This window comes from Leisingera sp. SA32, from assembly GCF_056033425.1.
On the sequence record NZ_JBVYHB010000009.1, the window covers coordinates 53998 to 110109 of the forward strand.

The 56112-nt window shown below is 65.6% G+C and carries 52 protein-coding genes (2 of these 52 cut by a window edge); 22 read left to right on the forward strand and 30 right to left on the reverse strand.

Features of this window, described 5'->3' with window-relative positions; translation table 11 throughout:
- From AC0IPL_RS13855 to AC0IPL_RS13880, 6 genes are all read left to right on the forward strand, one after another.
- Positions 1-319 carry the 3' portion of a CaiB/BaiF CoA transferase family protein gene (locus AC0IPL_RS13855; protein WP_474275117.1) on the forward strand. It extends 785 nt beyond the left edge of the window, so only the last 319 of its 1104 coding nucleotides appear in the window; its start codon lies beyond the left edge, outside the window; the stop codon is at positions 317-319.
- 57 nt (positions 320-376) lie between these two features.
- Positions 377-2365 carry a CocE/NonD family hydrolase gene (locus tag AC0IPL_RS13860; protein ID WP_474275118.1) on the forward strand — a complete coding sequence of 663 codons (1989 nt, stop codon included), beginning with the start codon at positions 377-379 and terminating at the stop codon, positions 2363-2365.
- A gap of 230 nt (positions 2366-2595) precedes the next feature.
- Positions 2596-3573: a glycosyltransferase family 2 protein gene (locus AC0IPL_RS13865; RefSeq protein WP_474275119.1), complete on the forward strand. Its 978-nt coding sequence runs from the start codon at positions 2596-2598 to the stop codon at positions 3571-3573.
- Positions 3574-3575: 2 nt separating this feature from the next.
- Positions 3576-3956 (forward strand): GtrA family protein, encoded by a 381-nt coding sequence (locus tag AC0IPL_RS13870; protein ID WP_474275295.1) that lies wholly within the window; start codon positions 3576-3578, stop codon positions 3954-3956.
- Positions 3957-3973: 17 nt separating this feature from the next.
- The gene (locus AC0IPL_RS13875; RefSeq protein ID WP_474275120.1) at positions 3974-4738 is read left to right on the forward strand and encodes a methyltransferase domain-containing protein; all 765 of its coding nucleotides are present in this window, start codon (positions 3974-3976) and stop codon (positions 4736-4738) included.
- Complete coding sequence (locus AC0IPL_RS13880; protein WP_474275121.1) at positions 4735-6201, forward strand: hypothetical protein; 1467 nt, start codon at positions 4735-4737, stop codon at positions 6199-6201. The genes AC0IPL_RS13875 and AC0IPL_RS13880 overlap by 4 nt, the downstream gene beginning before the upstream one ends.
- Before the next feature lie 37 nt (positions 6202-6238).
- On the opposite strand, the gene nadC is transcribed toward AC0IPL_RS13880, so the two are convergent.
- Genes nadC through nadA form a run of 3 tightly spaced genes read right to left on the reverse strand, consistent with a single transcriptional unit; the run spans position 6239 to position 9717 of the window.
- Positions 6239-7093: a carboxylating nicotinate-nucleotide diphosphorylase gene (gene nadC, locus AC0IPL_RS13885; protein WP_474275123.1), complete on the reverse strand. Its 855-nt coding sequence runs from the start codon at positions 7091-7093 to the stop codon at positions 6239-6241.
- A complete protein-coding gene (locus AC0IPL_RS13890) occupies positions 7090-8661 on the reverse strand; it encodes an L-aspartate oxidase (RefSeq protein WP_474275125.1) in 1572 nt (523 codons plus the stop codon). Before AC0IPL_RS13890 ends, nadC begins: the two co-directional genes overlap by 4 nt.
- A 3-nt stretch (positions 8662-8664) precedes the next feature.
- Positions 8665-9717, reverse strand: a complete 1053-nt coding sequence (gene nadA, locus AC0IPL_RS13895) for a quinolinate synthase NadA (protein WP_474275126.1) — start codon at positions 9715-9717, stop codon at positions 8665-8667.
- 286 nt (positions 9718-10003) lie between these two features.
- On the opposite strand from nadA, the gene AC0IPL_RS13900 reads away from it, so the two are divergent.
- From AC0IPL_RS13900 to AC0IPL_RS13910, 3 genes are read left to right on the forward strand one after another with little or no spacing between them, the layout of a single operon-like run.
- Positions 10004-10708 (forward strand): ABC transporter permease, encoded by a 705-nt coding sequence (locus tag AC0IPL_RS13900; protein ID WP_474275127.1) that lies wholly within the window; start codon positions 10004-10006, stop codon positions 10706-10708.
- Entirely contained in the window at positions 10708-11418 is a 711-nt protein-coding gene (locus AC0IPL_RS13905; RefSeq protein ID WP_474275128.1) for an ATP-binding cassette domain-containing protein, read from the forward strand. The genes AC0IPL_RS13900 and AC0IPL_RS13905 overlap by 1 nt, the downstream gene beginning before the upstream one ends.
- On the forward strand, positions 11415-12218 hold the full coding sequence (locus AC0IPL_RS13910; protein WP_474275130.1) for an ABC transporter substrate-binding protein: 804 nt from the start codon (positions 11415-11417) through the stop codon (positions 12216-12218). Before AC0IPL_RS13905 ends, AC0IPL_RS13910 begins: the two co-directional genes overlap by 4 nt.
- An 88-nt stretch (positions 12219-12306) precedes the next feature.
- On the opposite strand, the gene phnF is transcribed toward AC0IPL_RS13910, so the two are convergent.
- A complete protein-coding gene (gene phnF, locus AC0IPL_RS13915; RefSeq protein ID WP_474275132.1) occupies positions 12307-13020 on the reverse strand; it encodes a phosphonate metabolism transcriptional regulator PhnF in 714 nt (237 codons plus the stop codon).
- Between the two features lie 107 nt (positions 13021-13127).
- Between phnF and phnG the strand changes: the two genes are divergently transcribed.
- Genes phnG through phnN form a run of 7 tightly spaced genes read left to right on the forward strand, consistent with a single transcriptional unit; the run spans position 13128 to position 18143 of the window.
- Positions 13128-13580 (forward strand): phosphonate C-P lyase system protein PhnG, encoded by a 453-nt coding sequence (phnG, locus tag AC0IPL_RS13920; RefSeq protein WP_474275134.1) that lies wholly within the window; start codon positions 13128-13130, stop codon positions 13578-13580.
- Positions 13580-14164 carry a phosphonate C-P lyase system protein PhnH gene (gene phnH, locus AC0IPL_RS13925; protein WP_474275135.1) on the forward strand — a complete coding sequence of 195 codons (585 nt, stop codon included), beginning with the start codon at positions 13580-13582 and terminating at the stop codon, positions 14162-14164. Before phnG ends, phnH begins: the two co-directional genes overlap by 1 nt.
- A 3-nt stretch (positions 14165-14167) precedes the next feature.
- On the forward strand, positions 14168-15268 hold the full coding sequence (locus AC0IPL_RS13930; protein WP_474275137.1) for a carbon-phosphorus lyase complex subunit: 1101 nt from the start codon (positions 14168-14170) through the stop codon (positions 15266-15268).
- Positions 15265-16122, forward strand: a complete 858-nt coding sequence (locus tag AC0IPL_RS13935; protein ID WP_474275139.1) for an alpha-D-ribose 1-methylphosphonate 5-phosphate C-P-lyase PhnJ — start codon at positions 15265-15267, stop codon at positions 16120-16122. The genes AC0IPL_RS13930 and AC0IPL_RS13935 overlap by 4 nt, the downstream gene beginning before the upstream one ends.
- The gene (gene phnK / locus AC0IPL_RS13940) at positions 16122-16892 is read left to right on the forward strand and encodes a phosphonate C-P lyase system protein PhnK (protein WP_474275140.1); all 771 of its coding nucleotides are present in this window, start codon (positions 16122-16124) and stop codon (positions 16890-16892) included. Before AC0IPL_RS13935 ends, phnK begins: the two co-directional genes overlap by 1 nt.
- Positions 16893-16902: 10 nt before the next feature.
- A complete protein-coding gene (phnL, locus tag AC0IPL_RS13945) occupies positions 16903-17586 on the forward strand; it encodes a phosphonate C-P lyase system protein PhnL (protein ID WP_474275142.1) in 684 nt (227 codons plus the stop codon).
- Positions 17583-18143 carry a phosphonate metabolism protein/1,5-bisphosphokinase (PRPP-forming) PhnN gene (gene phnN / locus AC0IPL_RS13950; protein ID WP_474275143.1) on the forward strand — a complete coding sequence of 187 codons (561 nt, stop codon included), beginning with the start codon at positions 17583-17585 and terminating at the stop codon, positions 18141-18143. The genes phnL and phnN overlap by 4 nt, the downstream gene beginning before the upstream one ends.
- On the opposite strand, the gene AC0IPL_RS13955 is transcribed toward phnN, so the two are convergent.
- Positions 18125-18808, reverse strand: a complete 684-nt coding sequence (locus tag AC0IPL_RS13955) for a DUF1045 domain-containing protein (RefSeq protein WP_474275144.1) — start codon at positions 18806-18808, stop codon at positions 18125-18127. The two genes, phnN and AC0IPL_RS13955, sit on opposite strands and share 19 nt — an antisense overlap.
- Positions 18809-18858: 50 nt before the next feature.
- On the opposite strand from AC0IPL_RS13955, the gene AC0IPL_RS13960 reads away from it, so the two are divergent.
- Entirely contained in the window at positions 18859-20001 is a 1143-nt protein-coding gene (locus AC0IPL_RS13960) for an alpha-D-ribose 1-methylphosphonate 5-triphosphate diphosphatase (protein WP_474275145.1), read from the forward strand.
- 28 nt (positions 20002-20029) lie between these two features.
- Here AC0IPL_RS13960 and AC0IPL_RS13965 read toward each other — a convergent pair whose 3' ends face one another.
- The 7 genes from AC0IPL_RS13965 to AC0IPL_RS13995 are packed head-to-tail and all read right to left on the reverse strand — an operon-like array spanning position 20030 to position 26485.
- Entirely contained in the window at positions 20030-20509 is a 480-nt protein-coding gene (locus tag AC0IPL_RS13965; RefSeq protein ID WP_474275146.1) for a class I SAM-dependent methyltransferase, read from the reverse strand.
- 1 nt (position 20510) lies between these two features.
- On the reverse strand, positions 20511-21269 hold the full coding sequence (locus AC0IPL_RS13970; protein ID WP_474275148.1) for a polysaccharide deacetylase family protein: 759 nt from the start codon (positions 21267-21269) through the stop codon (positions 20511-20513).
- Positions 21266-22402 carry a glycosyltransferase family protein gene (locus AC0IPL_RS13975; protein ID WP_474275149.1) on the reverse strand — a complete coding sequence of 379 codons (1137 nt, stop codon included), beginning with the start codon at positions 22400-22402 and terminating at the stop codon, positions 21266-21268. The genes AC0IPL_RS13970 and AC0IPL_RS13975 overlap by 4 nt, the downstream gene beginning before the upstream one ends.
- A complete protein-coding gene (locus AC0IPL_RS13980; RefSeq protein ID WP_474275150.1) occupies positions 22399-22986 on the reverse strand; it encodes a histidine phosphatase family protein in 588 nt (195 codons plus the stop codon). The genes AC0IPL_RS13975 and AC0IPL_RS13980 overlap by 4 nt, the downstream gene beginning before the upstream one ends.
- The gene (locus AC0IPL_RS13985) at positions 22983-24071 is read right to left on the reverse strand and encodes a glycosyltransferase (protein WP_474275151.1); all 1089 of its coding nucleotides are present in this window, start codon (positions 24069-24071) and stop codon (positions 22983-22985) included. The genes AC0IPL_RS13980 and AC0IPL_RS13985 overlap by 4 nt, the downstream gene beginning before the upstream one ends.
- A gap of 6 nt (positions 24072-24077) precedes the next feature.
- A complete protein-coding gene (locus tag AC0IPL_RS13990) occupies positions 24078-25322 on the reverse strand; it encodes a glycosyltransferase (RefSeq protein ID WP_474275153.1) in 1245 nt (414 codons plus the stop codon).
- On the reverse strand, positions 25319-26485 hold the full coding sequence (locus tag AC0IPL_RS13995; RefSeq protein ID WP_474275155.1) for a glycosyltransferase family protein: 1167 nt from the start codon (positions 26483-26485) through the stop codon (positions 25319-25321). Before AC0IPL_RS13995 ends, AC0IPL_RS13990 begins: the two co-directional genes overlap by 4 nt.
- 453 nt (positions 26486-26938) lie before the next feature.
- Between AC0IPL_RS13995 and AC0IPL_RS14000 the strand changes: the two genes are divergently transcribed.
- Positions 26939-29257 (forward strand): mechanosensitive ion channel domain-containing protein, encoded by a 2319-nt coding sequence (locus tag AC0IPL_RS14000; protein ID WP_474275156.1) that lies wholly within the window; start codon positions 26939-26941, stop codon positions 29255-29257.
- 81 nt (positions 29258-29338) lie between these two features.
- Here the strand turns inward: AC0IPL_RS14000 and AC0IPL_RS14005 are convergent, their stop codons facing one another.
- The 5 genes from AC0IPL_RS14005 to AC0IPL_RS14025 are packed head-to-tail and all read right to left on the reverse strand — an operon-like array spanning position 29339 to position 36575.
- Complete coding sequence (locus AC0IPL_RS14005) at positions 29339-30712, reverse strand: CoA transferase (RefSeq protein ID WP_474275157.1); 1374 nt, start codon at positions 30710-30712, stop codon at positions 29339-29341.
- On the reverse strand, positions 30709-31866 hold the full coding sequence (locus tag AC0IPL_RS14010; protein WP_474275159.1) for an ABC transporter permease: 1158 nt from the start codon (positions 31864-31866) through the stop codon (positions 30709-30711). Before AC0IPL_RS14010 ends, AC0IPL_RS14005 begins: the two co-directional genes overlap by 4 nt.
- Entirely contained in the window at positions 31863-32891 is a 1029-nt protein-coding gene (locus AC0IPL_RS14015; RefSeq protein WP_474275160.1) for an ABC transporter permease, read from the reverse strand. Before AC0IPL_RS14015 ends, AC0IPL_RS14010 begins: the two co-directional genes overlap by 4 nt.
- A complete protein-coding gene (locus tag AC0IPL_RS14020; protein ID WP_474275162.1) occupies positions 32891-34801 on the reverse strand; it encodes an ABC transporter substrate-binding protein in 1911 nt (636 codons plus the stop codon). The genes AC0IPL_RS14015 and AC0IPL_RS14020 overlap by 1 nt, the downstream gene beginning before the upstream one ends.
- The gene (locus AC0IPL_RS14025) at positions 34794-36575 is read right to left on the reverse strand and encodes an ABC transporter ATP-binding protein (protein WP_474275164.1); all 1782 of its coding nucleotides are present in this window, start codon (positions 36573-36575) and stop codon (positions 34794-34796) included. The genes AC0IPL_RS14020 and AC0IPL_RS14025 overlap by 8 nt, the downstream gene beginning before the upstream one ends.
- Before the next feature lie 353 nt (positions 36576-36928).
- Between AC0IPL_RS14025 and AC0IPL_RS14030 the strand changes: the two genes are divergently transcribed.
- Positions 36929-37594 (forward strand): TetR/AcrR family transcriptional regulator, encoded by a 666-nt coding sequence (locus AC0IPL_RS14030; RefSeq protein ID WP_474275166.1) that lies wholly within the window; start codon positions 36929-36931, stop codon positions 37592-37594.
- Positions 37595-37672: 78 nt separating this feature from the next.
- Here the strand turns inward: AC0IPL_RS14030 and AC0IPL_RS14035 are convergent, their stop codons facing one another.
- Positions 37673-41095: an indolepyruvate ferredoxin oxidoreductase family protein gene (locus tag AC0IPL_RS14035; RefSeq protein ID WP_474275168.1), complete on the reverse strand. Its 3423-nt coding sequence runs from the start codon at positions 41093-41095 to the stop codon at positions 37673-37675.
- Positions 41096-41241: 146 nt separating this feature from the next.
- Between AC0IPL_RS14035 and AC0IPL_RS14040 the strand changes: the two genes are divergently transcribed.
- Complete coding sequence (locus AC0IPL_RS14040; RefSeq protein WP_474275169.1) at positions 41242-41700, forward strand: Lrp/AsnC family transcriptional regulator; 459 nt, start codon at positions 41242-41244, stop codon at positions 41698-41700.
- Positions 41701-41734: 34 nt separating this feature from the next.
- Here AC0IPL_RS14040 and AC0IPL_RS14045 read toward each other — a convergent pair whose 3' ends face one another.
- Positions 41735-42127, reverse strand: coding sequence for a DUF3307 domain-containing protein (locus AC0IPL_RS14045; protein WP_474275170.1), 393 nt, complete (start codon positions 42125-42127; stop codon positions 41735-41737).
- Positions 42128-42323: 196 nt separating this feature from the next.
- Between AC0IPL_RS14045 and AC0IPL_RS14050 the strand changes: the two genes are divergently transcribed.
- On the forward strand, positions 42324-45320 hold the full coding sequence (locus AC0IPL_RS14050) for a cyclic nucleotide-binding domain-containing protein (protein WP_474275172.1): 2997 nt from the start codon (positions 42324-42326) through the stop codon (positions 45318-45320).
- A gap of 133 nt (positions 45321-45453) precedes the next feature.
- Here AC0IPL_RS14050 and AC0IPL_RS14055 read toward each other — a convergent pair whose 3' ends face one another.
- The 10 genes from AC0IPL_RS14055 to AC0IPL_RS14100 form a co-directional block, all read right to left on the reverse strand.
- Positions 45454-46686, reverse strand: coding sequence for a mandelate racemase/muconate lactonizing enzyme family protein (locus tag AC0IPL_RS14055; protein WP_474275173.1), 1233 nt, complete (start codon positions 46684-46686; stop codon positions 45454-45456).
- Between the two features lie 2 nt (positions 46687-46688).
- On the reverse strand, positions 46689-47057 hold the full coding sequence (locus AC0IPL_RS14060; RefSeq protein ID WP_474275174.1) for a hypothetical protein: 369 nt from the start codon (positions 47055-47057) through the stop codon (positions 46689-46691).
- 39 nt (positions 47058-47096) lie between these two features.
- The gene (locus tag AC0IPL_RS14065) at positions 47097-48185 is read right to left on the reverse strand and encodes a Zn-dependent alcohol dehydrogenase (RefSeq protein WP_474275176.1); all 1089 of its coding nucleotides are present in this window, start codon (positions 48183-48185) and stop codon (positions 47097-47099) included.
- A gap of 104 nt (positions 48186-48289) precedes the next feature.
- Entirely contained in the window at positions 48290-49636 is a 1347-nt protein-coding gene (locus AC0IPL_RS14070; RefSeq protein ID WP_474275178.1) for a class-II fumarase/aspartase family protein, read from the reverse strand.
- Positions 49636-50346, reverse strand: a complete 711-nt coding sequence (locus AC0IPL_RS14075) for an alpha/beta fold hydrolase (protein WP_474275179.1) — start codon at positions 50344-50346, stop codon at positions 49636-49638. Before AC0IPL_RS14075 ends, AC0IPL_RS14070 begins: the two co-directional genes overlap by 1 nt.
- Complete coding sequence (pcaD, locus tag AC0IPL_RS14080; RefSeq protein ID WP_474275180.1) at positions 50339-51130, reverse strand: 3-oxoadipate enol-lactonase; 792 nt, start codon at positions 51128-51130, stop codon at positions 50339-50341. Before pcaD ends, AC0IPL_RS14075 begins: the two co-directional genes overlap by 8 nt.
- An 80-nt stretch (positions 51131-51210) precedes the next feature.
- The gene (locus AC0IPL_RS14085; RefSeq protein ID WP_474275181.1) at positions 51211-52410 is read right to left on the reverse strand and encodes an endonuclease/exonuclease/phosphatase family protein; all 1200 of its coding nucleotides are present in this window, start codon (positions 52408-52410) and stop codon (positions 51211-51213) included.
- Positions 52411-52452: 42 nt separating this feature from the next.
- A complete protein-coding gene (locus tag AC0IPL_RS14090) occupies positions 52453-53430 on the reverse strand; it encodes a threonine ammonia-lyase (protein ID WP_474275182.1) in 978 nt (325 codons plus the stop codon).
- Positions 53427-54260 (reverse strand): alpha/beta fold hydrolase, encoded by an 834-nt coding sequence (locus tag AC0IPL_RS14095; RefSeq protein WP_474275184.1) that lies wholly within the window; start codon positions 54258-54260, stop codon positions 53427-53429. Before AC0IPL_RS14095 ends, AC0IPL_RS14090 begins: the two co-directional genes overlap by 4 nt.
- Positions 54260-54952 carry a haloacid dehalogenase type II gene (locus tag AC0IPL_RS14100; RefSeq protein ID WP_474275186.1) on the reverse strand — a complete coding sequence of 231 codons (693 nt, stop codon included), beginning with the start codon at positions 54950-54952 and terminating at the stop codon, positions 54260-54262. Before AC0IPL_RS14100 ends, AC0IPL_RS14095 begins: the two co-directional genes overlap by 1 nt.
- A gap of 160 nt (positions 54953-55112) precedes the next feature.
- Between AC0IPL_RS14100 and AC0IPL_RS14105 the strand changes: the two genes are divergently transcribed.
- Positions 55113-55541 (forward strand): FKBP-type peptidyl-prolyl cis-trans isomerase, encoded by a 429-nt coding sequence (locus AC0IPL_RS14105; RefSeq protein ID WP_474275187.1) that lies wholly within the window; start codon positions 55113-55115, stop codon positions 55539-55541.
- Between the two features lie 138 nt (positions 55542-55679).
- Here the strand turns inward: AC0IPL_RS14105 and AC0IPL_RS14110 are convergent, their stop codons facing one another.
- Positions 55680-56112: the 3' portion of a TetR/AcrR family transcriptional regulator gene (locus AC0IPL_RS14110; protein WP_474275188.1), read on the reverse strand. Its footprint extends 185 nt past the window's final position; the window shows 433 of its 618 coding nt (coding positions 186-618); its start codon lies beyond the right edge, outside the window; it ends in the stop codon at positions 55680-55682.

Consider the following 56112-nt stretch of genomic DNA (forward strand, 5'->3'; position numbering starts at 1 on the left):
GGTACTGGAGCTGGCGCACGTGGCCGCCGATCCCCGTTTCCAGACCAACCAGCTGCGGGTCAGCAACCGCGAGGCGCTGACCGCTTTGCTGGCGCAGGCGCTGGCGGGGTGGACACAGGCCGGGCTGCTGGCAGCGCTGGAGGCGGCCACCGTGCCTGCCGGGCCGATCAACACCATCGGTCAGGCCTTCGACGATCCGCAGGTCCGCCACCGCGAGATGCAGATCGCGCCGGAGGGGGTGCCGGGGGTGCGCGGGCCGTGGAAATTCTCCGATGCAGAGCTGGCGCTGGACAAGACGGCGCCGAAACTACCAGACTGATCCGGATCCGCCGTGCCCAACGCCCGGCTGCGGCGCAACGCAACACAGGAGGCGGGCATGGCAGGTGCCTTTGACGTGATCGACACACACTGGATCCCGCTGCCGGACGGGCGGCGGTTGGCGGCGCGAACCTGGATGCCCGCGGGCGCCGGGCCGCATCCGGCGATCCTGGAATACCTGCCCTACCGCAAGGGGGATGGCACCGCGCCGCGCGATGCCACGACCCATCCGGTTTTCGCCGCTGAAGGCTATGTCTGCATCCGGGTGGACATCGCGGGCACCGGCGACAGCGAGGGGGTGTTCGACGATGAATATTCCGAGCAGGAGCTGTCCGACGGCGAGGCGGTGCTGACCTGGATCGCGGCGCAGGATTGGTGCGACGGCAATATCGGCATGATCGGCATCAGCTGGGGCGGCTTCAACGGGTTGCAACTGGCCTTTCGCCGCCCGGAGGCGCTGAAGGCGGTGGTCTCCGTCGCCTCCACCGTGGACCGCTATGCCGATGACATCCATTACATGGGCGGCTGTTTGCTGAGCGACAACGCCAATTGGGGCAGTCAGATGTTCGCCTATCAGTCGCGGCCCGCGGACCCGGCGCAGCGGTCGGATTGGCGGGCGGACTGGATCCGGCGGATCGAAGACATGCCCTTCATGGCGGCCGATTGGCTGCGGCAGCAGACACGGGGCGATTTCTGGAAACACGGATCGATCTGCGAGGACTGGTCGGCGATCGAGGCACCAGTTCTGGCGATCACCGGCTGGGCGGATGCCTATGTGAACGCGCCGCCTGCGATTGCCGCCAACCTGCGCGTTCCGGCCAAGGCGCTGATCGGCCCTTGGGAGCACCGCTATGCCCATATCGCCAAGCTGGATCCGGCAGATTTCCACGGCGAGGTGCTGCGTTGGTTCGATAAATGGCTGAAAGGCCGGGACAACGGCGCCGAGGCGTTGCCGGACTACCGCACCTTCATGCAGGAGCATTTCAACCCCTCAATGCAGAACAAACCGCGCCGTGGACGCTGGGTGGCGGAGGCGGCCTGGCCCTCCCCGAACGTGCAGGAACGTCGTTTGTATCTCAGCCAGGGCGGTCTGTCGGATCAGCCCGCCAGCGGCAGCGTCACGGTGCAGAACCCGGCGACCCTGGGGCAGGCCGCGGGCTATTTCTGTCCGGGCATGCGGTTTGACAACGAATTGGCTGGGGATCAGGCGGGCGACGACGCGCTGTCGGCCTGTTTCGACAGCGCACCGCTGACAGAGCCGATGCAGCTGCTGGGGCGACCGCGGCTGAAGGTGTCCTTCACCGTGGACCGGGCCGTGGCGCAACTTGTGGCGCGGCTTTGCGATGTCTCACCCGACGGGGTGTCGCAGCGGATCAGTTACAGGCCGCTGAACCTGTGCTGCCGCACCGGGTTTGAGACGCCCGCGCCGCTGGTGCCGGGCGAGGTCTATGAGGCTGAGATCGAACTGAACGAATGCGCCCATCATCTGCGTGCAGGTCATGTGCTGCGGCTGGCCCTGTCGACCTCCTATTGGCCGGTGGTCTGGCCCGCGCCGCAGGCGGCAGAGGTCACACTTCGTCTGAAAGACTGCGCCCTGCTGCTGCCAGAGCGGAAGGTGACCGAGGAAATCTCCCCACAAAACACCGGCGCGCCGCGGGATTATCCGACCTATGATGCCAGGCAGTTGCGGGCGCCGGGCGGCACGTCTGACACCACGACCGGCGTGGATGGCACGCTGATGCTCGACACGTTCGACGATTACGGCCTGGCAGAAGATCCGGCCAGCGGGCTCCGCGTCGGCAGCCATGTGACGATGCACTATGAAATTCACCCGGATGATCCGGCCTCGGCTGTCTTTGCCAGCAGCTGGAATTTCGCGTTTTCGCGCGCAGACGGCTGGCAGGTCTCGATCGATACGGAAAACCGAATGCACTGCGACCAGGAGAATTTCTACCTGTGGCGACGGGTGCGCGCCTATGAAGGCCCGGAGCAGCATGAGGTGGCGGTGCGCACGTGGCAGGAGGTGATTCCCCGCGGTTTGCTGTAGCCGTGGCGCGGGCGGGACATCGTGGCGGATGACGGTGAAATCCCGGCAGCTTTTCGGCAAGTTTTCAGCATTTGTCACGGTTCTGACATAGTGCGTTACTCAAAGCACACAGGCCCTTAACCATTTGGCTGCAAGGTGAAGCCTTGGTGAACTGCCGTTGCCCTTGCTGCGCCGGATCGGTCAGTAGTGTGGTTAATGAACGGTTAACAGTCAGAATTGAGGGCGACACAGTGCAGCTATCGGTTGTTGTGCCCTGCTACAACGAAGAAGAGTCGGTGCCGATGCTGGTCGACCGGCTTGTGCAGGCGATTGAACCATGGGCCGACGGGGCCGAGATCATCCTGGCGGATGACGGCTCCAGTGACGGAACCTGGGCCGCGATCGAGGCGGCGCATCGGCGCTATCCGGTGGTGCGTGGCATCCGGCTGTCGGCAAATCGCGGCCATCAGGTTGCCCTGACGGCGGGGCTGGAAGCCGCACGCGGCGCGCGGATCTTCATGCTGGATGCGGATCTTCAGGATCCGCCGGAAATCCTGCCCGACATGATGATGATGATGGATCGCGGGTATGACGTGGTCTATGGCCGCCGCGCCGAACGCCAGGGGGAGACCCTGTTCAAAAAGGCGAGTGCCTATCTGTTCTATCGCTTTCTCAACACTCTGTCGGATGTAGACATTCCCAAGGACACCGGCGATTTCCGGCTGGTCAGCCGCCGCGCGCTGGATGCGGTGCTGGCGATGCCGGAACGGGCGCGGTTCATCCGCGGCATGTTCGCCTGGGCGGGCTATAGGCAGATCGGCCTGGAGTATGTGCGCGATGCACGGGTGGCCGGGGTCACCAAATACCCGTTCCGGGCGATGCTGCGATTTGCCACCGACGCGCTGACCGGGTTTTCCACCAAACCGCTGAAAATGGCGACCCGGCTCGCCTTCCTGAGCCTGTATGTGACCTTCCTGATGGCGGTCTATGTCTTCCTGTCGCTGGTGCTCTACAATACGGCGCCGGGCTGGGCGTCGATGCTGCTGGCAATTTCGTTCTTCTCCGGCATCCAGCTGCTGACGCTGGGCATCATGGGGGAATACATCGGCCGCCTCTATATGGAGAGCAAGCAAAGGCCGATGTATTTTCTGGCTGAGGAAACCGGAACAGAAGGTCGGTGCGCTGCGGTGCAGGACACGCCTGCAACGCTGCACAAGGAAGCCTCGTGACCATGTCGGACCTTGGCCAGATGATGCGGTTTGCCACTGTGGGGGGAAGCGTCGCGGCGCTGTATGTGCTGGGATATACGGTGCTGCTTGCATCCGGGATGGCCCCGCTGCTCGCCAATGTCCTCGCCTTTCTGGCGGCGGTGATCGTGCAATATGTGCTGCAAACCAGCTGGACCTTCCGCCGCCCGCTGGGGCTGCCCGATCAGATGCGGCGGTTCGCCTGCACGATTGCGGCGGGCCTTCTGGTGTCGGCCCTGGTGACCGGCGTGCTTGGCCCTGCGTTGGGCTGGGCTGGCTGGCTCTCGGCTGCGGTGGTCGCGGTCCTGCTGCCCGTACAGAATTATGTCATCTTTCGCCTCTGGGTCTATTCCGTGGCCGGTTGAAACAGAACGGAGACACCATGTCCCACATCTATTCCAATGCCTTCTACGACTATATCGACCGCGGCGCGCGCAGTTCGGCGCAGGCGATGATCTCGGTTGTGCAGCCCCGCCTGCGGGCGCAAAGCGTGCTTGATCTCGGCAGCGGCCGCGGTGTCTGGCTGGGGGAATGGCTAAAGGCGGGGGTGACCGACGTCGCAGGGGTTGACGGCGATTATGTCGACCGCACAAGGCTGTCGATCCCGCGTGACAGTTTTCATGCGGCCGATCTGACCAAACCCTTTGACCTGGGGCGCAAATTCGATCTGGCCCAAAGCCTGGAAGTGGGGGAGCACCTGCCCGAGGTCGCTTCGGCCACGCTGGTGGAGAGCCTGACGCGCCATGCAGACCGGGTGCTGTTCTCAGCCGCGGTGCCGGGGCAGGGGGGCGAATGTCACATCAATGAAAAACCTCTGTCCTTCTGGCAACAGCTGTTCGCCGAGCGCGGCTACAGCGCCTATGATTTTGCCCGCCCGCATCTAAAGCACATGGAGGGGCTGGAGCCCTGGTATTGCTACAACACGGTGCTCTACGTCAACGCTGCGGGCCGCGCGGGCCTGCCGCAGGAGGTTCTGGCAACGGAAGTTCCTGCCGGGCAGCCGGTGCCGCTGGCGGGCAGCCTGGGCTGGCGGATGCGACGCGGCGTCGTGTCGCTGATGCCGCGCGGCATGGTCACGCGGATCGCCCAGATGCGCGCGACGGTGCTGGCGCGCCAGGCGCAGCGCCAGCAAGAGGCGGGCCTGTGAGCCTGACCGCTGCGGAAACGGTTGCTGTGGCCCGGTCACAAGGCACCTCGCGGTTGCTGGTCACGGTGGCGGCGATCTTTGTGGTGCTCCTGCTGACGGCGGCGTTCCAGCTGCCGGATCCGATGCTGCGACATGACGATTACCCGGCCCTGCTGGCGGATCCCTCGCTGTTCTACACCAAGACGCTGACCGAAGGGCGCTGGGTCAACTACCTGTGGCACCTTCGCGGCGTGGTGACACCGGCCTGGCTGAATTATCTGGCCTACCAGCTGTTGTGGGCTGTCTATCTGGGGTGCCTGGTCCACATGGCCCTGGGGCGCGACGCGGCGATCTGGCAGCGGGTGATGGTGGCACTGATTGCCGGGCTTGCCCTGCCTTGGGTGCTGATCTCGCTGTGGTTCAACACGTTGCTGCTCGGCTTGGCGATCGTTGCCCTTTATGCTTGGCTTACCACCCGGCTGAGCGCGCAGCGCTGCCGCTGGCTGATGCTGCTGTTCGTGCCGGTGTCGCTGATGGCCTATACCACCTATCCGTTCCTGATCCTGGCGCTGCACCTGACGCGGGCGGATACCGCCAGATCGCTCCGCGACCTGGCCGGGCTGCTGGGGCTGTTTGTCGCCAGTTTCGCGCTGGGTATGCTGGCGATCTATGCGCTGAACTATGCTGCCCACGGGGTGTTCGGCGTCCCGATGGCAGACTGGCGCAATCCCAGGCCGGTCACCGATCTCGCCTCGGCGCTGGCGAATGGCAAGCTGGCGCTGGGGTATCCGGCCGCGTTGGTTTTGAAAGGGGCCTACAACAACGCGGCGCTGGCGCTGTTCCAGTTCGGGTTGCTTGTGGTTGCCGTCTGGACGGTGCTGCGCCGGGACATGTGGCGCGGGCTGTACATGCTCAGCGGTGCGGCGCTGGGGCTGGGGCTGATCTGCTTGCAGGTGATCCGCAGCGGCATTGATATGCCGGTGCGCTCGGGCGGGTTTCTGTGGTTGTACGGGGCCGTGTTCCTGGGCCTGTTTGCGCTCTCGCTACAGGGCGCGGGGCGCGCGCGGCTCAGCCGGAACCTGTTGTTCACGGTGACGGCGCTGTCGGTGGTCTTTGCCGGGATGACGCAGTATTTCGTCTCCGACTGGCATCGTGTCAGCCGCGTGATGGCGGCTGCACTGGGCGCAGGGCCGGGACCGGTCTATGTAACCGGCACCTATCTGTCGCTGGAGGCGGCGCGCAAGTCGGACCTGCAAAAGGACCAGTCGGTGATCTTCCGGCTGCACCACCTGACCGGCCGCCCCATCGTGATGTGCGAAAGCCAGCCGCAGGACTGCGCGCACCTTCCGAATGCACTGCGCGCCGGGTTGCAGGATGGCAGCAGCGCCTTTGCGGTGCGCCAGATCGACGGCGGAACGGTGCTGATGCTGTCGCCGGTTGCCCTGCGCGATGCCAAACTGCCCGCCGCTGAGCCATCGCAATAGGCCATTCGGCCCGCGGCGTGTTCCGGCGGGCCTGCTGTCAGAAATCAAGGCCGAGGTCGAGGGTGCGCGCGGAATGGGTCAGCGCACCGGAGGAAATGTAGTCCACCCCGGTGGCCGCGACTTCGGCGATTCTCTCCAGCGTCATGTTGCCAGAGGCCTCGGTCACCAGATGGCCACGGGCCATGTCTACTGCCTGTGCCAATGTCGCCGTGTCCATATTGTCCAGCAGCACCACATCGGCGCCACCAGTGGCGATCACCTGTTCCAGCTGGTCCAGGGTGTCGACCTCGATTTCCACTCTCATCATGTGGCTGGCGCTGGCCTTGGCGGCGGTCAACACAGCCTCGACACCGCCTGCGGCGGCTATGTGGTTGTCCTTGATCAGGATCGCATCCGACAAGCCAAAGCGGTGGTTGAAGCCACCGCCGTGCAGCACAGCCTGCTTTTCCGCAATGCGCAGCCCCGGTGTGGTTTTCCGAGTGCAGGTGATGCGGGTGGCGGTCCCCGCGGTCTGGGCCACGAAACCGGCGGTCAGGGTGGCGATGCCGGTCAGCCGACCTGCGAAGTTCAGCGCCACCCGCTCCGCGGACAGGATCGCGGCGGCGGAGCCTTCGATGGTCATCAGCGTATCGCCTTGGGCGCAGGGGCTGCCGTCGTTCAGAAAGGTCTCCACCTTCAGCCCGGCATCAATCAGGTGAAAGGCGATGCGGGCGATCTGCATGCCGGAGACCACACCCGCATCGCGCGCGTTCAGCCGCGCCTGGTAGGTGGCGCTGGCGGGGATCACGGCGCGGGTGGTCACATCGCCGTTCTGGCCAAGGTCTTCCATCAGCGCGGCGCGCACCATGGGTTCCAGGATCAGGTCAGGCAGGCTGGCAAACGGGTGGGTCATTGTTGGTCCTCTTGCGCCCGAGCGCGGATTGCCAGGGCTTCGGTCAGTGTAATGCGGGTGCGCTGGGCCTGGGCCGGATCGGCGTCGGGGAAGTCGTCGCGAAAGTGGCCGCCGCGGCTTTCCTCGCGGGCCAGCGCAGCGGCGGCAATCAGGGTTGCGGTGCCGCACATGTTAACGAAGTTTTCGTCGCCGGCCTGTTCGGCCTCCAGCCGCGCGAGGGTGGCCAGCGCCCGGCGCAATCCGGTGCCGTGGCGGCGGACACCAACCAGATCGGTCATTGTCGTGCGCAGGTCTGCCACGGCCGCGGCGTCCATCGGCTGGCCACCATCGGGAAATTGCGGTGTCACCTCGGGCAGGGGGCGGTCTGCGGTTGCAATCCCGCCCAGTTGGTCTGCGATGTCCTGCGCGGCGGTGCGGGCATAGACCAGCGCCTCCAGCAGCCCGTTGGAGGCCAGACGGTTGGCCCCGTGCAGCCCGGTTGAGGAGGCCTCGCCACATACCCAGAGGTTGGCGAGCGTGGTGCGCCCCTGCATGTCGGCCTCAACGCCGCCCATGTGGTAATGGGCGGCAACAGCTACCGGGATAGGCTCGGCCACCGGGTCAATGCCCGCGCGGGCGCAAGTCTGTGCCACGGTGGGAAATCGGTTCAGGACGTCTGCACCCAGTGTCGCACGGGTGTCGAGCATGGGGCGGCGACCGGCCTGCGTTTCGGCAAAGATGGCGCGGGCGACGATGTCGCGCGGGGCCAGCTCGGCGTCCGGGTGAACTTGCAGCATGAATCGCGTGCCATCGGCGTTTATCAACACGGCCCCTTCGCCGCGCAGCGCCTCGGTTGCCAGGGGTGCTGGATCCTCGCCGATGTCAAAGGCGGTGGGGTGGAACTGCACGAATTCGGGGTCCGCCAACCGCGCCCCGGCACGGGCGGCAAGCCCGATCACCTGGCCGCGAATGCGGGGCGGGTTGGTGGTGTGGGCATAAAGCCCGCCGGAGCCGCCCCCGGCCAGCAGCACTGCTGGTGTGCGGATCAGCACCGGAGCAGAGGGGGCATCTGCACGGCTGATCCAGACACCGCTGACGCCGCGCGCGTCGGTCTCCAGCCGGACGGCCTGGGTGTTTTCCAGCACCTGCACCGTATCGGCGGCCCGCACCGCAGCAATCAGCGCCTCCATGATCCGGTGACCGGCCTGGTCGCCCTTGACCCGCACCACGCGGGCGGCGGAATGGGCAGCCTCGTGGTTCATCACGTAGTTGCCCGCCGCGTCGCGATCGAACGGTGTGCCCAGCTCCGTCAGGTCCAGTATATGATCGCGGGCCAGGCGGGTCACCATCGCCGCGACCCTCGCATCGACCGTCCCGGCGCCTGCCTTTTGGGTGTCGGCGGCATGGGCCTCGGGGCTGTCCGGCTGCGCCATCGCGGCGGCGACGCCGCCTTGCGCCCAGGCGGAGCTGGCGCCCTGGCCCAGCGGTTCGGGCGAGATAACCAGCACCGGCCGCGGCGCCAGTTCAAGGGCGGCATAAAGTGCGCCCAGCCCGGCGCCCACAATGACGATGCGGCCGGTGTCCAGCACCCGTCAGATGCCCAGTTTGCGGCTGAGGTCGATCATTCGCTGCACCGCGATGCGGGCTTTCTCGGCCACCGCCGGGTCCACCTCGACCGGCTCTGTCATTGTGTGCAGCGACCACAGGATCTTTTCCAGCGTGATCTTTTTCATGTAGGGGCACATGTTGCAGGGGCCGACGAATTCGACCTCGGGCAGCTGGTCCGCGATGTTGGACGCCATCGAACACTCGGTGATCAGTAGCGCTTTCTCCGGCTTTTCATCGGTCACGTATTTCACGATGCCGCTGGTCGAGCCGGAGAAGTCGGCCTCGGCCACCACGTCGGGCGGGCATTCGGGATGCGCGATCAGACGGGTGCCGGGATTCCACTCGCGGAAATCACGCAGGTCGCTGGCGGTGTATTGCTCATGCACGATGCAGGAGCCTTCCCACCAGACGATGGTCTTTTCCGGCACCAGCTTGGCGATGTTCTGCGCCAGATACTGGTCCGGGGTCATGATGATGGTGTCTTCTTCCATCGCGGCCACGATCTGCGCCGCGTTCGACGACGTGCAGCAGATGTCCGACGCCGCCTTCACCTCGGCGGTGGTGTTCACATAAGTCACCACCGGCGCGCCGGGATAGCGGCGGCGCATCTCTTCCACACCTTCGGCAGTAATGCTTTCAGCCAGCGAGCAGCCGGCCTCCATATCGGGGATCAGCACGGTCTTTTCCGGGCTCAGGATCTTGGAGGTCTCGGCCATGAAATGCACGCCGCATTGCACGATCACGTCAGCCTCGACCTGGGTCGCCTCGATCGCCAGTTGCAGGCTGTCACCCACCACGTCGGAAATTCCGTGGTAGATCTCTGGCGTCATGTAATTGTGCGCCAGAACCACTGCGTTGCGCTGTTTCTTCAGCTCCAGGATCGCGGCGACATAGGGCGCATGGGTGGCCCATTCGATCGGGTTCACCACCCGGTCCATCCGCGCATAGACATCGGCCATCTTCTCGGCCAGCGCCGGATTGGGGGCCAGATCGTAGTGGGTGGCGAGCTGATCCCGCATGGATTGCAGGTCGAACATGGCGTATCCTCAAGATTGCGTCCGGGGGGGCACTTTGGCCGCGGTTTGTTTCATGTTCGCATGCCGCACGCAAGCGCAGTGGCCAGAATTAGGCACCAAATGCGGTGATTTGGCACGTTGGGAGCCGATAGGAGGCCGCGCCCGCCCGCCGGGGTCCGGGAAAGTGACGCAGGGACAGCCGGAGTGCCGTTTTTTGCTACCCGAATGTCCCGTCCTGTGGTTGGAACAGGCTCAGGCCGTGATAGATGCGGCAGAAATTGGGACCGCAGGGGCAAGACCGGGCGCGATGGGTGATTTGTGGGCAGGACTGGGCCAGGCTTTCTGGCTGCTGGTGACGCTGGATGCGGATCTGGTGGAGATCACCCTGCGGTCGCTGCGGGTGACGTTGACGGCCCTGGTCATCGCCTGTGCCATCGCGCTGCCGCTGGCGGCCTTTCTGGCGGTGCGCCGGTTCCGGCTGCGCCGCGCCACGATTGCGGTGCTGAACGCGTTGATGGGGCTGCCGCCGGTGGTGGTGGGGCTGGTGGTCTATGTTTTCCTGTCACGGGCCGGACCGTTTGGCGTCTTTGGCCTGCTGTTCACCCCGACGGCGATGATTGTTGCGCAGGTTATCATCGTGGTCCCCTTGGTGGCCTCTGTCGCGCATCAGTCCCTGCGTGAGCTGTGGAGCGATTACCACGATTTGCTCATTTCGATGAACGCCACCCAGTTCCAACGCATCAAGGCGCTGCTGTGGGATGGGCGGCGGGCGCTGCTGACGGCGGCGCTGGCGGGCTTTGGCCGCGCCATCGGCGAAGTCGGCGCAATCATGGTGGTGGGCGGCAACATCGACCATGCGACGCGGGTGCTGACCACGGCGATCGCGTTGGAGACGGGCAAGGGCGAATTTGCGATGGCGCTGGGGCTGGGCTTTGTGTTGATCGCGCTGGCGGTGGCGGTGAACCTTGCAATCCACTGGCTGGGCCGGACTGAGAGCGAGGGTCGCTGGTGATGCAGATGTTCCCTCTTGTGGTCCAGGGCGCCTGCGTGCGCCGCCGGGGCAAGCTGCTGGTCGGGCCGGTGGATCTGACGCTGGGCGGCCAAGGCAGCGCCATCGTGATCGGCCCCAACGGTGCGGGCAAGACCACGCTGCTGAAGATGTTGCACGGCATCGTGCGGATGCGGGACGGCAGCCTCGACTGGGCCTGCCCGCTGGCGGAGGCGCAGAAGCATCAGGCCTTCGTGTTCCAGACCCCGGTGATGATGCGCCGCACGGTGATCGAGAACATTGCCTATCCGCTGCGCTTGACGGGCATGGCCCGCCGCGACGCCCGCGCCCGCGCCGCCGATTGGGCCGCGCGGGTGGGGTTGGGCGACATTCCGGAGCGGCAGGCTACCAATCTGTCGGGCGGAGAGCGGCAGAAACTGGCGCTGGCCCGCGCCTTGGTGCGCGAACCGCAGGTGCTGTTCCTGGATGAACCCTGTGCCGCGCTGGACGGCCGCGCCACCCGCGAGATCGAGGAGATCCTGACCCGCGCCGCCGCCTCCGGCACCCGGCTAATCATGTCGACCCACAACATGGGGCAGGCACGGCGGCTGGCGGATGAGGTGATCTTTGTCCTTGGCGGGCGCATTCACGAATTCGGCCCGGCAGGTGATTTTTTTGCCGGGCCGCAAACCGCGCAAGCGCGCGCATTTCTGAACGGAGATATTGTAGAATGAAACAGCTGATTATGAGTGCGGTTGTCTCGCTGGCAATGGCCTCGGCCGCGCTGGCTGAAGAGATGAAGATGGCGGTCACCACCTCCTTCCACAACTCGGGCCTGGCTGAGATCCTGCTGCCGGAAATCAAGGCGGACCTCGGTCTGGACGTACAGCTGCTGGTGGTGGGCACCGGACAGGCGATCCGGCTGGGCGAAGCGGGTGATGTGGATGCGATTCTGGTGCATTCCAAAGCCGCCGAGGAAAAGTTTCTGGCGGGCGGAAACGGCACCCACCGGCGCGAGATCATGTATAATGATTTTGTCTTTATTGGCCCCAAGGCAGATCCTGCGGGCGCCGCGGATGCCGCCAATGCCGCCGCCGCCCTGCAAAACATTGCGGACGCCAAGGCTGCCTTTGTCAGCCGCGGCGACGACAGCGGCACCCACAAAAAAGAGCTGAGCCTGTGGTCCGCAGCCGGGCAGACGCCTGATGGTTTCGGCGACTGGTATCGCGCCGTCGGGGCCGGGATGGGTGCAGCACTGAACACCGCCGCTGGCATGGATGCCTATATCATGTCGGACCGTGCGAGCTGGCTGAACTTTGGCAACAAGGGGAATTTGGCGCTGCTGTTTGCAGGCGATCCGGTGCTGTTCAATCAGTATGCCTACCTGCCGGTGAACCCGGAAAAACACCCCCATGTGAAGCACGATCTTGCGATGCAACTGGAGATCTGGCTGGTCTCCGACAAGGCAAAGACGCTCATCGACGGCTACCAGATCAACGGTGAAACCCTGTTTGTTTTCAACGCCGAGCAGTAAGCTCTGCCCTGGCAGAACGCAGCCCCCGCCATTCGGCGGGGGCTTTTTGGCGCCGGTGTCCATCCGCGCCGCCTCAATCCGCGCCGCTTCAATCCTCGCCGCCGACGGTCAGGGTGACCCGGTCGCCGGCAAACCAGGTCCGCCCGAACTCCACCGGTGTGCCCGCACTGTCGACGCTGATTGAGGTGGTGCGCAGGATCGGCGCGCCCTCGCTGATGCGCAGATGCAGCGCTTGGGTGGCGGTGGCCAGCTTAGCGGTGATGCGGGTTTCCAGTCGGGTGTAATCCGCCACACCGCAGCGTTTCAACGCCGCGGTGATAGAGGTCTCCTCGCGCAGCGCCGCGCAGAGGTCGGGCAGGTGTTCCGCCGGAAACACCGCCTGGGCCAGCGCCACTGGCTGGCCATCGGCCAGTGACAGCCCGTCATAGACATGCACCGGATCGCCGGGTGCCAGCCCCAGCGCCTCGGCCTCGCGCACACCTGCGGCGCGGGTTTCCAGCATCAGCACCTCCTTGGCCGGGGTGCGTCCCTCCCGCGCCAGGTTCTGGTGAAAGCGCACCCGTTTGCCAATCGGGTAATCGGTGGGCCGCGCGGCCACGAACACCCCGGCCCCACGGCGCGCATGCACCAGGCCCTGCGCGGCCATCTCAGCCAGCGCCCGGCGCACCGTGTGGCGGTTGACCCCAAAGCGCGCCGACAGTTGCGCCTCGGCAGGCAACTTGGCGCCGGTGTCATAGCGCCCCTGCGCAATGTCGTCTGTCAGGGCGATGGCAATGGATTTCCAAACCGGGGTGCGGGCCATGTCACGGAACTTTCACAAGACTCAGATTGCGCCGCTGCGGGAGGCTCGGCTAGTATTTGTCTAGTTGTATAGTTGAAGTAGACAACCCGGCCAAGAGGCTTAGACAGATGAACACGAAAATTTCCGCACAGGACCGCAAAGGCTGGATGAGCCTTCTGGCCAGTGCAGACGAGGCCCGGCTCGCTGAGCTGTGGCAGGGCTACGGCGCCGATCCGGCCTGCGAGTGGCTGCGCCCCCCGGAGGCGGGTGGCGTGATGGTGCGCGGCCGGATGGGCGGCAGCGGCGCGCCGTTCAACCTCGGCGAGATGACGGTCACCCGCTGCGCGCTGGTGCTGGCGGATGGCACTGCGGGCCATGGCTATGTGCAGGGGCGCAGCAAGGCCAAGGCCGAAATCGTCGCCAAGATCGACGCGCTGATGCAGACCGGTGCGGCGGACGACCTGCGCGCCGCTGTTCTGACACCGCTGGCCGCAGAGCGCGTGGCCCTGAAGGAGGCCCGCGCCGCCAAGGCCGCGGCCACCAAGGTCGAATTTTACACCATGGTCCGAGGAGAGGACTGATGCAGGCACAGACCCGAAACACGGTCTATGGCGGTGGTTTTGCCAATCCGCCGGTGGACTCGGCGCATGGTTTTCGCGCCGCCATGAATGCCATGGCACGCCCTGGCAAGATCCAGCGGATCAGCGGTGCGACCCCGCCTGCCGGTATCTCGCCCGCGGCCGGCTGCTTGCTGCTGACACTGTGCGACCCGGAAACCGGCGTCTATCTGGCACCGGATGTGGACAGCGAAGACCTGCGCGGCTGGCTGACCTTTCACACCGGCGCGCCGGTTGTGGCGGCCGAACAGGCAGATTTTGCCCTCGGGGGCTGGGTGGCCCTAATGCCGCTGGAGCGTTTTCGCATCGGCACCGCGGAATACCCCGACCGCTCGGCCACGCTGATCGTTGAGATGCCCAGTCTGGATGCGCCCAATGCGCAGTTGCAGGGGCCGGGGATCAAGGACAGCGCCCATCTTGCGCTGCCCGAACTGGACGCATTCCAGCGCAATGCGCTGCTCTATCCGCTGGGTGTTGATTTCTTTTTCACCTGCGCCGGGTCCGTCGCGGCCCTGCCGCGTTCCACCCAGATCAGCGCCGAGGATTAAGCCATGTATGTTGCAGTAAAAGGCGGCGAGCAGGCAATTGACAATGCCCATGCCTGGCTGGCCGAAGAGCGCCGCGGCGACACGTCCGTGGCAGAGCTCAGCCTCGCCCAGATCCGCGAGCAGATGAGCCTCGCATTAAACCGGGTGATGGCCGAAGGTTCGCTGTATGATCCCGACCTCGCGGCGCTGGCGATAAAGCAGTCGCGCGGAGACCTGATTGAGGCAATTTTTCTGATCCGCGCATATCGCACCACGCTGCCACGCTTTGGTTATACGCAGCCGGTGGACACGGGTGCCATGGCCTGCGACCGGCGTATCTCGGCGACCTTCAAGGATGCGCCGGGCGGGCAGGTGCTGGGGCCGACATTCGACTACACCCACCGGTTGCTGGATTTCAAACTGGCCGCCGATGGCGAGGTGCCCGCCGCCCCGGTGGCAGAGCCACGCTGCGAATCCACGCCGCATATCACCGAGTTTCTGCAAGGCGAGGACATCATCGAGCGCGAGCCAGCCTCGGACGCGGAGCCGGGCGATCTGACCCGCGAGCCGATGGCCTTTCCGGCTGGGCGGGCGGTGCGGTTGCAATCGCTGACGCGCGGCGATGAGGGTTTCATCCTTGGCATGGCCTATTCGACCCAGCGTGGCTATGCGCGCAACCACGCCTTTGTCGGTGAGCTGCGCATCGGCACCGTACCGGTGGAGATGGAAATCCCCGAGCTGGGCTTTGCCATCGAGATTGGCGAGATCGAGCTGACCGAATGCGAGACGGTGAACCAGTTCAAGGGATCGAAAACCGTGCCGCCGCAGTTCACCCGCGGCTATGGTCTGGTGTTCGGCCAGTCAGAGCGCAAATCCATCGCCATGGCGCTGGTCGACCGCGCCCTGCGCTGGGAGGAGCTGGGCGAGGACAACGTCGGCGCGGCCGCGCAGGATGAGGAATTTGTTCTGAGCCACGCCGACAACATCCAGGCCACCGGCTTCCTGGAGCATATCAAGCTGCCGCATTACGTCGATTTCCAGTCAGAGCTGGAGCTGGTCCGCAAACTGCGCCGCGAGGCCGCAGAACTGGCGGAAAACTTTTCAGCACAGGAGGCTGCGGAATGAGCGACTACAACTTTGCATACCTAGACGAACAGACCAAGCGGATGATCCGCCGGGCGATCCTCAAAGGTTTGGCGGCGCCGGGCTATCAGGTGCCCTTCGCCAGCCGCGAGATGCCGATGCCCTATGGTTGGGGCACCGGCGGCGTGCAGGTCTCGGCCGCAACGCTGACGCCGGACGACACGCTGAAAGTGATCGACCAGGGCGCAGATGACACCACCAACGCGGTGTCGATCCGCAAGTTCTTTGAACGCACGGCAGGCGTGGCCACGACGGAAGAAACGACAAAGGCCAGCGTCATCCAGACCCGCCACCGCATCCCCGAGGCCGAGCTGAACGAGGATCAAATTCTCGTCTATCAGGTGCCGATCCCGGAGCCGCTGCGCTTCCTTGAGCCGCGCGAAACCGAGACCCGCAAGATGCACGCCTTGCAGGAATACGGGCTGATGCACGTGAAACTCTACGAGGACATCAGCCAGCATGGCGCCATCGCCACCGCCTATGCCTATCCGGTCAAGGTCGAGGGGCGCTATGTAATGGATCCCTCGCCGATCCCGAAATTCGACAACCCCAAGATGGAGATGGCCGCGATACAGCTGTTCGGTGCAGGCCGCGAGCAGCGCATCTATGCGGTGCCACCCTATACCCAAGTGGTCTCTCTGGACTTCGAGGACTACCCGTTCGAGGCCAGCAAGGCCGACCATCCCTGCGACCTGTGCGGGGCAGAGGACAGCTATCTGGATGAGGTGATCCTGGATGATGCGGGCAGCAGGATGTTTGTCTGCTCGGACACCGATTATTGCCGCGCGCGGCGCGAGGCGGGCCACAGCGGCCGCCTGGGAGAGGAGGCAGCGTGATGACACCCTTGCTGCAAGTGAAGAATGTCGCCAAGATGTATGGCGCGCGCATCGGCTGCACCGACGTCAGCTTTGACCTGTACCCCGGTGAGGTGATGGGCATTGTCGGCGAAAGCGGCTCTGGCAAGTCGACGCTGCTGAACAGTCTTGCGGGCCATCTGACCCCGGACCGCGGGGAGGTGATCTTTGACACCCGCGTAGACGGGCCGGTAGATACCGTCACCATGTCGGAACCGCAGCGGCGTATGCTCAGCCGGACCGACTGGGCCTTTGTGCATCAGCACGCCCGCGACGGGCTGCGGATGTCGGTCAGCGCCGGTGGCAACATCGGTGAACGCCTGATGGCGGTGGGTGACCGCCATTACGGGTCAATCCGCGAACGCGCCGCTGATTGGTTGGGCCGGGTGGAGATCGCCGACAACCGCATTGATGACCGCCCCTCAGCCTTCTCCGGGGGCATGCAGCAGCGACTTCAGATCGCCCGAAATCTGGTGACCGGACCACGGCTGGTGTTCATGGATGAACCAACCGGCGGGCTGGATGTCTCGGTGCAGGCACGGCTGCTGGATCTCTTGCGCGGACTGGTGCGCGAGATGGGGCTGAGCGCGATCATCGTCACCCATGACCTGGCTGTGGTGCGGCTGCTGGCGGACCGGTTGATGGTGATGAAAGACGGCCATGTGGTTGAAAGTGGGCTGACCGATCAGGTGCTGGATGACCCCCAGCACGGCTATACCCAGCTGCTGGTCTCCAGCGTGCTGCAAGTCTGAGAGTGGCGAGATGATTGAACTGAACAACGTGAGCAAGAGCTTTACTCTGCACAATCAGGGCAGCGCGGTGATCCCGGTGATGGAGGGCGCCAGCCTGCATGTGAAACCGGGCGAATGTGTCGGGCTGACCGGTGCGTCGGGGGCGGGCAAATCCACCCTGATGCGGGTGATCTACGGCAACTACCTGGCCGCCTCTGGCAGCGTCATGGTTGGCGGCACCGATGTGGCCCGGGCCGAGCCGCGCGAGATCCTGGAGCTGCGCCGCCACACCCTAGGCTATGTCAGCCAGTTCTTGCGGGTGGTGCCACGGGTCGCCACGCTGGACGTGGTGGCTGAGCCGCTCTTGGCGGTTGGCACCCCGATTGAGGTCGCCCGCGACAAGGCCGCCTCCCTGCTGGCCAAGCTGAACATTCCCGAACGGCTGTGGGGGCTAAGTCCCACCACCTTTTCCGGGGGAGAGCAGCAGCGGGTCAACATCGCCCGCGGCTTTGCGCATGACTACCCGGCGCTGCTGCTGGACGAACCCACCGCCAGCCTGGACGCACAGAACCGGGCCACCGTGTTGGGGCTGATCGAAGGCGCAAAGGAACGCGGCGCGGCGATCATCGGCATCTTCCACGACGAGACAGCGCGCGAACAGGTCTGCGACCGGTTCATCGATGTCTCTGCCTTCACACCGCGGGCTGCGGCATGACCGGGCGCACAGCGACAGGCCCGGTGATTGCCGTGGTGGGTCCGTCCGGCGTCGGCAAGGACAGCCTGATGTCGGCGCTCGCGGTCTCGGGACCAAACCTGCGCATCATGCGGCGGGTGATCACCCGCGCGCCCGAAGCGGGGGGCGAGGATTACCAGCCCGTCAGCGTGCCTGAGTTTTCGGCGCTGTCGGAAAGCGGTGTCTTCGCGCTGCAATGGCAGGCGCATGGGCTGCACTACGGCATCCCGCGCGATATCGAAGGGCTGCGGCAGGGCGCGGGCGGGGTGCTGGTCAACCTGTCGCGCGGCGTGCTGCCTCAGGCGCAGGAGGTGTTTGGCGACCTTGTCGTGCTGTCCGTCACAGCCCGGCCCGAGGTGCTGGAAAAAAGGCTGCTCGCACGTGGCCGCGAAGATGCCGACGAGGTTCGCCAGCGGCTGGTGCGCGCAGACCGTCCGCTGCCCGATGGGCTGTGCCGCGTGCATGAGATCGACAACAGCGGTGCGCTCAGCGCCGCCGTGCAGGCGGCGCTGAAAGCCCTTCAGCCGGAAAGGGCATAGCGATGGATCAGGTGAAACCGACCGTCTGCAGCCTCGCCCATCAGCGCCAGATCCCGGACTTCAAACGGTGCGGGCAGCAGCGGCAACAGGTGGCGGGTCAGGGCCTCCTCAACTGGGGGCAGCTGGGCCTTGGGCAGCTTGCCGGTCAGGGTGATGTGAAAGCGGAACTGGTCCATCACATAAGGGTAGCCCCAGCGGGTCAGATTCTCGTCCTGCTCCGCGCTCAGCCCGGCCGCGCGGCGGCGGGCCAGCTCACCCGCGGGCGCAGGTGCGCGAAACGGGTCGAGGTCGCGCACGCAGGCTGCCGCCAGCGCGTTCAGCGCGGTCTCGTCCCCCGCAGGGCGCAGCGCCAAAAAGCGTCCCAGCCGCGCCATTTTCAACCCCTCCAGCGTGACGGGTTTCTGGCGCGCGGCAAGGGTCGCACAGGCGTCCTCCAGCGCGGCCTGGCTCTGGCCCTCGGCCAGCCGCATCGGCGGCTTGATCGTCGCATGCAGCCCGTATTTGCGCGGCACTGCGGTGATGTCCGCAACATCCAGCCCGGCGATGGCGGGATGGGGCAGCTCCGCCCCCGTTTCCATGTCCCAGCCCAGCCAGCTGGCCCCAAACCGGCTCCAGTCCGCTGCCGCGGGCGGCGCATAGTAGATCGCGTATCGCGTGAATGTCACATTGGCCTCCTAGACGTGGCCTTCCATAGCTCGAAAGATGTGTAGTTCAGATGACAGAAGAGTTGATACTTGCCAATGCCACCCTGGTGCTGCCCGGCGAAACACTGGTCGGCTGCGTAAAGATCGCGGACGGCACCATCGCCGACATTGCGCAAGGCACCACCGTGCCCGCCGGTGCGGTGGACTGCGGCGGCGATTACATCTGCCCTGGCCTGGTGGAGCTGCACACCGACAATCTGGAACGCCACATCCAGCCGCGCCCGCGTGTCGACTGGCCCCACGCCAGCGCCATCATCGCCCATGATGCAGAACTGGCGGGGACCGGCATCACCACCGTGTTCGACGCCATGCGCGTCGGCTCGATCAAGCGCAAGGAAAGCCGTTATGGCGCCTATGCGCGGCAACTGGCGAGCGAGCTGCTGGAGCTTCGCGGCCAGAACGCGCTGAAAATCTCGCATTTCCTGCATTTGCGGGCCGAGGTCTGCTCGGAATCGCTGCTGGAAGAGCTGAATGAATTCGGCGAATCCGACCGGGTTGGGCTGGTGTCCTTGATGGATCACACGCCGGGTCAGCGGCAGTTTCGCGACATTTCCAAGCTGGAAGCCTATGTAAAGGGCAAGCACGGCTTTGATGATGCGGCCTTTCAGGCCCATGTGGCGCATCTGAAATCCCTGCGCGACACCTATGGCGACCTGCACGAGGCTGAGGCCGTGAAAGCCGCGCGGCGGTTTGGGGCGGTGCTCGCCAGCCACGATGACACCACCGCGGAGCAGGTGGCAGTGTCCGCGGGGCATGGCATCCAACTGGCAGAATTCCCCACCACGGTGGAGGCGGCGCAGGCCTGCCGTGCCCACGGCATCAAGGTGATGATGGGCGCGCCGAACCTGATCCGCGGCGGCTCGCACTCTGGCAATGTCGCGGCGCATGAACTGGCGGAGGTGGAACTGTTGGACATCATTTCGTCCGATTACGTGCCGGCGGCGTTGCTGATGTCGGCGGTGCAGTTGGGACAGTTGTGGGGCGACATGGCCCGCGGATTGGGCGCGGTGACCCATGCGCCGGCCGATGCCGTGGCGCTGGCGGACCGCGGGCGTCTGGAGACCGGCAAACGGGCCGATCTGATCCGGTTCAGGCTAATGTCCGGTGCGCCGGTTCTGCGCGGGGTCTGGTCCCGCGGCGCGCGGGTGGCCTGACGCCGCCCGGCGCGCCGTCTGTAAGTGGTCAGCCTGCGCGATAGAACATGTAGCGGCCCGGCGGGATGCCCGCGGGGCCGTCCAGCTCCTCCAGTCCGACCAGCGGCTGGCCGGACACGATGATGCCGCCGGCGGTCATGACCGCAGCGATATGTGGCGACAGGGCGGCGGCCTCGGCCACGTCCTTTGTCTTGTCTCCAAAGCCCAGATCGTAATGCGCCAGCGCGATCCGGTGACCGCCCTGTGCCAGCCGGGCCAGCATCGGCCGCGCCTCGCCTTGCAGGAAATCCTGCTCCGGCGGCTCGCAGGAGGGGTGGCATTGCAGCACCCGGTCGATCACCCAGATGCGCCGGTCTGTCAGGGTTTCGCGCAGATGGTCATAGGTGCGCCCGTTGCCCAGCCCCATGTCCAGCACGTCGCCGCTGATTTGGGCCACCTGTTCAGCGGCCCAGTTCAGCCCGTCGCGCTGGGCGGTCAGGCGGCGCAGCATGGAGTCCAGGCGGCTCATGTCAGGTCATCCTTTCGTCATAGGTCCAGGCCTCTGCCGGGCCGGCCAGCAGGCGCTCTGCCAATGCCACGGTAAACTCCCAGGTGGCACGGTCCTGCACCAGATGATGGGTGAGCAGCCCGTAGGGTTCGGCGCCGTCGGCGTCGCCCAGGCGGCGGTCGCGCAGCTGGCGGGTGACCTGCGCAATCAGCTGCTGCGGCGGCAGCAGGCCGCGGTCCGCCTTCCAGTTTATCGGATCCAGATGGGTGTTTACGCGCAACAGCCCCGGTGCGGATTTGGCCTGTTTGCGCGGGCCAAAGGTCGAAACCGCGGAGTAACCGGCACCCGCCAGCCAGGTCAGCATCTGCGGGCTGATGCGGTTCCAGGGCGGCACGAACATCGGGCGCAGAGTGCTGCCGAACAGATCCTTCAGGGTGGCCAGCCCGCGTTCGGCGTCCTCCAGCAGGTCATCCAGCGGCCGGTGGGCGCCGAATTCGGCCTTTTTCTCGCCCGTCGGGGCATGGTTGTGATGCGCCCAGCCATGCACCACCGGCAGCAAGTGCGGTTGCGCCGCGACATAGCGGGCGAGATCCGGGGTCGCGCCTTGCGGGATCACCGCCAGATGCACCGGCAGCTCCAGCCGGGCAGAGACCTTTGCCAGCCGCTCCAAGTCTGCGGAGTGCGACATCGCGTCGTCGTCCCGCCACCACAAGGGCAGCACCAGCCCTGCGGCGTGCCATCGGCTCAGCTCTGTATCCAGCTCGTTCCAGTCGGGTATCATCCGCGCTCCTTCTCCAGCTGCGCAGCAATCTCCACCGTCCGGGCGGCGCCGTCAAACCTGAAACCGCTGGAATCACGCGGCGGCGCCTGCATGGCGGCTTTGATCGCAGCGCATAGCGCCGCCGGAGACAGCTGGGCAGAGGTCAGCACCTGGATGCCGTTAAGCGGCGCCAGACTGCTGGCGCGCAGGCCCTGTTCGGTCTCATTGCCGGCATCAAAGGGGATCAGCACCGCAGGGGTCGCTGCCTGCAGAAGGTCCAGTGCGGTGTTGTAGCCGCACATGCTGACAGAGGCCGCGGCATGCGACAGCATCTGCCGGAAATCGGGCCGGGCAGGCTCCAGCACGGCCGGGGAGCCCGCCTTGGTAAACTCCTCGATCCGCGCGGCCGCATCGGCGCCGCCGACCAGCAGCCGCCAGCGGTGTTCGGGCATCAGCCGGGCGGCCTCAAGTGCTGTTTGGTAGAGATCGGCGCCAACGCTGCCGCCGCCCGCGCTGACCAGAATTTCACCCGCGCCGGCGCGGTCCGGGTGCGGCCCGGCGGCGGCAGGCGCGACATAGCCGGTGTAGCGCAGCTTGGCCGCCAGCATGGGCGACACCGGCCAGCTGACCTGCAACCGGGTGGCCGCGGGATCAGAATGTACCAGCACCGCGTCGTAATGCTGCGCCAGCACCGCATCGGCCTTCACCGCCTTTTCCGGTTTCGAGGGCGGCGCCAGAATATCGCGGACTGAAGACAGGATCACCGGGCGGCGTGGCATCTGGTGCGCCGCCTCCAGCAGCGCCAGAAACTCGCCACGCAAGGAGCGGCGGCCAAAGGGATAAAGTTCGGTGATCAGTACATCCGGCTGTACCTGATGCAGGGCAGCGCACAGCTGCGCCCGACGCCGCGCCAGATCATCCTCCTGTGCCACCCTGCCGTCCGCAGTGAGCAGCCGGGTGAAATCCACCCCGTCAGAGCGCAGCGGCGGCAGCTGTTGCAGGGCGATGCCGCGGGTGTCCAACTGCGGCGCGGGAAAACCGCCACTGACCAATGTTACCTGATGCCCGGCCCGGTCAAAGGCCCGTGCCAGCGTCAGCGCCCGCGACAGATGGCCGGTGCCCAGCAGATGTGTGACGGCGATCAGAACCTTCATGCGCTGGCCTCGCGGATCAGGCGGACGGGCTCGACCCAGAAGCGCAGAGAGGTGCCGTCGATCTCAAGCACGAACAGCCGGTTGCGCTTGATCCGGAACGGCGCGGGGCCGTCGAAGTTCCAGCCATGCGCCTGCGCCAGGATCATCCGCATGATGCCGATGTGGCAGACCGCCACCGTGTCGCGCGTCAGCCCGTGCAGCCAGGGTTCGATCCGGGCCCAGACCTCCGCCGGGGTTTCTCCGCCGGGCGGGCGGTAGTGCCAGCCCCAATCCTCGATGTCACGAAAGCCGCTGTCGGGGTCCGATTTCAGATCGGTGCCGTGCAGCCCCTCCCATTCGCCCCAGTTCATCTCCGTCAGTGCCGGCGAGGTGCGGGGCGCGCGGCCTGCCACCAACGCGGCGGTTTCCGCCGCCCGGGTCAGGGGGCTGGACCACAGGTCGGCCTCTGCCCAGTCCGGTGGCAGGCGGTGTGCGGCCAGCTCCGCGCGGGCGGAATTGTCCAGCGCAATGTCGCTGCGCCCCTGTATGCGGCCCGCGCGGTTCCAGGGGGTATGGCCATGGCGCAGCAGGGCAAGTCGGATCATCGCGAGACCTCGATCAATGGGGTGACAGTGTTCCAGAAGCACGCCGCCGCGGCCGGTGCAAGGTGGCGGCGTTCAATATACGCCCGCGCAAGCGCGCTGCGGCTGCGGCGCAGGTCCGGGGCGCTCAGCAGCGCCGCCGCCAGCGCCGCCAGGCCCGCCGCGCCCTGGTCGACGGCGGGGTAGTTCCCCGGAAGCAGCACATCGCGCACACCGGGCCGGTCCTGCGCCACCACCGGCAGCCCATGCGCCTGTGCCTCCAGATAGACCATGCCGAACGCCTCGTTTACGCCGGGCCACAGCAACAAGCTGGCGCGGCCATAGGCCTGCGCCAGCGTCACTGGCGGCAGCTGGCCCCGAAAACGCACCCGTGCCCCAAAGGGCGCCATCAAGGTCTCGACCTCGTGGCGGGCGGGGCCATCTCCGACGATGTCCAGCTGCCAGTCGCCCTCCATCAGCGCCAGGGTCTCGGCAATCAGCCGGTAGGACGCCAGCTTGTCGCCCTGGCGCATCATCGCCACAGTCAGCATCGGTGCGTCCAGCGATGTGGCGCGGGGCAGGGTGTCTCGTGGCAGGAAGGGCGGTAGCTGCGCCAGCAGCTGATCGCCTGCCCGGTCCCGCTGCAAAGCAAAGCGGTCGCGTTCGGTGAAGTGAAAGATCGCCGCGGCCGCATCGGCAGCGTCATGGGCGGCGCGGGCAAAATCCGCCCAGCCGCCGGTCAGTCGCTTCTTTGCGCGGGTGGACTCGATCTGCACATAAGGAATGCCGCGGGCGTCGGCCACGGCGGGGCCGATCAGGTCGGGTGCCTTGTAGTAATTGTGATAGGTGACCCACAAATTCACCTGCGGCATGTCCCCTCGCAGCCGGGTGACCTCGGCTGTGGCCGCGCGCCGCAGCGCGTCCTGCGTGCTGGCGCATCCCTGTTTGTCATATATCCGTAGATCCGAGGCCAGATGCACCTCGGCACCGCTGCCACGCAGCAGCGCTATCAGATTGCGCGCGATCTCGCGGTCGCCCGAAGGCACCGGGTGGTGCGGCGGCTTCAGTGGCGCGTAAAAGGCGATCCGCGTGCCGCTGCCCGGAGCCATGACCGTTCAGCCAGCCGCCAGCATCGCCGTCAGCCGCCGCGACAGCTGGGCAATGCCGGGATCCATGCCAAAGTCGTTGCGCAGGCGGTGCAGTGCGGCCTCGGCCATCGCGGCCATCTTTTCTGGGTGTCTGGCGGCAAGGAGCAGGCTTTCGGCCAGCACTTCCGGGCTGTCCGCGCTCAGCAGCCCATGGGTGCCATGGGTGATGAACTCCGGGATCGCCGACACCGGGGTGGACAGGATCGGCAGGCCTTGCGAGGCCGCTTCCATCAGCACATTGGGCAGCCCGTCGCGATCGCCGTCCTCGGCCACCCGGCTGGGCAGCACGAAGAGATCACTGGCGCGCATCGCCTCGATTACCTCGGGCTGGTCGCAGGCGCCGCGCCAGGTGATGCGGTCGCCAATACCGGCGTCCTCGGCCATGCCTTGCAGAAGATCGCCGAGGCCGCCGCCGCCGATATGGGTCCAGTGCCAGTCCAGCCCCCCGGGCAGCAGCGCCAGTGCCGCGATTAGCCGGTCAAAGCCCTTCTTTTCCACCAGCCGCCCGACGGACATGAAGTGAACCGGTTCCTGCGGCTGACGCATGCGGCGCTGCGGTGGCGCGGGAAAACGCGACAGGTCCAGCCCGTGATAGACCAGATCGACCCGGTCGGGTGAGTCCGCCATGTCCTGAAGATGCCGGGCCCCAAAGCCGGTGCAGGTGGCCCCAAATGCCGCGCCGTGATGGCTGGCAGAGAGTTTCTCGGCGATTTCCCAGTCGGGCGAGGTCCAGATATCCTTGGCGTGGGCGGAAAAGCTCCACGGCAGGCCGCGCATGATGGCGGCATAGCGCGCCACAGAGGAGGGCGTGTGCAAAAAATGCGCATAAAGCCCCAGCACCGCGTCGGGCATCTCGGCAGCCAGCACGCAGGCCTGCCCGAACCGGCGGATCCGGTTGGGAGAGGCGTCGCGGCGCAGGTCGGCGCGCCAGATGCGATAGGCTTCGGCATAGCCCGGCAACTGCTGCGCCACCGCGCGGGCGCGCCAGACGCGCTCTGGCTCCTGATACAGGTACTCCGGCAGATAATTCACCCATGCCTGCAATTGCTGGTGCAGCGGGTGGCGCTTTACATCTGTGGGATGGCGCAGTGACCAGATTTCAAATGCGTGGCCTGCGGCTTCCAGCGCCACCAGTTCCTGCGCGATGAAGGTCTCCGACAGCCGTGGCCAGCCCTTGACCACCACCGCCAGCGGCGGACGGGGAGCGCTCATTCGGCGATCTCCTGCGGGTTTTGATCCAGCAAAATCTGAACCCGGCGGGTGACATAGTCGAGCCCGTCCAGCAGCCCGACAGAGCCGGCAGCGGAGGGCGGTTTCTGACGGCTCAATGCCCGGATCGCGCCGGCCAGCGCCTGGGCGGTCCAGCCATCGCGGGTCTCGTCCAGCATGGTGGACAGCCCCAGTTCCTCGGCGCGATTGGCGCGGATCCATTGCTCCAGTCGGGGCGTGGTGCGCGGCACGATCACCGCCGGTTTGTCAAAGGACAGCACCTCGCAAAAGGTGTTGTAACCGCCCATGCAGACAACCCCCTGAGCCCCGGCGAACAGGGTCTCAATCTGTGATTCAAAACCCACGGCGGTGACGCGCCCCTGGAGCCGGGCCACCCGCTGTTCAAAATCCGCGCGGGTGTCGCCGGACAGGAACGGGCCGTAAACCAGCACCGCGCGCGGTGACAGCTCCGGGTCTGCCTCATAGGCGGACAGCACCAGGTCCACCATCATCTCGCCATCGCCGCCACCGCCGGCAGTGACCAGCAGATAGGGCTGCTGCGGCGGCGCGCCGACCTCGCCCAGATCGCGCCGCAGGTAGCCGGTCCAGTGCATCCGCTCCCGCATCTGGGGCGTGAACGGCAGTCCCTCGGTCGGATCGTAGACCGATTTCGGACCGTAAACCCAGATCTCGTCGTAAAAGTCGCGGGTCGCCTCGACCGCCTGCTTGCGGTCCCACTCGGCGGCCAGCACTTCGGGTTCGTCCAGCACGTCGCGCAGCCCCAGAACCAGCTTGCAGCGGCCTTCGGACTTGAGGAACTCCAGCGCAGGCATCAGCTCGCCGCGAAATCCGGTCGGCTCCTTGTCGGCCACCAGCACATCGGGCTGATACTGCTCCACTGTGGAGCGGATCAGGGCAGCGCGCAATTCGGCGGTTTCCTCGATGCTCATGCCCATGGTGCGCGAGTCATAGGAGCCGTCGGCGCGTTTGATCACGCCCGGCAGGCGGATGTGGTCCACGCCGGCGGGAAAGGAGAACCGCCCCGCAACCGGCGAGCCGGTCAGGATCAGCGCCGAGGCCTCCGGGGTGGCAGTGGTGATGGCACCGGCCAGCGCCCGCGAGCGGCGCAGGTGGCCAAGGCCAAAGGTATCATGGCTGTAGAACATCACACGCGGGCCGCGCTTTTGCGGGCTCGCAGATGCTGGGGGTTCACCTGGCTGTGTCATTGATCCGCTTGTCTGAAATGTCCGCGTGCCGCGCAATTTGAACCGGCAGCAACCTGGTCAGAGACCGGGCTGCCGCTGCATGTGCCTGTCGCCGGGCCTGCGCTGTGGTGCTCTGCCATCTTCCGCCTCGGATTGCGCAGCCCCCGGCTGGTTGCGGACGGGGGTGCAGCCTGTTGGTTCTGCTGCGGCAGGATACAGCCGACCGCACCTGCGGGACCAAGCTGTGCTGCTGCCCGCCGGAAGGCGGAGGTTCAAATCGGTATAGCCTGCCACCTGCGCCTATGCAATCATGCGGCAGAGACGCCACCTGCATCAAAAGGCGGGCCTGGAACATTTGCATAACGTTTTCGCGCGTGGTTAATTCTGGTTATATTTCCATAAGGATAGGCGCCCATGCTGCAATTTCTTTACCGAAGTCTGCTGGCAGCGCTGTTGTGTTTTTTTGCAGTTGCTCACGCGGGTGCGCAGCAAAGTGATGCGGCGCCTGCGGATGGCCTCTCCCGTGTCCTCGAACAGGCGGGGCAGCTCGGCGTCGGTGTGGTGGTTGTTGACAGCAGCGGGCAGCTGCTGACCCCGTCACCGCCCCCCGAAGAGGACACGCCGCCAAACGGCACCCAGATGGAGAAACCCTCTGCCCTGATGCAGGCGCAGTCCCGGGTTGGTGCGTTTCGCGCCGAACTGGCCAGCCGCCTTGAGGCGCTGCCCTATTCCGTCTTTGAGATGAAGTACATCCTGCGCCAGACCAGCCCGGACGGGCGCATCATGACCTATGTCGAGGTGCTGGTCTGGAGCGTGCTGTTCCTGATGATCGGCCGCTGGCTGTCGGTCGAGATTTACGGCAAACGGATCGCCAAACGCTATGTGGTGGCGCGGATCAAGCAGCACCCCGAAGGCTATCAGGAAAAGATGCCCTTCCTGATCTTTCGGTTCTTCATGGGGGTGGGGGGCACCATCTTTGCGATGCTTTTTGCAGCGCTGGCGTCCTATCTGATCTTCGGCCCCTCCGGCGATGCCTCGGTCGAGTTTACCGCCACCGCGATCTATACCGCCTTTTTCCTGGCGCGGACGGTCTCGGATCTGTGGCGCATGGTGCTGTCGCCCTACCTGTCGCAATATCGCATTCCGGTGTTTTCGGATCGCGATGCCCGACGGCTCTACATCTGGGCGTCGCTGTTGGCGACCTACGACATCTCCGCGGTCATGTTTGCCACCTGGGTTGGGGATTTCGGGCTGAATTACAACGTCTACGCGCTGGTCCATGGTGTGCTGGCGCTGGTGGGGACCTTCGGCAACCTGCTGCTGGTACTGGTCAACGGCCGCGCCATCTCCAACGCGATCCGGGCAGGGCGGCGGCCAGAGGATTGTTCCTGGCTGGTCCGCGGACTGTCGATGGCCTGGGCGCCGGTGCTGATCGCCTACATGATCTTTGGCTGGCTCAAGCTGGCCTTTGACCTGGTGCTGGAAAATGACATCGCGGTGCCGGTGATGGCGGGCAGCTATTTCGTGCTGACCACGATCCTGATCGTCTATGGCGTCATCAACTACCTGATCGAGCGCTATTTCAGCCGTGCCCGCGGCCCGCGCATCGCCCCGGCAGCCATCGACGTTGCCTCCCCCGATGCAGAGGCAGAAGCCGAGGGACCGGCGCGCCATCCGATTGCCACCTATCAGGACCTTGCCCGCCGCGTTGCCGGCATCCTGGCCTTTGTGGTCGGGGCCTATTCGCTGGTGATCGTGTGGAATCCCGATGCGGCCTGGCTGAACACGACCTCTGCCGACCGGGTGATCGACATCACGGTGATCCTGTTCATCGGGTACATCGTCTACCACCTGTTCCGGATCTGGATCGACAGCAAGATCGACGAAGAGGTCGGCGCCGCGCCAGCAGAAGCCGAACTGGGCGATGAGGGTGGCGCCGGGGGCGCCAGCCGTCTCGCCACCCTGTTGCCGCTGTTTCGCGGCGCCATCCTGGCGGTTGTCGTGGTGACGATCATCCTCATCGTGCTGCTGGAGCTGGGTATCAACGTCAGCCCGTTGTTTGCAGGCGCCGGCGTGGTTGGTCTGGCGGTGGGCTTTGGCTCGCAGACGCTGGTGCGTGACATCTTTTCGGGCGCGTTCTTCCTCGTGGACGATGCCTTCCGCAAAGGTGAGTACATCGATATCGGCGATGTCAAAGGCACCGTTGAGAAAATCTCGGTGCGGTCCTTCCAGCTGCGCCACCATCTTGGGGCGCTGCACACCATCCCCTTTGGCGAGATCAAGGTGCTGACCAATTACTCCCGCGACTGGGTGATGATGAAACTGCCGCTGCGGGTCACCTATGACACCGACGTGGAAAAGGTTCGCAAGCTGATCAAGAAGCTGGGCCAGAACCTGCTGGAGGATCCGGTCATCGGCGATGCCTTCATCCAGCCGCTGAAGTCGCAGGGCGTGATCGAAATGCAGGATTCGGCGATGATCATCCGGGTAAAGTTCATGACCAAACCGGGCGATCAGTGGCTGGTGCGCAAACGCGTCTACCAGGAAATCCGCGAGCTGTTCGCGCGGGAGAATATCAAATTCGCCCACCGCGAAGTCACGGTGCGCCTGGCCACTGACCAGGAGGACGATCTGACGCCCAAGCAGAAACAGATGGCCACCGGGGCGGTGCAGGCCGCCATCGACGAAGATATCCTCGACGAGATGGGCAGCAACGGTGGCGACGACCGCTAGGGCGCGCCCCAGGGGGCGGTTTCTTTCTGGTTGCAAATACTCCGGGGTGAATTGGCCGCCAGGCCAAGATGGGCAGCGCCCCTAGTCCGCCTCCTTCCCCTGCCACTCCTGCCCCTGCCAACGGGGGGTGGCGCTGCCACACCGCGCGGCGGGCAGATCCCAGCGCATCGCGGTCCGTTCCAGCCGCAAGGGCGCGAGCAGGCGCCGTCCCGGCCCCCAGCCGCTGTGCTCCGACGTGGTGACAAAATCGCGGTCAGTCGCACCGTCAATCACATCACCCCCGGCGGATTTCGGGGTGGAGGCCAGCGCCTCTGCCACGCGGGCCAGCGACAGGCGCGCGGGTGCAACTGGCACGCCGCCGTGGGCGTTATGCAGGGCAGACAGCACCGCGGCCGCCATCAGGTATCCGGCGGCATGATCCAGCGCCTGCACGGGCAGGGGCGTGGGCCGATCGGCCTGCGCCCAGCGGCGGCCTGTGTCGGCGATGCCCGCGCTCATCTGAACCAGGCTGTCAAAGCCGCGCCGCTGCGCCCAGGGGCCGCTCCAACCATAGGCGTCCAGTGTCACCTCGACCAGGTCGGGCGCGATCCGCTGGCGGGTGCCGCTGTCGTAGCCCAGCCGCTCCAGCGCGCCGGGGCGGTAACCGTGCACCAGCACGTCCGCCTCTGCCAGCAGCGCCTCGAACCGGCGGCGGTCGGCGGCTGCGCGCAGGTCCAGCGTGGCCATGCGCTTGCCCAGAGAGACATCGGTGATCACACCGGGCTCATCCCAGCCGGGTGGGTCGATGCGCAGCACCTCGGCCCCAAATCCGGCCAGCGTGCGGGTCGACACCGGTCCCGCAATCACCCGCGTGAGGTCCAGCACACGCAGCCCCGCAAGCGGCCGGTCCAGCGTCGCCTGCGGGCGCGTGCGCAGGTGAATCAGGCGGGGACTGCCCCAGTGGACCAGCGGCTCGGCTGCGACGGCGCGGCCCTGCGGATGCGCCAGCCATTCGGCCCGGCTCCGCATCGCCGCCGCGACACCGCCAGCGTCGACCACCGCCGTTTCCAGGTCGCTCGCCGACCAAGTTCGCACCGCTGCCGCGACGGCCGGACGGGCCGCGGCGCAGCCCAGCACCCGCAGGGCAGCGTCACGGTGATGTGGCAGGTTGGTGTGCAGCCGGATCCAGCCATCGGCACTTTCATAGTCGCCCGCAATGGCATCCCACAGGCTGGGCATCTCCCAGCCTTCGGGGCGGAAGCTGTAGCCGAACCACAGCGACGCAAGGCGCTGATCTACCGTGACCTCCGGCGGCGTCGGCGCAAGGTTCAGTGCCGTGACCAGCCGCGCCAGCTCCAGCCCGACGGATGCGACGCTGGCTGTGGCCAGCTCGCTGACCGCAAAGGCACTGTGCCACCGGCCGTCGCCGCGAACCCGGTACTGGTCGGGATCGGGAAGGGCGGCAAGCAGGCTCAATGCTGATAGGGGTCGAGGCTGTCGCGCAGGCCGTCCCCCAGAAAATTGAAGGCCAGCACCACCACCACGATGGGCAGCATCGGAATGGCCGTCCAGGGGTAGATCTCGATCGAGGCCAGGTTCTGCGCGTCATTCAGCATCACCCCCCAGCTGACCGCGGGCGCCCGCAGCCCGAGGCCGAGGAACGACAGCGCGGTCTCGCCCAGGATCATCGCCGGGATCGACAGCGTGGCCGAGGCGATCAGATGCGACATAAAATTCGGCAGCAGATGTTTGCGAATCACGCGGCCGGACGAGGCCCCCATCATTTCTGCCGCCCGCACGTATTCCTCCTCGCGCAGCGAGAGGAACTTGGCCCGCACCGCCCGTGCCAATCCGGGCCAGTCAAGAATGCCGAGGATGATCGAGATGATGAAGAACACCGTCACCGGCGACCAGGTCGAGGGCACCGCTGCCGACAGCGCCAGCCACAGCGGCAGCTCCGGCAAGGAGCGCAGCACCTCGATCACCCGGTTGATGATCCAGTCGGTCTTGCCGCCCAGATAGCCCGCCAGTGAGCCAAAGAAGATGCCCAGCACAAAGGACACCGTAATCCCGATCAGCCCCACCGTCAGCGACAGCTGCGCGCCGTAGAGAATGCGCGAGAATATATCCCGTCCCAGCCGGTCGGACCCCCACAGGAAGACCGGGCTTGCGGGGTCCGGCGAGCAAAACAGATGCGTGGTCGATGGGATCAGCCCGGCGATATGGTACTCGCTGCCCTGGCAGAAGAATTTCAGCTTCTGCGGGTCTTCCAGATCCGGCGTGAACACCCACTGGAAACTCTCCAGATCCGCATAGGAGGTCAAAGGGTAGACATATGGGCCGATGAACTGGCCCTGGTGAAACAGGTTGATCGACTGTGGCGGCGAGTACAGATGCTCGCTGTGGCGCTGGTTCGGGCCGTAGGGCGCGATGAACCCGGCCACAGGCAGCAGCACATAGCAGATCAGCAGAAATACACCGGAGATCAGTCCCAACCGGTGGGTGCGGAACTTGCGCCAGATCAGCAACCAGTTGGGCGCGTCCAGATCCTTGCGCTCCAGCTCCAGCAGTGCCGCTTTCGGATCATAAGGCGCGTCGTCGACATACCGTCCGTCAGGCAGCTGGGTCATGCGCGTTTTCCTTCATAGCGGATCCGCGGGTCCAGCAGCATCAACAGCACATCCGACACCATCGTGCCGATCAGTGTCAGCAGCGCCACGAACATTAGAACAAACCCGGACAGGAACATGTCCTGCGTCTTCAGCGCCGTCAGCAGGGTGGGGCCAATCGTTTGCAAGCCCAGCACCACCGACACCAGCACCGATCCCGAAATCATCGAGGGCAGCAGATTGCCGATGTCCGCCACAAACGGATTGAAGGCCACCCGCAGCGGGTATTTCGCCAGCATCCGCGACGGCTTCATGCCCTTGGCAATGGCGGTCTCGACGTAGGGTTTGCCCAGCTCGTCCAGCATGTTGGCGCGCAACCGCTGCATCATCGCCGAGGCGCCGGCGGTGCCGATCACGAAGGTCGGCACGATCAGATGCGCAAGGATCGATTTCACCTTGTCCCAGCTCATCGGCACGCCCTCGTATTCCGGCGCCATCAACCCGCCGATCGGCAGGTCAAACCAGCGGTGGCCGTAATAGAACAGGATCAGCGCCAGCAGGAAGTTCGGTGTCGCAAGGCCGAGGTAGCCGACAAAGGCGGTGGTGTAGTCGACCCAGGTCCGCGCCCGCGCCGCGGCCAGCACCCCAAGCGGCAGCGCCACCAAGTAGACAAACAGAACCGCCGCGAGGTTGACCAGCACCGTCAGCCACAGGCTGTCGCCGACGATCTCGGCCACGGGGCTGTCGAATTCAAAGGACCAGCCGTAATTGCCCTGGATCATGCCGGAAAACCCGTGCGGGCCGGGCATGAAGCCCATCCAGATCATGTATTGCTGCCACAAGGGCTTATCCAGAGCGTATTCCTTGCGCAGAAATTCGGCCTTGGCCACACCGGCGGACTGGCCGGTGGCCTGCAATTCGGCAATCTGGTTGGACAGATAGTCGCCAGGCGGCAGGTTGATGATGACAAAGACCAGCACAGAGACCACCAGCAGCGTCAGCAGCATGGTGCCAAAACGGTAAACAGCGTAGCGCAGAATTTCCATCAGCCTTGGCCGTCCTCGAAATAGAACTCGTCGGGCCGGTAGACGCCAAAATGCGCCCCCGGATCCCAGGCCCAGATGGCCTGCTCCGGCACGTTGCGCAGCCGCTTGGACACCACCACCGGCTGTGGCGCAGCGGCCACCACGCCAATCGCAAAGACCTGATCGGCGTGGATCTGTAGCATCTCACGCCAGGCGGCGCTGCGCTCTTCGTCGGTTGTCGCCGCGTCCCACGCCTCCATCAGCTCCAGCAAGCGCTGGGCCGGCGCCAGGTCCGGCGGCTCTCCCGCCTGACCGGCGGTCTGGTAATACTGTCCCCACTTGGGCCAGGACAAAAAGGTCTGGTCCGTGGGCGCCAGGTAGACAGGCGATGTGTAGGGCTGCGGCAGACCGTTGTCCCAGCCGAACCAGGTCGAGGCCATGGTGGTGCCCGAGAACACCCGGTTGCGTAGGATGTCGCGGTCCAGCGGGCGCATCACCAGCTTGACGCCGATGTCGCGCCAGTCATCGGTGATGATCTGAAGCGCGTTCTCGACCTCCTGGCGTTCGCCGGCGGTTTCCACCACCAGCTCCATCAGCCGCCCGTCAGGCAGGTAGCGGATGCCGTAGGCGTCGCGCTTGTCCAGCCCGGCCTCATCCAGCAGGCGGTTGGCCAGCTCGGGGTCGAAATCGGCCCAGGCGTCGCGCAGGCTCTGGTCGAAAAAGGCGCTTTGCTCCAGCACCGCCATGGCGCCGGGTTTGGCCAAGTTGAAATAGAGCGCCCGGTTGATGGCGCGGCGGTTGATCGCCAAAGACAATGCCCGACGCACCCGCACGTCGCGGAACACCTCGCGCCAGACCGGATCGTTGGCGTTCAGGTTCGGATAGATCGCGATCTGCGAGGCGGCCCCGCTGGCCCACAGGAAGGTTCGGTAGTTGCCGCCATCCTTCTCGCCCTTGCGCAGGATTGGAATGTCTCGAAAGCCGAGACCGCGGGCCTGCAAGTCCGCCTCGCCGGCGTTGGATTTGGCAGCCACCAGACCTGCGCCGACGATCTCCATCTCCACCGTGTCGATATAGGGCAGCTGCACCCCGCGGCTGTCGATCCGGTGATAATAGGGGTTGCGCACGAACTGGTGGCGGATCTTCTTGCCGGCCGAGGCATTGATCCAAGGCTGCAGGGTGGGCAGCTCGTGATTGTCGAACTTGTACATGTTGTCGTATTTATTGTGCAGCGCCGCCCAGCTTTTGACACGGGCATAGTCGACCTCTTCCGCCAGGGTCTCGGGGTCGGCGTAATCGGCGTGGAACTTCTTCAGAAACTTCGCCGGGCGGTAGATGAACGGTGGTCGCGCCAGCGCCAGCGTGTGCAGAAAGCCGGGGTTGGGGTGGTCCCACTCATAGATTACCGTGGTGTCATCCGGGAAGCTCACCCGCGGCAGCTCGCCGCCCGCGCGCAGGAAGTCCGGCGGGCCGGAGGGGCTCAGCAGCTCATTTTTGGCCACGTCCTCCCACCAGTAGCGGAAATCGTCCGAGGTGAAGGGATCGCCATTGGACCAGCGGTGGCCGGGCCGCAGCTTCAGGGTAAAGCGGCGGTTGTTCTCGTTCTCGTAGTCCAGCAGGATGTCGGGACGCAGCCGGTAGTCCTCGCCATATCCGGCCAGCCGGGCATAGCCGTAGACCACCATCTGGCGGATGTCCTTGGATCGGGTCACCATCGTGTTCAGCGTGCCGCCCTGAATGCCTAGGGTACGGCCCTTGGCGGCCAAGTCCACCACCAGCGGCACATCCGGGACCCGCTCGGCGGCGGCGGGCATGTGACCTGCCTTGACCTCCGCCAGCCAGAAGGCACTTTCCTGCACCTGCGGTTCCGCCAGTGCGGGGAGGGCGGCGATACAGAGCGCCGCCAGAAGGGGTTTCATCGTGTCAAACATGGCAGCGTACCTTGTGACCGGCCTCCAGTTTCGGCAATTGCACCAAGGGCGGCGCGGTGGGGCCGTCAAAGCGGAACGCTTCGGGCCAGTGTTCCGGCGCACCGGCACCCTGCGCCACCAGTTTCAGATCGATCGGGCGGTCGATGTCGGGTTCTGGTTGCGCCGCGATCAGCGCCTTGGTGTAGGGGTGCTGCGGGTTGTAGAACAGGGTCTCCGGCGGTGCCTGCTCGACGATCAACCCGCGCCGCATCACCGCGACCTCATCGGCGATGCGCGCCACCACCGCCAGGTCGTGGCTGATGAACAGATAGGACAGCTTCTGTTGGTCGCGGATGTCCTCCAGCAGACGCAGGATCTGTTCCTGCACCGACACATCCAGCGCCGAGGTCGGCTCGTCGCAGACAATCAGCGCAGGCTCCAGCATCAGCGCGCGGGCAATCGACAGCCGCTGGCGCTGGCCGCCGGAAAACGCATGCGGGTAGCGTTGCAGCATGTCCGGCGACAGCCCCACCAGTCGCAGCATCTCGACGGCCTTCTCACGCCGTTCGCTGCGGCTGCCGATGCCGTGAATATCCAGTGGTTCCACCAGCGTATCCTGAATGCGCATACGTGGCGACAACGACGAATAGGGGTCCTGGAACACCATCTGCGCCTGCCGCTGAAAGGCGGTACGCGCGGCGCGGTCCATGTCATGCACTTTCACCGGCGGCTGATCCGGGTGCGGGCGGAACAGGACGCTGCCGCCGGGGTCGGGCGGCTCGGCCCCCAGGGCGATGCGCGCCGCCGTGGTCTTGCCCGACCCGCTTTCGCCGACGATGGCCAGCGTCTCGCCACGCGTCACCTGCAGGTTGATCTCGCGGCAGGCCTGAATCAGCACCGGAGCTTTCCAGCCCTTGCCCGAACGCAGCGTGTAGGTCTTGGAGACCGATTTCATCTCCATGATGAGGTCATCGCGCGGCGGCGGAATGGCCACCACCGCCTCGTCCGGGATGGCGGGCGCGGCGTCGAACAGCGCCTTGGTATAGGGGTGGGCGGGCGTGCGCAGCAGCGGCTCGGCTCGGCCCGATTCCATCACCCGGCCCTTGTGCATCACCACCACCTGCTCGGCCATATTGGCGACCACGCCCAGATCATGCGTGACCAGGATCATCGCCATGCCGGTTTCGCGCTGAAGATCCTTCATCAACCCCAGCACCTGGGCCTGGGTGGTCACGTCCAGCGCCGTTGTCGGCTCATCCGCGATCAGCAGCTCCGGTTTGGCCACCATCGCCATCGCAATCATCGCCCGCTGCCGCATGCCGCCCGACAGCTCGAACGGATAGGAGCGGTAGGTGCGTTCCGGGTCAGGAAAGCCCACCCGTTCGAAACACTCCAGCACCAGCTTGCGGGCGGCGCGCTCGGATTTGCCCCCGTGCAGCCACAGCACCTCTGACACCTGGTTGCCGATCCGGTGCAAGGGTGAGAGCGAGCGCATCGGTTCCTGAAAAATCATCGAGATGGTGTTGCCGCGCACGTCGCGCATGCGGCGCTCGTCCAGCGTTGCAAGGTCGCGCTGCTTGCCGCCGCTATTCAGCAGGATCCGCCCCGAGCGCAGCTGTGCCACCTTGGGCAGGATGCGCAGCACCGCGCGGCAGGACACGGTCTTGCCAGAGCCGCTTTCGCCGACCAGTGCCAGCGTCTCGCCCGGCTGCACAGCAAAGCTGACGTCCTGCACCACCGGGGGGCCCTTGCCAAACCCGATGCTGAGGTTCTCGACTGAGAGCAGCGGTGGCATTCAATATCGCCCGGCTGGCGGGTTCGAGACATCCATGAGATCGCATTTTCCCTGTTTTTAAGCTACCTTCGCGCGTCCGCACGGGGTTAGTCAAACCCCATTTGGGCATTGTGCCGCAGGCTCGGGGGCGATGCCGCCCTTTCACACAGTTGCAACACCCGTTTGCGGGGCTGCTAGCCGGATTCGGTGTCGGCTGCGTGACGGGCCGACGGTAAGAGCGCCTGTTGGCCCGCCAAGTCACGCGCGGACACGATCCGATGTCCTGACCGGCGGACCGGAGGTCGCTGGCGGCTGGTATCGCGCTGGTCTGCAGCCTAGAGTGACCGAATGACCGTCACACATTAGGGGCGAAAATGCCACGCAAACCAATTCTGCACCGCGACAACCCTGCAGCCGCGCCGCTGATCGGCAACGTCAAGGTCACACGGCAGGATTGGCTGAACGTCGCCATGGACGTGCTGATTTCCGACGGGGTGGAGCAGGTCAAGGTGCTGGCGCTGGCCGAGCGGATGCAGGTCTCGCGCTCGTCGTTCTACTGGTACTTCAGGTCTCGCCAGGATCTGCTGGATGCGCTGCTGCACAGCTGGGAGCAGACCAACACGGCCGCCATGGTGCGCCAGGCGGAGCTTGCGGCGCCAACCATCACGGCGGCGGTGCTGAACGTGTTTCACTGCATCACCGACCCTAACCTGTTCAACACAGCGCTGGATTTTGCCGTGCGCGACTGGGCGCGCCGCGCGGGCAAGGTGCGCAGCCTGCTGGACCGCTCGGATCAACGGCGGCTGGCAGCGCTGACGGCGATGTTCGCGCGCTACGACTACCCTCCACCGGAGGCCGCAACCCGCGCCAAAGTGCTGTATTACATGCAAATTGGGTACGATACGGCGGATCCGAACGAAAGCCACGCCCACCGGTTGGAGATGACGCCGCAATACCTGCGCGTGTTCACCGGCCGCGAACCGCTGCCGCAGGAGCTTGAGGCGTTTGCCGCCTTCACCCGTCGGCACTGGGACGTCTGATACTGGGGCCTCCGGTATGGAACGACCGGCCCCGCTGACGGGACCGGTCTTAAAAGAGCCAAAGGTCTCGGCACCGCCTTACAGCGCTGCAAGCGCCTCATCGGCGTTGTCCCGGACCTTGTGGGCCGCCTCCAGACGGACGGGACCGTAGCCGCGGATGTCCATCGGCGCCTTCAGCAGTTGCAGGCAGGCGTCGTGGGTCTGGCTGTCGTAACGCTCCGCCACCCGGGCCAACACCTGTTCGAACCAGGCAAGCAGGTCGCGGTGCAGCCGGGCTTCCTCGTGGTAGCCAAAGATGTTGAATGTCGACCCGCGCAGCCGCTTGCCGCGGGCCAGCAGGTTCATCACCGGGCGCAGCCAGGCGCCAAAGGCCCGTTTCACCGGCCGTCCACGGGTGTCGCGCTTCCAGGTCATCAGCGGCGGTGCAAGGTGGTATTTGACACTGAAGTCGCCTTCGAATTCCTCGTTCAGCTGATGCTGGAAGCTGTCGCTGGTCAGCAGACGCGCAACCTCATACTCGTCCTTATAGGCCATCAGCTTGAACAGGGACCGCGCCGCCGCCTGCGTCAGCTCTTCCTGTGCATCGGCGGGCAGCGCCTTGCGGAACCGCGCCAGCGTGGCGGTATAGCGCGCGGCATAGTCGCGGTCCTGATAGCCGGTGAGGAAGGTGGCGCGGCGTTCGATCAACGCCTCAAGGGTTTCTTCCTTGGGCTTGCCTTCCGCGTAGTGGTCGGCCACCAGCTGCGGATCTTCGGCCATCGCGCGGCCGATGGCAAAGGCCAGACGGTTCTTGTCGATGGCAACGCCGTTCAGCTCGATCGCCTGATCCAGCGCGCCCGCGCTGACCGGCACCAGGCCCTTTTGCCAGGCAAAGCCCAGCATCATCACATTGGCCAGCACCGCATCGCCCAGCAGGGTCTCGGCGGCCTCGTTGGCGTTGAAACCAGACAGGTTTTGCGGCCCCACCGCCTCGGCGATGGTTTTCTCGCGCAGGCCCGCCATCAGGTCGGCATCGCGGCGCAGCACCAGATCGCCTGTGGGCATCTCGGCGCGGTTCAGCACCACCTTGGTGCCCGCCCGGTAATGGGCCGAGGCCTTGGGCGCAGAGCTGACCACCACGTCGCAACCAATCACCGCATCGGCACCGCCCTGATCGATGCGCACCTGATTCAACGTCTCGGGGTCATTCGACAGGCGGATATAGCTCAGCACGGTGCCAAATTTCTGCGCAAAGCCGGTGAAGTCCAGCACGCTGGAGCCTTTGCCCTCCAAATGCGCGGCCATGGTGATCAGCGCGCCCACGGTGACAACGCCGGTGCCGCCAACGCCGGTGACCAGCAGGTCAAACGGGGCCTCCAGCGACGGCAGGGCAGGAGCAGGCAGCTTGGCGGTCAGCTGTGCTGCATCGAGACCCGCGGTCTTTTTCTTGCGCCGTGTTGCGCCCTCGACAGTGACAAAGCTGGGGCAGAACCCGTTCAAGCAGGAAAAATCCTTGTTGCAGCTGGACAGGTTGATCTTGCGCTTGCGGCCGAACGGCGTTTCCTTCGGTTCCACGCTCAGGCAGTTGGATTCCACCGAGCAGTCGCCGCAGCCTTCGCAGACCAGATCGTTGATGAAGGCAAACCGCTTCGGGTCCTCCATCTTGCCGCGCTTGCGGCGGCGGCGTTTTTCCGTCGCGCAGGTCTGCTCATAGATCAGCACCGTCACACCGGGGATCTCGCGCAGCTCGCGCTGTACGGTGTCCAGCGCGCTGCGATCGTGGAATGTGGTGCCTTCGGGAAAATCGCCGCGGCTGAACTTGCCGATGTCGTCCGAGACCAGCGCGATCCGCTCCACGCCCTCGGCGCGGCAGGTCTGGGCGATGCCATGCACCGACACTGGCCCGTCCACCGGCTGCCCGCCGGTCATCGCAACCGCGTCGTTATACAGGATCTTGTAGGTGATGTTGGTGTTCGCCGCGACCGCCTGGCGGATCGCCAGCGACCCGGAATGATACCAGGTGCCCTCACCGAGGTTCTGGAACACATGCTTGCCGCCATTGAACTGCGACGCCGCAGTCCAGGGCACGCCTTCGCCGCCCATCTGCGCATAGCCGGCCGTGTCGCGGTCCATCCAGCTGGCCATCACGTGGCAGCCGATGCCGGAGAATGCCTTCGACCCCTCGGGCAGCTTGGTCGAAGTGTTGTGCGGGCAGCCCGAGCAGAAATAGGGAGTACGGGTGGCGCCGGGCACGTTTAGCACTTTCGGCGGCTCTGCCACCAGTGCCGCGGCCTTGGCGGGCAGGGTTTCCTCGGGGAAGAACTTGTCCAGCCGCGCCGCGACGATGGGCGCCAGCAGCAGCGGGCTCAGCTCGCCGGTCCAGGGGATCAGCGGGTTGCCCTCGCTGTCGTATTTGCCGACCATCTTCTCCGGCTTCTTGCCGGGCCAGTCATAGAAATGCTCTTTGAACTGGCTTTCGATGATGCCGCGCTTCTCCTCGACGACTAGCACTTCCTGCTTGCCCTGCACAAAGGTCAGCGCGTCCTTGCGGTCCAGCGGCCAGACCATGCCGACCTTGTAAATGTCGATGCCCAGGCGGCGGCAGGCGGCCTCGTCGAGCCCCAGCAGCCGCAGCGCCTCCATCAGGTCGAGATGGCCCTTACCGGTGGTGACAAAACCGAAACGCGCGTCCTTGATGTCAAAGATCCGCTTGTCGATCGGGTTGGCCTCGGCAAAGGCGCGCACGGCGTCCAGCTTGGCCTGAATGCGGGTCTCGATCTCGGGCGAGGGCAAATCGGCGCGGCGAATATGCAGCCCGCCGGGGTAGTCCGGAAGCTCAGGATAGACGAATTTGCGGTTCGGCCGCAGCTCGACCGAGCGCGCGCTCTCAACCGTTTCCGACACCGCCTTGAAACCGACCCAGGTGCCCGAGTAACGCGACAACGCAAAGCCATATTCGCCATAGGCCAGGTATTCCGACACATCCGCCGGGTTCAGCACTGGCATGAACCAGGACATGAACGCCACATCCGACTGATGCGGCATCGACGAGCTGACACAGCCGTGGTCGTCGCCTGCCACCACCAGCACGCCGCCCTTGGCCGAGGAGCCATAGGCGTTGCCATGCTTCAGCGCATCACCCGAGCGGTCCACGCCGGGCCCCTTGCCGTACCACATGGAGAACACGCCCTCGACCTCGCAATGCGGGTTTAGAACGGCCTGCTGGGCGCCCAGAACCGCGGTGGCACCCAGATCCTCGTTCACGGCGGGCATGAACTTGATCCGGTTTTCCTCCATCCGCGTCTTGGCCCGCCAGAACTCCAGATCGACCCCACCCAGCGGCGAGCCGCGGTAGCCGGAGACGAAACCGGCGGTGTTCAACCCGGCCTCGCGGTCGCGACGGGCCTGGTCCAGCATGATGCGGGCCAGCGCCTGGGTGCCGGTCAGGAACACCCGGCCCTTGGTCAGTTCATAACGGTCCTCCAGCTTGTAGCTGCGGAAATCATGGCTCAGCTTGGTCATCACGGGGGTGTCCTTGCGCGCGTTCATATCTGATCGGTAAGATAATCCAGCCACGGTGGAAATATTTGCCACAGTTGTTGGAATTCTGCCATTGTGTGGATAACTGTTTCAAAATTTTGCCCGCGGGCGGATAGGTAGACCGGATCATGAAGCTCGACGACAGGGACCGCCGCATTCTGACGCTGCTGCAAGAGGATTCCCGTATGTCCAACGCCGACCTGGCCGAGGCCGTGGGGATGTCCGCCTCTGCCCTGTGGCGGCGGGTGCGGGCGCTGGAGGAAGCCGGCATCATCGAACGCTACGGCGCCATCGTCAGCGCCCCCGCCATGGGGTTGGGCTTTCAGGCGCTGGTGCATGTGCAGCTGACCCGGCATGACCCGGAAAAACTGGTGGAGTTCATCCGTGCCGTGGAAACCAGCCCATTGGTGCAGGAATGCTACGCCACCACCGGCCAGGCCGATTATCACCTGCGGGTGCTGGCGCCGGATCTCGAAGCCTATAACCGGTTTCTGGAGGAGTTTCTGTTTCGCCTGCCTGCGGTGGCCAGCGCTCAGACGAATGTGGTGCTGCGCACCATAAAACGCGACCGGCCGCTGGTGCCCTGACGGGTGGCCACGGCTGTACCGGGGACGGGCTCGATTACAGGGCCACGAATTTGATCCAGGCCCAGCCCATGGCGATATAGGTCAGCTGATGCAGCGTCTGGTCGGCCCCCATGGCCTGCCAGAACCTGGCCTGCTGCGGATTGAGGTTTTTTACCTCGGAATAGCGTGCCTTGGCGAAATCAATGTGAAAATGCACGATCCACTCCATCACCGCCAGCAGCAGGATGAACGGCAGCGGCGACCCGAACAGGCCAAGCACGACCACAGAGCCGATCACATGCACCCCGGCATGCTGGGCGCGGCCCATGTGCACATAGGCACAGCGGCCCGACAGCATCTTTGGCGTCTGCAGGAAAAAGTCGGCAAACATGTGCTTGATCTGCAAAGCGCAGAGCAAAAGCAGAACGGAACCGACAAAATCAGGCAACGCAAAACACCTCCAGCAAGTGTACCTCGCTGGAACCTTACGGATTTTTTCCCGGCTGGCAAATGTTGTGACACATCGTGCCGCAACGGGATCTGCAATTTTACTTGCCATTGCCTGTTCCCGTCAAACCGAGGTACCCCTATATGAGATCCAGTTCAGCCGCTGCCATTGATGGAGCTTTCCCATCGAACGCTCTTTGTTCCGTTTCATCTGGAAATATTCGAAACGCGACCAGCTGGTATTGCTGGTCGTCACCGCTTGCCTGTTCCCGCTGCTCTACCTGACCCTGGAACTGCCCAAGCGGATCATCAACGACGCCATCGGCGCGGAAACCCAGATCATCGACGTGCTGGGCTACCGTGTCGACCAGCTCACCTTTCTGTGGCTGCTGTGCGGGGCATTCTTGCTGTCGGTGCTGTGCCACGGGCTGTTGAAAATGCGCATCAACACCATGAAGGGGGTGCTTGCTGAACGCATGTTGCGCCGCTTTCGCTACCAGCTGATCGGCCGGGTTCTGCGCTTTCCGCAGCCCTATTTTGAACGGGTCAGCCAGGGCGAGCTGGTGTCGATGGTGACTTCCGAGTCCGAGCCGATGGGCGGGCTGATGGGCGATGCCGTCAGCCAGCCGGTGTTGCAGGCCGGGCAGATGTTGACGATTCTGTTCTTTCTGTTCCTGCAGAACTTCTGGTTCGGTATGGCGGCGATTGCGCTGATCCCGCTGCAAGGCTGGCTGATTCCGATGCTGCAACGGCGCATCAACCTGCTGAACAAGAAACGGATCAAGCAGGTGCGCGCCTTGGCGACCGAGATCGGCGAGAGCGCCGCAGGCGCCTCGACGCTGCGGATCAACGGCGGCTGGCGGTACCGGATGGCGGTGGTCACGGCGCGGCTCGGGCGGCTCTACGACATCCGCTTCGAGATCTACCAGAAAAAGTTCTTTATGAAGTTTCTCAATAACTTCATCACCCAGTTGACGCCGTTCTTCTTCTACGCGGTGGGCGGCTATCTGGTTCTCCAGGGCAAGGTGTCGCTGGGCGCGCTGGTGGCGGCGCTCGCGGCCTACAAGGATCTGGCCTCCCCCTGGAAGGAGCTGCTGAGCTATTACAACCAGACCCAGGATATGACCCTGCGCTGGGAGGTGATCCTCGAACGTTTTGGGCCGCCGGGCATGGTGGATGAACCGCTGATGAGCGGCGAACCGGAGGAGCTGGAGCACCTGACCGGCGACGTGGTTCTGGACGGGGTGAACGTGCGCGACACCGATGGCAATCTGGTGCTGGAGGATCTGAGCGCCACCTTCCCTGGCGGCAAGGTGATCGGCATTGCGGCTCCTTCGGAGGAAGACCGCCGTGCGCTGGCAGAGCTGATGACCCGCGAAATCCTGCCCACCGCCGGGAAGGTGACGGTGGCCGGGCACGATATGCGTGGGCTGCATCAGGCGACGGTGGCGGCGCGGATCGGCTATGCTACCTCACGGCCGGTGCTGTTTCAGGGCTCTTTCGGTGACAACGTGATGATGCCGATGCGGTTGCGGCCGCTGGGCAAGGGCGCCGACAGCAAACAGCTGGACATGGCCTTGCGAGCAGGCAACAGCCCGGATCCCTTCGATGCGCCTTGGCTCGATCCCAGCCTTGCCGGCTTTTCCAGCGAGGAAGAGTTGCGGGGATGGTGGCTGAAGCTGGTGGAAGGCATCGGTTCGGATACGGCGCTGTTCCGGCGCGGTATCGAACAGCGGTTCGAGGCGCTGGCGCATCCGGAACTGGCCGAGCAGCTGACCGCCCTGCGCCCAAAAATGCGCCAGGCCGTGTGCGACGCCGGGCTGGAGACGCATGTGCACTTCCTCGACCCTGACACGTACAACCCGGCCCTGCCGGTGGTGGAAAACCTGGTGTTCGCGGCCAGCCAGGAGGCGCTCACCGGCGAGATGCTGCATCGCCATGATGCGTTCCTTGACCTCTTGAAGCAGCTGGGACTGGACGAAGGGCTGGTCGCTCTGACCCGCGACGTGGTCGAGATGCTGCGGCAGATCTTCGGCATGGACGGCACCGATCACCCGCTGTTCCGAAAGCTGGGCCTGGACGTAACCGCCTATGAGGCCGCCTTGTCGCTGACCGAGCGGCCCGGCGACGTCAGCGCCGCTGGGCTCAGCCGCGAAGAACTGGCACAGCTCCTGATCGTGCCTTTCACCATCTCCGCCGAACAGATCGGCCCGGCCTTCGGCGACGAGATGAAGGACCGCATCCTCAGCTATCGCCGCAGCCATGGCGACAGCCTGCTGAAGGCGCTGCGCACCGGGTTCGAACCCTTCTCCGCCACGCGTTTCGCGCCCAGCCTGACGGTGCTGGAAAACGCGCTGTTCGGCAAGATTTCCGACAGCGCCGGCGGCAAGGGAGACGATGTGCGCAAGCTGGTGTCCGACATCATGGTCAGCGAAGGCCTGCGCGATCAGGTGGTGGCCTTGATCTTTGACATGCCGATTGCGGTGGGCGGGCAGGGGCTGGCCGCCAGCTTTGCAGAGCCGCTGGCCTTCTGCCGCGCCACGATCAAGCGGCCGGATGTGCTGATCCTCGATTCCGCCATGGCCAGCTATGATCTGGATACCCGCGTGGCGGTGCACAAGAATCTCCGCAAGTTGCTGCCGGATACCACGCTGATTTACCTCGCCTCCTCCTTTCAGAACCCCGATGTCTTCGACGCCTATTTCGAACTGCGTCAAGGCCGTCTGGTCAGCGACGAGGGGCCGGTGAGCGCATCCGGGGACGGGGCAGGGAGCCAGGATCTGGCCCGCAAGCTCAGAGCGCTGGAGCAGACAGAGCTGTTTTCCGGCCTCAACCGCCGCCAGCTGCGCCTGCTGGCCTTTGGTGCCCGCTGGTATCAGGCCAAGGAGGGCGAAACGGTGTTTCTGAAGGACGACGAGGCCTCCGATGGCGTCTATATGGTGCTGGAGGGCGAGGCGGGCCTCTACCTGCCGCAAGACGGCAAGGAGGACCGTCTGGTCGCCAAGGTCGGCCCCGGCCGTCTGGTCGGAGAGCTGGGGCTGATCCGGCAGGAACCGCGGGCGCTGAGCATGGTGGCCGCCAGCGACCTCAAATGCCTGCGGATCGGCGAGGAGGAGTTTCTCGCGGTCGTCGAAAACGATGCCTCAACGGCGTTCAAGCTGTTGCAGGTGGTGGCGGGCTACGTCTCCAACTGACCACGTTGTAGCGGCCCGGTCAGGGCAGGCGGCCGGGTCACCTGCCCTGGGCGGAGTCCGGTGGGCACCGCCCAGGGCACCGAGCTTTCATCGGTGCCGCACAGGCGCAGGCGGTGACCCATTGGTCGTGGGTCTATGCCGTCTCCGGTGGGGCACCGCCAACGAATTCATTGCCATTCGCATAGTCACAGGGCGCTTCCTGCATGTTCAGATGCAGGTCGCTGCCTGTAAACGGATGGGCGCGGGCCAGATCCTCGTCCACTTCGATGCCCAGCCCCGGCGCGTCGGTTGGGGTGACAAAACCGTTCTCCACCCGGATCGCGCCCTTGATCAGCTGGTCATGAAACGGCGTCTCGATCGTCTCCAGCAGCAAAATATTCGGGATCGAGGCTGCCAGCTGCACGTTGGCGGCCCATTCCACCGGCCCGGCATAGAGATGCGGCGCCACCTGCGCATTGAAAACCTCGGCAACGGCGGCCACCTTCTTCATCTCCCAGATGCCGCCGGCCCGGCCCAGTGCAGGTTGCAGGATCTCCGCGGCCCCGGCGCGCAGCACGGCGGCAAATTCGGCCTTGGTGGTCAGCCGCTCGCCGGTCGCGACGGGGATGCGCACCTGTCGGGCAACGCGCGCCATGTCGTCGATGCAGTCGGGTGGGGTCGGCTCTTCGTACCAAAGTGGCGAGAAAGGCTCCAGGGCCTGCCCCAGCCGGATCGCGCCCGCGGTGCTGAACTGGCCGTGGGTGCCAAACAGCAGGTCGGCCTTGTCGCCCACCGCCTCCCGGATTGCCTTGCAGAACCGGACCGACTGGCGAATGTCCGACATCGCGGGCATATGCCCGCCGCGCAGCGTATAGGGGCCGGCGGGGTCGAATTTCACCGCAGTGTAGCCCTCCTTGACCTTCTGCGCAGCCGATTCCGCCGCCATCTCAGGCGAGTTCCAGAAGGTGGAAATGTCATGCTGCGGCAGCGGGTACAGATAGGTATAGGCGCGAATGCGGTCGTTCATCCGCCCGCCCAGCAGCGCATGCACCGGACGGTCGCGGTGCTTGCCCAGGATGTCCCAGCAGGCGATCTCCAGCCCGGAAAACGCGCCCATCACCGTCAGGTCGGGCCGCTGGGTAAAGCCCGAGGAATAGGCCCGACGAAACATCAGCTCGATGTTTTCCGGGTTTTCCCCGGCCATGTGGCGCTCGAACACATCGCGGATCACATGGCGCATCGCCTCCGGTCCGACCGAGGCGGCGTAGCATTCGCCCCACCCGGTGATTCCGCAGGCGGTGGTCACCTTGACCAGGATCCAGTAGCGCCCGCCCCAGCCCGGCGCGGGCGGAGCCGTTACAATAATGTCCAGATCTTGCAATTTCATCGTTATACTCTTTCGGCGGTGTCGAAGGCGGCCAGTTCCCGGTTCAGCTCCTCTATGGCATGCCGCGGCGCCAGGAAAGTCACATCCGCTTCGCCGCCGCTTTCCAGCGTGATCTGGATCCCGAATTGCGCAGGCGCGTCGTCAAAGGCCCCGTCGATGCGCCAGCTGCGGGTTTGATGCAGATCCAGATGGGGCAGGGCGGTGGCGATTTCATCGCCCAGCCCCTCGGGCAGCCCAAAATGGGGATTGTTGGCCAGCCGGATCAGAAACGGTCCGATTTCCGCCACCGCAAACAGCATCGAGGTCTCAGAGGTGGCGGGCGCAGGCTGCACCGCCTCGGGTTTGAACAGGCTGGTCAGGAATTTCAGCACGGCGCGGGCTCCGCTGGTAGAGGTGTGTTCGGGTCATGGTCAGCTGAACACAATCACATTGCGCTTGGCAGAGCCAGTCCTGGTGTCGGCAATCGCCTCGTTGATCTGCTCCAGCCGCCAGCGGCCCGAAATCAGCTCATCCAGTTTCAGGCGGCCCTGTCTGTACAGGTCGATCATCCAGGGAATGTCGCGCTGGATCACCACGTCGCCCATCTTGGAGCCGATCAGCCCCTGGCCAACCGCTGCCAGCACCACTGGCTCATAGGTGGCCGTGGCGCCGGAATGCGGCATGCCGATCATCACCGCCCGCCCGCCACGCGCCAGGTAGCGCGGCGCTTGCTCATAGGCGGGGATGGCGCCGACAGTGATCAGCACTGCGTCCGCACCTCGCCCGCCAAGCGCGGCCTGCGCGGCTTTCCAGGGTTTGTCCTCTGTTGCCAGCACCCCGTGGGTGGCGCCGAATTCCTTGGCAATTTCCAGCTTTTCAAGGCTCATGTCTACGGCCACGATACGGCGCGCACCGGCAATTCGCGCGCCCTGGATGGCGTTCAGCCCGACTCCGCCCGCGCCGATCACCACCGCGTCCTGACCGGGGCGCAGGCGGGCCGCGTTGACCACCGCACCAACCCCGGTAATCACCCCGCAAGAGACCAGTGCAGCGGCGTCACGGCGCATCTCCGCGGGGATCTTCACGATCTGGCGCTGATCGACCACCACCTTTTCGGCAAAGGCGCCGCAGGCCATGGCCTGTTCCAGCCGTCCGCCGTCGGCGGTCTTCAAGGGACCGTTGACCGTATCGTGGGCTGTCTGGCAGAGCGTTGGCTGACCGCCTGCACAGTTTGGGCAACTGCCGCAGCTGCGGATCAGGGTGACGACAACCGCGTCGCCCTCGACGAAGCCCTGTACGCCGGGGCCGGTCTTGCTGATGACGCCCGCCGCCTCGTGGCCGTAGACCGCGGGCAAATACCCGCCCCAGGCGCCATCGGCATAGGAAATATCGCTATGGCAGATCGCGACAGCGTCTAGCGTTACCTCCACCTCGCCCAGGCTGGGTGGCGCCAGCAGCACCTCTTCGATCTCCAGCGGGGCGCCAAACGCGCGGCAGACCGCGGCCCTGATCTTCTGCATGATCTGTCTCCCTGTTTTCAGGCAGGGTGGCGCGGGGCAGGGGGTGTCGCAAGGTGGAAAACGCCGCGGCTGCCGGATTCTCGTCGCGGCACCGCGGCGGCTGCCTAGTTTGTGCTGCCTGCGGTCAGCGCCGCCGCTCTGGTTGCAAACTGGAGTGCGTCTGCGGGGGCCTGCCCCATTTGCTGCGCTGGGTCGAACAGCCGGTTTGCGCAGAGATCCGGGTGCGCCCGCGCCACCAGTTGCCGCAGCGGTGTGGCGCTGGCCTGCGCCTCGCGGCACAGCGCCTTTACTGCGGCTTGCGCGTCCGGGCGCGGCATCTGCCCCGCCAAAGCAAAGCTCAGCGCTTCGGCGTGGATCATGTCCAGCCCTCCCGACAGCGCCGCCAGCATCGCGTCGGCGTTGGGGGCCAGATCTGCGCACAGCGCCTTGCCCGTTCGGGCCGCACTGGCCGCGCCCAGCACGATTTGCGGCAGGCACATCCATTCGGTGAACCAGGCGGCGCCGTCACGCTGATGCTGCTGCACGGCCGCGCCCTGCAGCACGGCCATCAGCCCAGCTCCCTGACGCGCCAGCGCCGTCAGGACCGAAGGCTGCACCGGGTTCTGCTTTTGCGGCATGGTCGAGGACGCGCCCGCGCCGCCCAGGGTGATCTCGCCGATGCCGCTCTGGACCAAGGCGGTGCAATCCTCGCCGATCTTGCCGAAGGCCAGCGTCACCCGCATCATCCAGTCGGCAAGGCGCAGCACCGGTGTGCGGTCGGTGTGCCAGCTGCGCCCCGGATCCGCCAGCGCCAGCCCCCGCGCCATCGCAGCCCGCAGCTCTGCCGCCTGCTCCCCAAGTGCGGAGGCGGTGCCCGCCGCGCCCGACAAGGACACCAGCAGGCAGCATTTGCGCAACTCCGGCAGCTCTTCCAACAGGTTGGCCAGTGGCGTTCCCCAGCTTGCCACCACCGCGCCAAAGCTGGTCGGCGTGGCGTGTTGGCCATAGGTGCGCGCGGCCATCGGCACTTGGGCATGGGCTTTTGCCAATTGGCCAAGCGAAGCTACCGCGGCGCGCACATCGCTTTCGACCAACGCCAGCGCCTGGCGCAGCCGCAACATCAGCGCAGTATCCATGATGTCCTGCGAGGTCGCGCCCCAGTGCACGTATTGTGCATGTTCCGGCGCTTTCATCTCCTCGCGGAAGGCGGCCACCAACCCCGGTACGGGCACGCCGTTCTGGCCTGTCGGGCGTTTCAGCACGCCCGGATCCACGGCAATTTCGACCACTGCGCGGCCAATCGCGGCGGCGCTGTCCTGCGGGATCACGCCCGCCGCACCCTGCGCCTTGGCCAGCGCGCCCTCGACCAGCAGCATCGCCCGCACCTCGGCGCTGTCGGAAAACAGCCGTCCCGCCTCGCCGCAGCTGAAAAGCCCACCATAAAGCTGGCTGTCGAACACCGATCCGGCCATCAGAAGTCCCCTGCAATTCGTGTCATCAGATCCGCCAGCCCCGCCGGGTCAGCAAAGAAAGGCGAATGCGACGCCGCCATGTCGAAGACCCGGTTCGGCGGCAAGGCAGCGGCCATCTGCCTCTGGTACTCCGGCGGGATCACCCGATCTTCGGTGCAGCGGATATAGGCCTTGGCCACACCGTCAAACCGCTTGCCCAACCTCACCGGCGTGTCCTGCGGCGGGATCGGCTGCGCACATAGGTTGTCCAGCGCGAAACGCACCGTCTCTGCGGGGCAGTCATGATAGAACAGCTCTGGCGCGGTTTCTGCCACAAAGCTGTAGGCGCTGCCGTCTGCATTCTTCTCGGTAGCGCCGCCGAGCGTCTGGCGCGGCCCGGCCTGGCGCATCCCGATCAGCGACAGCCCGCTTACAGGGATGTAGCTGCACAGGTAGATCAGCCCGCGCATCCGCTCCGGCGCGGCCTCGGCAGCGGCAGAGATCGGAACACCGGCCCAGGAATGCCCCAGCACGATCCGGTCGGGCGCGCAGGCGCCTAGCACGCAATCGATGGTTTCCTCCAGCGTGACCGTGGCTGGGTCGCGCCCGTCGCCGTGGCCGGGCAGGGTGACGGTCCGGGCAGTATGGCCACGGGCCTCGAGCGCCGGGATCAGGTCGCGCCAGCACCACGCCCCGTGGCAGGAGCCGTGAACAAGCAGAATATCAGCCAAGGTGTCCGGTCTCCTTCAGAAAGGCGCTCAGCCGGTCGGCGTATTCATCCGGCTGTTCAACGCAAGGGATATGGCCCGCGCGGCGGATCAGGTGAAACTGGCTGCCGGGCACCAGGTCGACGGTCTCGCGCACCAGATCGGGTGGGGTGGAGCCGTCCTCGGAGCCGGCAAGCCCGAGGCAGGGCAGACGCAGGCCGCTGGTGGGGGTGTAGAAATCGGTGCCCGCAATGGCAGCGCAGCAGCCTGCATAGCCCTCACGCGATTGCTGCACCAGCATGTTGCGCCACAGCTGCACGTCGGGTTTGCTGCGGAAGTCGCGCGCAAACCAGCGTTCCATCACGCTGTCCGCCAGCGCCTCGATGCCCTGCTCCCGCACCGCCTCGATGCGTTGCTGCCACATCTCGGCCGTGCCGATCTTGGCGGCGGTGTTCGACAGCACCAGCGCGCGCACCTGGTCCAGCCGCTTCACCGCCAGCCCCTGACCGATCATGCCACCGATCGACAGCCCGACAAACAGCGCGTCGCGCACCTCCAGCTGGTCCAGCAGCCGCTCCGCGTCGCGCACCAGCGCCCCCATGGAATACGGGGCGGCGGGACAAGAGGACAGGCCATGGCCGCGCTTGTCATAGCGAATGATGCGCAGGCCCCGTGGCAGCCGGTCCACCACCGCATCCCAGACCCGCAGATCGGTGCCCAGCGAGTTGGCAAACACGATGGGCGCGCCATTGGGGTCGCCGTCAACGCGGTAGTGAAGCTGGACATCGCCCAGGTCTGCAATTTGCATGCTGTGCCTCGTTTCTTGAATTTGGCGCACTCTATCCGGGGCGGCGGGGCGAGGTAAAGCCGCCGCCGCCCCGCGCCGCCTCAGCCGCACAGCGCCATATGGGCCATGATCTGGCCATGGTCCGAGGCCAGTTTGTTATAGGGGGCTTCCGGGTGGCTGCCATCGGTCAGATGGTCGTTCAACACGCTGAAATATTGCATCTCTCCCACCGCGTCCGGCCAGGCGGGGTCGAAATGGCGCGACATGTAGATCTGGTCGATGCTTTCATGCACGCCGCCAAAGGCCGTGGTATAGACCACGTCGCGCAAGCTCTTCTTCAGGAACATCTTCTCGGCCGAGCGCAGCCGTACCCGGTCGATGTCCTCGCGGATCTGCGCATCCTCCGCCTCGCTGTAGCGGTCGCCGCCGTGGCGGGCGTCATGGCGCAGCATCCAGGCGTAGTTGCGAAACGGCACCTCGCCCGAGATGATCTCGCTGCTGACCGCATGTTCGCCATCATTGAAATCGCCCAGCACCATCACCGGGCGGTCCTGGTCCAGCTCCTCCAGCACCGCGCGGCGCAGCACCCAGGCTTCGGCCATGCGGCGTAGGGCGGCGCGCAAGGCCCCCAGCGCGCGCCCGGCCGCGTCATAGGCCGTCAGCACCGCTTCCGGCGGGTAGGCCGCGCCCTGCGGGGTGATGAATTCGCCCAGTTTCGATTTCAGGTGGCAGTTGAAGACGCTCACGACCTGATCGCCCACCGGCACCCGCACCTTGAGGATCGGGCGCGACAGTCGGCGCAGCGTGTAATAACCCGCCTCGTCATCCTCGCCGCCAAGGCAGGCCATGGGGATATCCAGCGGCTGTTGCAGTTCCTGAATGACCTCCGGCGCATCGTTAAAGCCAAAGCGCGACAGGATCGCGAACCCCGGCCTCCGCCGCCCCGGTTGACCGGTGTCATTGACGTTGGGGGCAAAGGCCAGCGCCGCGTCGCCATAGCTGTCATAGGCGAGTTTCTGGAAAATCGCCTTGCGGTGATAGCGCTTGGACGGGTCGGGAATGCTGGCGGCGTTGGCCTCGGCGCCGCGGCGGTCGGTCTCGGCGATCACCTGCCGCAGTGGCGCCTCCTCGAAGATCTCCTGGAAGCCGACGATGTCGGCATTAAGCGTCAGCAGCTGGTCGGCCAGCCAGTCGGCTTTCCACGCGTATTCCTCGGGCGTGTAGCTTTGAAAGCGGTAATACTCGCGCTCAGGCCCGATCAGGTTCTTCACGTTGAAAGAGGCGACGGTGAAACGTGTCATGAAAGATCCTTTCGGATGCGCTGCGATCCTCCTGGTCAGGTGTCAACCATACCGCGCCAGCGCGGCACAAAACAGCTCCGGATCGACATTGCCACCGGTGGCCACCGCGATCACCGCATCGCCGCTGACGGCATCGCCGTGAAACAGCGCCGCCGCCAGCGAGGCCGCGCCGCCCGGTTCCAGCACGACCTTCAGCCGCAGGAACGCCAATGCCATGGCCTGCATCGCCTGATCCTCGGTGATGACGATGCCCGCGCCGCAGTGCTGCCGCAAAATCCGAAAGGTGAGCTTGCCCGGCGCAGGCGTCAGGATTGCATCACAGATCGACCCCGACTGCGTGGAATTGCTGCAGATCTCTCCCGCCGCCAGCGAGCGGGTCACATCGTCGAACCCCTCCGGCTCCACCGGGCGCACGCGCAAGCCCGGCGCGCGCGCCGCCAGCGCCAGCGCGATGCCCGAGGTGAGCCCGCCGCCGCCGCAGTTCACCAGCACGTCGCCGGCCGAGACGCCTGCCTCGGCTGCCTGCGCGGCGATCTCCAGTCCGCAGGTGCCCTGACCCGCAATCACCTCAGGCTCGTCATAGGGTTTGATGAGGGTCAGCCCGCGCGCCTCGGCATGCTGGGCGCCGACGGCCTCGCGGCTTTCGCCACCGGCGCGGTCATATAGCACCACCTCCGCCCCCAGGGCGCGGGTGTTGGCGATCTTCAGCTTGGGTGCGTCTGCGGGCATCACGATCACCGCAGGCGTGCTATGGGCGCGCGCCGCCGCCGCCACGCCCTGCGCGTGGTTGCCGCTGGAATAGGCGATCACCCCGCGCGCCAGGGCCGCCTGCGGCAGTGCCGAGACCGCCGCCCAGCCGCCGCGGAACTTGAAGGAACCGGTGTGCTGCAGGCATTCCGCCTTGACCAGCACCCGCCGCCCGGCGATCTCATCGAGGAACGGCGAGGACAGCAGCGGCGTCACACGAGCATGGCCGTGCAACCGCTCGGCGGCGGCTTCGATCATGGTGATTGAGGTCATTGGGCTTGCTCCAGCACGGAATGGATGAGGTCGAGCGCCTCTGGCTCGTCGAGAAAGGGCACATGGCCGCGGTTCGCGATCTCCGCCGCCTGCAAGCCGGGCAGGCGGCCCTGCATCTGGGTATAGGTGGCGTGGCTGAGGATGTCGGAGTGTTCGCCGCGGATCACGCCGCAGGGCAGCCCGTCCAGCGCCAGGAACAGCGGCCACAGATCCGGCTGCGGCCCGGCCTCGGCCTGGGCCAGAAGGGAGTCGCGCAAGCGCGGATCATAGCGCAGCTGCAACCCGTCCGGCGCTTGGTCGTAGAACGCCTCCGCTTCCTCGCGCCAGCGTGTGTGCGGCACATCGGGAAACGCCGGGGCCATCATGGCCTGAAGCGCCGCCGCGGCGTCAGCGTGGGTTCTGGCCGTCGGTCTATGGCCGACATAGTCCATGATCCTGCCAAGCCCCCCCGCCGGGATTTCGGGGCCGATGTCGTTCAGGATCACGGCCGACAGCCGGTCGCGGGCGGTCGCCGCCAGCGTCATTGCCACCAGCCCCCCGCGCGAGGTGCCCAGAATGGCGACCTGCGCCAGATCCAGATGGTCCAGCAGCTCCACCGCGTCCTGCGCCTCGCGCAGCACGTTGTAATTCATGAAATCCGCATCGCGCGCCGACTGGCCGCGGCCGCGGGCATCCAGCGTGAGCATCCGATACGGCGTGGCATGGGGCGCGAAATAGCGAAAATCGCGACTGTCGCGGGTCAGCCCGGCAAGGCACAGCAGCGGCAACCCGGTGCCGCCGGTGTCGGTGTAATGCAGGCGCAGCCCGTCGGAGGTGTCAAAATGCGGCATCACCCCTGGCCCCGCGCCAGATCGGGAATGGCGGTCAGATCCGACAGCTCATGCGCCGGTGTCCAGGGCAGGCGGTCCACCGGTTCCCCGGCGCGGTTCACCCAGGCAGTGACAAACCCATAGCCGGACGCACCGGCGGCATCCCAACCGTTGGAGGAGACAAACAGCACCTCGTTGCGCGCGCAACCAAAGCGCTGGCCGACCAGATCATAGACGCGGGCGTCGGGTTTGAACACGCCGACGCTTTCGACCGACAACACGTCATCCAGCACCTCCGCCAGCCCCGCCGACTGCACCGCGCCATCCAGCATCGCAGGCGAGCCGTTGGACAGGATTGCGGTGTTCAGGCCTGCGTCCTTGAGCGCGCGCAGCATGGCCGGCACCTCGGGGTAGGCCTGCAACTGCCAGTACAGATCCAGCAGCCGCTGGCGCAGCGCATCATCCCCGGCAAGGCCGGTGGCCTCCAGCGCCCAGTCCAGCCCCTCCTGCGTAACTTGCCAGAAATCCGCATGGGCCTCGGTGATCGCCCGCAGCCAGGTGTATTGCAGCTGCTTTTGCCGCCAGTGCTGGGCCAGCTCGGACCAGCGGTCCTGAAGCCGCGCAAACGCAGGCTCTGCGGCGGCCATCCGGGCGGCGGCAGTGACATCGAACAGGGTTCCGTAGGCGTCAAAGACGCAGGTTGTGATTGGCATGAAATCCTCCGCGATGGTTGCCGCTCGATGGGTCGCGGCGACAGTGGCACGAAGCGCGCAACGGGGCAAAGCGGATAATTGTACCGGATACGGGTTTACATCAGGGGCACAGCCTTTAGGCTGCCCGGCTTTGATACCCCTCACCTGGACAGGAGATCCCATGACCGAGGTCAAGAACGGCGACACAGTGCGCATCCATTACACCGGCAAGCTGACGGACGGCACCGTCTTTGACAGCTCCGAGGGGCGCGACCCGCTGGAGTTCACCGTTGGCAGCGGGCAGGTGATCGCCGGCATGGATGCCGGACTGGCCGGCATGTCGGTGGGTGACAAGAAGACGCTGGAAATTGCCTGCGCCGATGGCTACGGGCCGGTAAACCCGGAAGCGCGCCAGGAAATCCCCCGCGAAGGCATTCCTGCCGACATCCCGCTGGAGCTGGGCACACAGTTGCAGATGCAAAGCCCCGAAGGCCACGTGCTGCCGGTAACCGTGGTTGATGTGAGCGACGAGACCGTGACGCTGGATGCCAACCACTTCCTGGCGGGCAAGGACCTCGTGTTCGACGTCGAACTGGTTTCGGTGAACTGATCCGCAGCGCGCCGCGGCGGCTGGGGCGCTCCCGCCCACTGCGGTGCAATCCGTAGGATCGCATCCTCATCGGTTGGGCCCGGCGCCGCCTGCGGCGGCGGGCCTTTGTGCTTGGCGCTGGCGCCCCGCACAGCGCGGTCAGTCGACGGTCTCCGGTGGCAGTGTCAGCAGCGCGGCTACACCGGCGGCGCTGCTGGCGGCAAGGTGCAGCAGGCGCGCCCGGTCAGCGCCGGCGCGCGCCCGAATGCCCAGCGAATGCAGCGTTGCCGCCGCCAGCCCGGACGCCACCTCAAGTACCCTTGGCGTGGCTTGCGGTGCATGCCGCGCCAGCACGCGCTGGAACAGGGCATCGTTCGCAACGATCTGATCGAACAGCCGAGCCCGGATCTCAGGGTGCGTCGGGGCGTCCGCCGTTGCGGTGGTGAACACCAGACAGCCAAGGGTACCATCCCCATCAAGGTAGACCTCCAGTGCGGCCTCGAACAAGGACTTCAGCGCCGCCGCGGGGCTGGGGGTGGCAGGCGGCTCCGCCTCCAGCCGCCGGAGGATGCGCGCCGCAAAATCATCCATC

Coding starts and splice junctions, on each gene's coding strand:
- AC0IPL_RS13860 (WP_474275118.1), top strand. CDS start 377: ATGGCAGGTGCCTTTGACGTGATCGACACACACTGGATCCCGCTGCCG.
- AC0IPL_RS13870 (WP_474275295.1), top strand. CDS start 3,576: ATGTCGGACCTTGGCCAGATGATGCGGTTTGCCACTGTGGGGGGAAGC.
- AC0IPL_RS13875 (WP_474275120.1), top strand. CDS start 3,974: ATGTCCCACATCTATTCCAATGCCTTCTACGACTATATCGACCGCGGC.
- nadC (WP_474275123.1), bottom strand. CDS start 7,093: ATGACCCACCCGTTTGCCAGCCTGCCTGACCTGATCCTGGAACCCATG.
- nadA (WP_474275126.1), bottom strand. CDS start 9,717: ATGTTCGACCTGCAATCCATGCGGGATCAGCTCGCCACCCACTACGAT.
- AC0IPL_RS13900 (WP_474275127.1), top strand. CDS start 10,004: ATGGGTGATTTGTGGGCAGGACTGGGCCAGGCTTTCTGGCTGCTGGTG.
- AC0IPL_RS13905 (WP_474275128.1), top strand. CDS start 10,708: ATGCAGATGTTCCCTCTTGTGGTCCAGGGCGCCTGCGTGCGCCGCCGG.
- AC0IPL_RS13910 (WP_474275130.1), top strand. CDS start 11,415: ATGAAACAGCTGATTATGAGTGCGGTTGTCTCGCTGGCAATGGCCTCG.
- phnF (WP_474275132.1), bottom strand. CDS start 13,020: ATGGCCCGCACCCCGGTTTGGAAATCCATTGCCATCGCCCTGACAGAC.
- phnG (WP_474275134.1), top strand. CDS start 13,128: ATGAACACGAAAATTTCCGCACAGGACCGCAAAGGCTGGATGAGCCTT.
- phnH (WP_474275135.1), top strand. CDS start 13,580: ATGCAGGCACAGACCCGAAACACGGTCTATGGCGGTGGTTTTGCCAAT.
- AC0IPL_RS13930 (WP_474275137.1), top strand. CDS start 14,168: ATGTATGTTGCAGTAAAAGGCGGCGAGCAGGCAATTGACAATGCCCAT.
- AC0IPL_RS13935 (WP_474275139.1), top strand. CDS start 15,265: ATGAGCGACTACAACTTTGCATACCTAGACGAACAGACCAAGCGGATG.
- phnK (WP_474275140.1), top strand. CDS start 16,122: ATGACACCCTTGCTGCAAGTGAAGAATGTCGCCAAGATGTATGGCGCG.
- phnL (WP_474275142.1), top strand. CDS start 16,903: ATGATTGAACTGAACAACGTGAGCAAGAGCTTTACTCTGCACAATCAG.
- phnN (WP_474275143.1), top strand. CDS start 17,583: ATGACCGGGCGCACAGCGACAGGCCCGGTGATTGCCGTGGTGGGTCCG.
- AC0IPL_RS13960 (WP_474275145.1), top strand. CDS start 18,859: ATGACAGAAGAGTTGATACTTGCCAATGCCACCCTGGTGCTGCCCGGC.
- AC0IPL_RS13965 (WP_474275146.1), bottom strand. CDS start 20,509: ATGAGCCGCCTGGACTCCATGCTGCGCCGCCTGACCGCCCAGCGCGAC.
- AC0IPL_RS13970 (WP_474275148.1), bottom strand. CDS start 21,269: ATGATACCCGACTGGAACGAGCTGGATACAGAGCTGAGCCGATGGCAC.
- AC0IPL_RS13975 (WP_474275149.1), bottom strand. CDS start 22,402: ATGAAGGTTCTGATCGCCGTCACACATCTGCTGGGCACCGGCCATCTG.
- AC0IPL_RS13980 (WP_474275150.1), bottom strand. CDS start 22,986: ATGATCCGACTTGCCCTGCTGCGCCATGGCCATACCCCCTGGAACCGC.
- AC0IPL_RS13985 (WP_474275151.1), bottom strand. CDS start 24,071: ATGGCTCCGGGCAGCGGCACGCGGATCGCCTTTTACGCGCCACTGAAG.
- AC0IPL_RS13990 (WP_474275153.1), bottom strand. CDS start 25,322: ATGAGCGCTCCCCGTCCGCCGCTGGCGGTGGTGGTCAAGGGCTGGCCA.
- AC0IPL_RS13995 (WP_474275155.1), bottom strand. CDS start 26,485: ATGTTCTACAGCCATGATACCTTTGGCCTTGGCCACCTGCGCCGCTCG.
- AC0IPL_RS14000 (WP_474275156.1), top strand. CDS start 26,939: ATGCTGCAATTTCTTTACCGAAGTCTGCTGGCAGCGCTGTTGTGTTTT.
- AC0IPL_RS14010 (WP_474275159.1), bottom strand. CDS start 31,866: ATGACCCAGCTGCCTGACGGACGGTATGTCGACGACGCGCCTTATGAT.
- AC0IPL_RS14015 (WP_474275160.1), bottom strand. CDS start 32,891: ATGGAAATTCTGCGCTACGCTGTTTACCGTTTTGGCACCATGCTGCTG.
- AC0IPL_RS14020 (WP_474275162.1), bottom strand. CDS start 34,801: ATGTTTGACACGATGAAACCCCTTCTGGCGGCGCTCTGTATCGCCGCC.
- AC0IPL_RS14025 (WP_474275164.1), bottom strand. CDS start 36,575: ATGCCACCGCTGCTCTCAGTCGAGAACCTCAGCATCGGGTTTGGCAAG.
- AC0IPL_RS14030 (WP_474275166.1), top strand. CDS start 36,929: ATGCCACGCAAACCAATTCTGCACCGCGACAACCCTGCAGCCGCGCCG.
- AC0IPL_RS14035 (WP_474275168.1), bottom strand. CDS start 41,095: ATGACCAAGCTGAGCCATGATTTCCGCAGCTACAAGCTGGAGGACCGT.
- AC0IPL_RS14040 (WP_474275169.1), top strand. CDS start 41,242: ATGAAGCTCGACGACAGGGACCGCCGCATTCTGACGCTGCTGCAAGAG.
- AC0IPL_RS14055 (WP_474275173.1), bottom strand. CDS start 46,686: ATGAAATTGCAAGATCTGGACATTATTGTAACGGCTCCGCCCGCGCCG.
- AC0IPL_RS14065 (WP_474275176.1), bottom strand. CDS start 48,185: ATGCAGAAGATCAGGGCCGCGGTCTGCCGCGCGTTTGGCGCCCCGCTG.
- AC0IPL_RS14070 (WP_474275178.1), bottom strand. CDS start 49,636: ATGGCCGGATCGGTGTTCGACAGCCAGCTTTATGGTGGGCTTTTCAGC.
- pcaD (WP_474275180.1), bottom strand. CDS start 51,130: ATGCAAATTGCAGACCTGGGCGATGTCCAGCTTCACTACCGCGTTGAC.
- AC0IPL_RS14085 (WP_474275181.1), bottom strand. CDS start 52,410: ATGACACGTTTCACCGTCGCCTCTTTCAACGTGAAGAACCTGATCGGG.
- AC0IPL_RS14090 (WP_474275182.1), bottom strand. CDS start 53,430: ATGACCTCAATCACCATGATCGAAGCCGCCGCCGAGCGGTTGCACGGC.
- AC0IPL_RS14095 (WP_474275184.1), bottom strand. CDS start 54,260: ATGCCGCATTTTGACACCTCCGACGGGCTGCGCCTGCATTACACCGAC.
- AC0IPL_RS14100 (WP_474275186.1), bottom strand. CDS start 54,952: ATGCCAATCACAACCTGCGTCTTTGACGCCTACGGAACCCTGTTCGAT.
- AC0IPL_RS14105 (WP_474275187.1), top strand. CDS start 55,113: ATGACCGAGGTCAAGAACGGCGACACAGTGCGCATCCATTACACCGGC.